Genomic DNA, 57,671 nt, shown 5'->3' with positions numbered 1-57,671 from the left:
AAGGAATCTCCCCAGAATCCAGCAATTTGACCAAATGAGGCCTTGAGCAGCCCAGCAAGTCTGCCGCGGCTTGGGTAGTCATTTCCGTAGCCGAGGGTAGCATTGAACCCAGCCTTCCCTGGCTTATTTCCTTGAGTAACCTTGCTAAAAATTTCAGTGCATTCAATGGTATCATCGTAAAATTCAATTGACAAAACACACCCAACAAAAAAGAGGTTCCCGAACCCCGTTCGTTTAGCTTCTGAATCGGGGTGGCTTCACGCGCTCGCCCTAGTTTGCTTACTAACTCACATTACGCATTTTATTTACCGCAGAGTTTCACCGAGTACACGCAGAGTTTCACGGAGTTTTTTTAGGAGCACCTGCGGTGCGAAGAGTACACGGAGGTCGCCTTTGCTGAAGCTTGGGTCTTTACTTTTTATCAAGTCCTATCATTCTTGGCTTGATCTTAAGCAAGATTTTCCTAGCACACAAACTCCAGCCGCCGCAGGTGGCAAACTCCTAAAACTAAAAAACTCCGTGAAACTCTGCGTGTACTCGGTGAAACTCTGCGGTAAAAAACTACGGTTAAATTGAAATCGCATTATGTATCAGTGATGATCATCTTTAGTTACTTCAGAAGTTGATGAATTGCTCTGCGTAATGTGAGTACTAAATTACCCCATTTGCCGGCCCAACCATCTATTTTCACAAAATCCCCCTTTCCCCCCCACTCCTTCAAAAATAAAACCTGATATTTGAAGAAATGTATGGTGTTCAATAGCTTGTAAGCAGACCATCATATTCGTTCAGTTGTTCCCAAAATCACCGTCATCCTGATTCATCAATATTTCCCATCACCAGTCAAAAACCCTCATCACCATGAATCGCAAGCAATTTCTAAAAAAAGCAGCTCTTGGCCTTGGTACTGCCGCCGGGCTGCCAGCTATCCTGAGCATTTCAGAAAATGTAAACGAGCCAAAACAGTTAACCACCAGTGGCACAGGTTGCGAACCTTCACCCATAGAAACGGTCGGCCCTTTTCCCAACCACGACTCAAGTTCATTACTTAAACGCAACATTGCAGTGGACAGGCCGGGCGTGGCCATGACCATGACCCTCACTGTCCTTTCCCAAAAAAATAATTGCAAACCACTACCCGGTGTTTTCGTGGATGTGTGGCATTGTGACGCCCACGGTGCCTACTCCGAGTACGGTGGTATGAGGATGCAGGCGGAGGATCACCGCCACGAACACTTTTGCCGGGGCCGTCAGATCACCGACAAAGACGGCAAAGTAAGCTTCGAAAGCATCTACCCTGGTTGGTACCGAGGCCGTGCGCCGCATATCCATGTAGAAGTGTTGGACAAAAATGAAAACTCGCTGGTGGTGAGTCAAATCGCCTTCCCGGAGGATGTGAACTCGACGGTGTATGCCACGCCAAAGTACCTGGGTAAGGCCGATACCAGCAACGACAGGGACAATATCTTCCGCGACAGCCTCGCACTGAACATGGCCGACGGCATCAGCGGTGATGTCCAAAAAGGCTATTTGTTATTGAAGACATTGACCGTTTGAAATATCAAGTATTCCCCTTTAATTGTCTGTCTCTTTTGATTTGAAGAGTTAAATAATTTTCAATCAAAAAAGGGTTCCCGAACACCGTTCGAGAACCCCCGCATTCTTACTTACCAATCTTAAACAATAAACAATTAATTCTTCTTCAGCGTATAGCTATAATTCCCGCCGATACTCAGGTTAAGTGTAACCGTGTAGTTACCCGCCGCAGGCACTTTGATGTTATCACCTCCGTACTCCAGAAATCCATCCGCTTTGGTGTCCCCAAAATTGATGGCCCAATCGTCGTTGGCGCGGAATTTGATTTCGTCGGCAGTGAGGTTTACGGTGAGCGACCAGGTTCCGGTAGCAGCATTGAATACCATATCGGTATCCGAGCCCCAGCCACCGGGAGTTCCCGAGCCAATCAAGCCCCAGGAGGTTTTGATGGCATCCCAGCTTTTGTCGTTCAAATCTGCCTTGAGCAGGTAGTAGCCAGCGCTGGGCACTTTGAAGTTGTTGCCGGGGGAAGCGATCTTTTTGGTGGTGCCATCGCCCTGGTCACCAAAGATGCCGTTGTTCCAGTTTGGTGCGTCCGTAAACTTAAACTCAGAAGCATCGCCAAAGTTCACGTAACCTTCGTAAATCTTGTTGTCTTTAACGGAAGCGAGTTTGGGTGCTTTGTCTGGTGACCAGCCCTGATAACCGCCAGGTACGTACAAAGATGGGTATTGAATGATCACGAGATAGGGAGTAGCCGAAACCGAAGTTGTACCAGAAACCAAAGTCGCAACATTGGCATTCACCGCCGCTTTTACCCGTACATCCAACTGTCCCAGGCTACCTGCACCAATCCCCAGGCGCAACAAGGCGGTATTGAGGTCGGCTACGGTATAGGTTTTGCTGAGCGCTGGACCTGCATTGAAGTCTACACTCTCTTTAAAATCGGTGCCTTTTTTAGCCAACTGCAAAGTGTAAGTCACCCCAGCCGGGTAGTTGAAATCGGCAGCAGTCCAGGTAAATTTTACGGCCTCTTTGCTGGCATCTTCCAGTTTCAAGGCAGGAGTAGCGGTAGATGCGCTCAATACGGGCGCAGCTCCCGGAATAACCACCAAACGTTGTTCATCTTTTTCACAGCTCACAATGGCCATGATGAGTATGATGGGAAATATTTTTGAAAACCAGTTTTTCATGGTCATTTATTTTTTATGTTGAAAAGTTGAGGGGTTGAGAAGTTGAGGGGAGAGTGTCGCAGGCGGTAGCCAAACTTCTAAACTCCTCAACTTCTCAACTGATTTAGTAGCCATTGTTTTGACTCAAATTCGGATTCGCCACCAAATCGGAAGCCGGAATGGGGAACAAAACCAGGTGATCTGGTACCGAACGTCCATCTTTCACGCCACCTTTCCAGGGCCAGAGGTAAGCACTACCCGTGAATTTTTTGAAGCGGATCAAATCCGTCCGGCGGTGAGCCTCCCAGTACAATTCCCGGGCACGTTCATCAAGGATGAAATCCAGACTGATGGAAGTCACGTTGCCCGTAGCGCCTTTGTAAGCACGTTGGCGCAAGGCATTGACGTATTGCAGCGCCGTAGCCTGACTGCCTCCCTGGCCACCGCGCAGGGTTGCTTCTGCGTACATCAGGTAAACATCGGCGAGGCGGAACATCGGGAAGTCGGTATCCGGGAAGTTGCCTTCAGTATCGGTACCTTTTACCCCCGTTGAACTAACGTTGCGGTATTTCGTGATGGCGTAACCATCGTTGAAGGTAAAAATGTCGCTGATGTCCAGTTTTTGACCATTGGTGTGGAACATGGCCCGGCGATCGGTAGCCCCGGTGATGTCGCTGAATTTTTCCACCAGTGCTTTGGTGGTACGCAAGCCACTCCAGCCGCCATTGATGCCAAAGTCGGCGGGGTTCATGTTGCCCCCTACCCCGGCGTGTACCAGGAAGGTCATACCGCCCCAGGTTTTGGTGCGGGTGCCGTCGAAAGTGATCGGGAAAATCATTTCGCTGGACTTGTTGTTGTCGGTCAGGAACAATTTATTGTAATCGCTTTCCAAAGCATAGCTGGCAGCCGTTACTTTGTTGCAATAAGTGATGCATTCGGTGTATTTGGCTGCACCAATGTAGGTTTCAGCGTTCAGGTACAATTTGGCCAGCAGCGCCCAGGCAGCACCCTTATCAGCACGACCATATTCGTTCTTGCGGGCATCCAGCAATTCATTTTCAATCGCTTTCAATTCCGACTCCACATAGCTGAACAACTCGGTGCGGCTCGCCTGGCGAGGCAGGAATGAACCCACTGCATCGGCCTCCGTTACAAAAGGTACACTTCCGTACATATCCAGGGCATGGTAATAGCTTAGGGCCCGCAAGAAACGCGCTTCGGCGCGGAAGATTTTGGCTTGCGTCAGGTTCTCGCCGCTGATGCCACGTTCGCTGAGTTTGGCATCGGTGGTTTCGCGAATGAACTCGTTGCACAAAGTGATTTGGTAAAAAATCCGGTTGTACATCGCGGTGATGAACTCGTTGCCGGAAGTCCAGTCCATATCGTGGTAATCGGGCAAACTGCCGTCGTTCCAGCCAATTACGGCCTCATCGGTTGGCAATTGCTGCGCTTTCCAGTACTGGCGCAGGTAGGTGCTGAAACCCTCGTCGATGCCACTGATGTCGGGGCGTCCGGCCGGGCCTTGCTGGCCACTCACCGCCAAACCCGCGTATACCTTTGCGAGGATTTGTTTGTAATTGCTAAAATCCTTGTAGACCGTAGCCGAAGTCACCTCCACAAAGGGGGTACGATCCAGGTCTTTGGTGCAGGAACTCAAGGCCACAAAAAACGCCAGGATTCCCAATTTTATGCTGTTTTTGAAAAATTGCTTTTTCATTGGATTCATTTTTGTTTTGGTCAAAAACCGTTTACTCATTAGAAGCTGACATTCAATCCGAAGGACAAAATGCGTGGGCGTGGATAGATGTTATTGTCGATACCGCCCGCAACTTCAGGATCAAGACCAGAATACTTGGTGATTGTAAACAGGTTTTGCCCAATCAAGGAAATCTGGGTGTTGCTGCTGCCGCCGAGCAGCCCTTTCAGGTTGTAGCCCAAAGTCAGGTTATCCAGGCGCAGGAAGGAACCATTTTCTACGTAATAATCGGAGAAGTACTGGTTGTTCGCAAAGCCCGTTTGTAACACATTGGGAGACAGGTTCAGCAAATAGTTGTTGGTACCTGTCAAGCCGCGGAAGGTGGCATTGTTGGACAAAACGTTGTTGTAGACGTAGTTGTCAAAGTTGCCACGCAGTACAAAGCTCAAGCTAAAATCCTTGTAGTTCACCTGAGAGTTGATCCCCAGGAACAAACGTGGATCAGCCTGCTTGTAGCGGTAGCGGTCGTCGAGGTTGACCAAGCCATCGCCATTCAGGTCGGCGTACAAGCCTTCTACTGGTTTGCCATTTTCGTCATACACCTGCTTGTTCAGGAAGTAAGCGAAAGTTGGGTAACCAACGGTATGGATCTGAACCGTGTTACCGACACCACCGGAAATACCACCCACTTGTACCCCTTGGTAGTTGGGATTCGGTACTTTGGTCAGGTTGGTTACTTCATTTTGGTTGAAGGTTACGTTGAAACCAAAGTCCCAGCTCAGGTCTTCTTTTTCAATCAAACGGGTATTCAAGGTGAATTCTACCCCGCTGTTTTCGATGTTCCCTACGTTGGTCAGGATTTGGTTGGTGAGGTTGGAGCCCGCAGGTACGGGGATTACACTCAACAAGTCCTTGGTTTTGCGGGAATACACGTCAATCGCACCAGATACCCGGCCACTACGAATGGCCCAGTCAATACCAGCGTTCAGGGTTTCGGTTTGTTCCCACTTGATGTTGGCGTCATATCCTTCGGGGCGCAGCGTAGCGTAGAAATCGTTGCCAAACTGGTACTGCGCAGTAGGCTCACTAGGTGTGTAGCGCGACAGATAAGGGTAATCGCTACCTACATCCTGCTGACCAGTAACCCCGTAACCCAGGCGCAATTTCAGGTTGGAGAACAAGTTGCTGCCTTGCATGAAACCTTCTTCGTTGATTTTCCAGGCAAAAGCAGCCGATGGGAAGGTACCCCAACGGGTGTCCGGGCTGAAGCGGCTGGAACCGTCACGACGCAAGGTGAAAGTCAAGAGGTAACGCTCTTTCAAGGCATAATTCAAACGGGTGTAAAAGGACACCAGTGTATTTTGGGTTTTGAAAAATACGTCGTTGAATACTTCTCCCTGCTGGTTTTTATCCAAATCGGTGCTTTCCCGGATAAAGTCCTGGTAAGAGTATCCACCCATCAGGTCGACGCGGTTGGCACCAAATTCACGTACGTAGTTCAGGTAAAACTCGAACGTTTTGTTGTTCTTGTTCTGGGTATATGTTGCGACCTGGCCGCCGCGGGAGAAAAACTGTCCCACACCTGCGGGTACGTTGATGTTGCCTTCGCTGTTGGAGCGGTCGAGGCCCACGTTCAGGTTGGCGCGCAATTCAGGCAGGAAGTGGAATTTGTAATCCAATACCACGTTGCCAATGATCCGGCCCACGGTGCTCTCGTCGCTGCGTTGGTTGAGCAATGCCAAGGGGTTACGCGGAGCCAGCGTATTGGGATTTTTGGTGGCTGGGTCTAAAAATTCAAAATAACCTCCCAGGACATCGCTGCCACTGCGGATAGGTTGAGTAGGATCAAAAACCACCGCAGAGCCGATCGCGCCCTGGTTGGCAAAACGGTTGTTGATCGAAGTCCCTTTCAGGTTCACATCTACTTTGAGGTGTTTGTCAAAAAAAGAAGGATTGATGCCAAGCGATCCTGACAAACGATTCATGTTGCTGGTTTTGAGGATACCGTTTTGGTCCATAAAACCAACGGAGGCGCGGTAAGGCAAATTTTTGAATGAGCCTGTCACGCTTAAGTTGTTGTCGTGGCTGAATGCGGTTTGGTAAATCTGGTCCTGCCAGTTGGTGCTGGATTCGCCCAACAAAGCTTTTTGTGCCGCGGTGCCTCTTTCATTCACAATGGCGCGGAATTCTTCGGCGCTCAATACGTCAATCACCCCGGATTTGGCTGAAGAAGACAATACGGAACTGAAATTGATCCGCATTTTATCGCCCGCTTTGCCTTTTTTGGTGGTAATCAGAATAACCCCGTTGGAGGCTCTGGAACCATAAATCGCTGACGCCGAAGCGTCTTTCAGAATGGTAAAGTTTTCAATGTCGTTCGGGTTGATGAAACTCAGGGGGTTGGCCGCGCCAGATACCCCCGTGTTGTCGAGTGGCACCCCATCGATCACGATCAGCGGGTCGTTGTTGGCGTTCAGGGAAGAGCCCCCACGGATGCGAATCCGGCTACCTGCACCTGGTGCACCACCATTGGAAGTGATTTGTACCCCGGCGATTTTGCCATTGACCAATTGTTCGGGAGTGGCAATGTTGCCTTTGATGAAGTCTTTTTCGGAAATGTTGGTCACCGAGCCCGTCACATCGCGTTTTTTCTGCGAACCATAACCCACGACTACTAATTCGTTCAAACGTTGAATGTCAACCTTGAGCACAATGTTGAGCTGGGTTTGCGTACCTACGGTAATTTGTTGTTCTGCAAATCCGGTGTAGCCAATTACCAATACGGCATTCTGATCGGGTACTTGGACCGTAAACTTGCCATCGAGGTCAGTTACTGCCCCGGTGGTAGTGCCTTTTACCAACACAGTTGCACCGATGAGTGGCTGTTGGTCTTCGGAAGTAATGGTGCCATTTACGGTGATTTGTGCATAGGCTGAGCTCAGCATCAGCACAAACGCGGCCACAAACAGCATGGGGCGAAGCATGAAGTAAAATCGTTCATTGCTTGCGACCCGACTAGTGGAGTGTGTGTCTAAGTTGGTCATAAGACATAGGTTTATCAAATAGAAGTTTTGTAAACAAAAAGAAGGGTCTGTAAAATTTTTATAGACTTAGTGGCGAAAGTACCGAAGGAAAGTTTGAAAAGCGTTCCACTTTCGAGGATGGGAACCTCTAATTTGAATTCTGATAATTTAATTTTTCTTCTACTTGAATGTCAGGGTTTTGTACGATTGGGCTTGGGGTGCCACTTTCTTGAATTGGGCCAATACAGTGTAACAGTTCGTTATCCTAAATTTTAATTTCTAAGAAAGCCGTTAGAATCACGGAGTGATTTAATCTTGAATAGCCGCGGTCGTCCGCGGTAAAATGGCCTGCGGAATGTACCACAACCGCGGCAGCGGTTGAACAAATCGGGGCAAAATTCAACCGCTACCGCGGTTGTGAAACGGCTTAAAACGGCTAAGCACGCGGACGACCGCGGCTATTCAAGATTCAACCGCTGCCGCGGTTGGGGGTTCAAAGTTTACCATTCAATCATCAAACCAATACTCGGCAATGCCCTTCCCGTACCATTGTCCAAAACTTTAGTTTTGTAACGTTGCTCTCCTACTGAAGCATCAGGATTCAAGATTACTCCAGAACCAACGGGCCGACCATCTGCGTCCAAGGGGCGATCCAGGAAAAGTTCAGGGCTGGATACCGATGCGCTGAACATGTTTTCGATGTCGAAATACAGGTTGAGGCTCCATTTGGGGAAGAACCACTTCTTATCTACCCGGAAATCCAGGAAATTGATGGCTTCACTCCGCTCGGTATTGAGCTGATTGTAATCGGGAATGCCCCGGCCATTGACGTCCCAGTTGGCAACCAGGGCAGAATTATTGGAAAATGGGGTACGCGGCAGCCCCGTTTGGAAGCGCCAATTGAGGCCAATTTCCCAGTTTTTCTTTAGCTTTTTGCCCAAAGTCAAGTTGACAATGTGGCGAGCATCCCAGGAGGAAGGCAGTAGTACTTTGTTCTTGTCCTCAAATTCACTCCAGCCCAGGGTATAGGCGGCAATGCCGTAAAAACCCTTGAACAAACGTTGTTGGAACAAAAACTCCAGACCATAACTGCGCCCTTTGGAGCGGGGAAGCGCTGGTTCATTGCCTACCACCCCAAAGTCGCCGCCGAGGTTGGCCAGGGTCAAACTATCGCGCAGCAAAAAAGGATAATTCGCGTAACCTTTATAAAAACCTTCCACCGTGATCCGGGCATTGTTGTTGGTGTTGAATTCCAAACCGGCCACCAATTGATTGTTGCGGATGTACTTGATGCCGTTGTTTTTATTGATGAACTCCCCCCCTTGCTGGTAGCCCAGGATGGTGTACGGTGGCAATTGGTAAAAAATACCCGCGTTGAAATTGAGGGCGAGGTTTTTGCTCAAACTGTAGGATGCCGAAAACCTTGGCGACAACTGCTCCAACAAATTCGACATTTCTTCGGAATAGGTATTGGCATCGGCACGAATCCCTGCCGACAGGCTCAAACGATTGTCCACAAACTTGCGGCTGATCTGGCCAAACAGATTGTATTTGCTGAAGTTGAAAGCACTGCTGTAATCGATGGTTTGTGCACCTGCGGAGGTGAAAATCCGGTTGAAGGTGCTGTTGTTGTAGCGGGCAAACTCATACCCTACCCCGTAATTCAGGCGAAAATCGCCCGCCCGTACCGTGTTTTCCAGGCGCAACTTGTTTTCGATCTCCTGAGATTGGTAGTTGAGGATCAGGTTATTCGGGTTGCTTTTATCGTTTTGGTAATACTTGATGGCCTTGTTGTCCAACATGCTGCGGCTAAGCACCACGGTGTAGTAGCCATTGGGGCGGTAGTGTTTGTACACCAGGCCATTGGTATAGCTCCACTGGGGGTTTTCGGGCAGTCGATCCAGAATGGATTGTTGTTCTTCGGTGTCGTTTGCCTCCAGGTTGAGCTCAAACTGGTCGTAAGCCCCCAAACCGATGAAAGTCAGTTCGTTCTTTTTGTCCAGTTTAATTTTGACTTTGGCTTGAAAGTCGTTGTAAATGGGCAAAAAGGGCAGTTCAAAAATTTTGAACAAAAACTGCAAATAAGAGCGCCGGGCCGAAAGCAGGAAAGTGGTTTTGTCACCAATTGGCCCCTCCAAAGTCAACCCAATATCGCTGGCACTCACCATAAAGGTCCCTCCGATGCGATCGTCGCGGCCATCGCGCTGCCGAAAGTTGAACACCGAGCTGACCGCATTGCCCCGATTGGCCGGGAAAGCCCCGCTGAAAAAGTCTACCTCATTGATGAAGTTGACGTTGATCAAACCCACTGGGCCACCTGAAGCGCCCTGGGTCGCAAAGTGGTTGATGTTCGGCACCTCCACATCGTCCAGGAAAAAGTGGTTTTCGTTGGGTGCCCCACCGCGAATGATCAGGTCATTGCGGAAGGCCGGGGTAATGGTCACACCTGGTAGGGTTTGTACCACTTTGGAAATATCTCGATTGCCCCCCGGGTTGCGCTGGATTTCCGCTACCCCAATGGTGCGCAGGGATACCGGACTTTCTTCGGTTTTTTTGAATGGAGGCGCTTTGATCACTACTTCGTCCAATTTTTGGGAACTACTGGACAGCTCGAAATCAGCAACGGCCGGTTTGTTGTTGCTGACCTGAATTTCAAAAGCAGTTGCGTCTTCATAGCCTACAAAAGAAGCCCGAACGTTGTACAAACCTGGTGCAAGTCCAGTGATTTCATACAATCCATTTTCATCGGTAGTGGTACCAAAGTCAGTGCCTATTATCAGGACGTTGGCAAATGGGATGGCTTCGTTGTTGATTTTGTCGCTGATTTTTCCCTTGATGATGCCATTTTGGGCAAAGAGGCCAAAAGGCATCAACAAAAGCAATACCAAGCAGTTGTTAAACAGTCGCGTTGCGGGTAAAACTTTCATTTTATGATTTTTTCACAGTTTTTTGCTATGTTTTCGAAACAATCACTAAACTAGGAACTCGAAAAATTGTTCTAGTTTTAGCTAAGATTTTTGTCACCATGTCGTACGAGCTGCTTAAACAAGTGATTGGTCTGCTGGAGGAATTCGAGCAGGAAAGGGGAAAAAGTGATTTGCCAGCCTTCGCAGAATGGTTGCAAAGCCGGGTTGGCGAAGCAGAGGAGGAACTGCCCCATACCCGTTGGGACGATTATGCTTCCAACGTAGATGCACACCTTGCCATGAACATCGGGGTACTGAACTCTCACGCCAAACACTACATCAAAACGGCACTAAAGGATACTGAACTAAAAGGAATCCAGGATTTTACTTTCCTGGCAGCCCTGGTCAGCCATGGCGATTTGCGCAAAACGGACATCATTGCCAAAAACATGATGGAGTTTTCACCAGGCATGGAAGTGATTCGGCGCTTGTTGCGCAACGGCTTTATCCAGGATTACGACAATCCCGAAGATGGGCGTTCGCGCCGGGTATCCATTACCCCGGCGGGTATGGCCGTGTTCGAGCAAGCGATGCAAAACATGCAAAACGTACATCGGGTAGTAGCCGGAAACCTGACGGTGAAAGAAAAAGAAATGGTGCTCCATAAATTGCGCAAACTCATCGCCTTTCACCAACCCATCTGGGACAATGAATACGGGGAAGATTTGGAGAAGATTGTAGAGCGGCATATCTTGTGAGGGTTCTAAAAACACCGGAACTTTAGAACCTTACTACAATCATGAAAATAGTCATCGCTGCCGATTCCTTTAAAGACGCCCTGCCCGCCCAACAAGTCTGCAACGCCATTGCCGATGGGATCCGAAAAGTACAACCCGATGCCGAACTGGTCATTTTCCCGCTCACCGATGGTGGAGAAGGACTGGCGGATGTATTTGCCCATCACCTGGGTGGGAGTGTTGTACAAATGAATGCTTACGACCCCCTGGGACGAGACGTAACCTGCCAATACATCCTTTCAGCCAATGGTGAAAAGGCCTTCATTGAAATGGCACAGGCCTCGGGCTTGCAGCGCCTGAGTGATGAGGAGCGCAATCCCATGCTGACCAGTACTTATGGCACCGGGCAAATGATCGCCCATGCGCTGAATAGTGGGGTGCGGCATATTTTACTGGGCCTAGGCGGCAGTGCCACCAATGATGCTGGAATGGGCATGGCAGCTGCATTGGGTTACGAGTTTCATACCTCTCAAGGGAAGGAATTGTTACCAAGGGGCGAATCATTGGCCGCCATCGAAAGAATTGAAGTGGCGAAGGTACATCCGGCCCTTGCCGAAACCCGTTTTGAGGTGTTGTGTGATGTCAAAAACCCGCTGCATGGCCCCATGGGTGCAGCTTACGTCTTTGGGCCTCAGAAAGGAGCCAATGCGGCTATGGTAGAGCGGTTGGATTTGGGACTACAACAGTTTGGTGCTTTGTTGGAAAAAACGTTTGGTCAGGATTTTTCTACAACTCCTGGTTCTGGGGCAGCTGGCGGAATGGGAGCAGCATGCCTGGCCTTTCTTAAAGGTGAGTTGCACCCAGGCATTGATGCGGTGATGAACATGACCAATTTTGACGATGCCCTGAAAGGTGCCAATCTGGTCTTCACTGGTGAAGGTCGTTTGGATAGCCAAACCCTGGGTGGAAAACTGGTGCGGGGGATTTGTGGCCGTGCCACTCAGTTTGGCGTACCCACCATTGCGCTTTGTGGTGCCATCGATGCCGATCAGGCTTTTTTGGACCTGATTGGTTTAAAAGCTGCTTTTGCGATTGGGCGAAAAGTGCAGATTTTTGACGATGCGTTGGCAAGTACGGCGGAGAATTTAGAATTTGTGGCGGAGCAGGTGATGAGGGTGATGGGATAATTGAGTTAAGGGATAATACATGACTTACAACTTTAGAAGTGGGTTACCGCAGCGGCTTAGACACAGCCTTGGTCAAATAACTTCTAAAGTCACTTCACTTCAGAATTCAACAGCCTGTATAAACTCCGCTCCATAACTATGTGGAATAAGCCCCTGGTATCGCAACCGACCGAAGGGGTTGTGCTTAATTTTCATTGTTTTTACGCGCAATCAGATCCTCAATATACGTTTCCTCACGTTCGGTTATTTTCACAATTTCGGCAATGGGCAATTGCAATTCAAAGTGCAGTTGGAGAATTACTTTGTCAAACCGTTGATGCTCTTCTGCCTCACGAAGCAATGCCTCTTCGGCACGTAAGCGTTCTTCCTCAGCACGCAGCTGAGCTTCAATCAACAGATCCTCATTTATTTTCAGGCCTTGTTCTCTTCCTTCCTTAAGAATCATTTCATAAGTACTCATTGCAGTTTGGTTTAATGTCCTTGGCAAGATTTCAATAAAGGTTTTGACTTTTTCTCCTGTAAGTTCTGAGTTTTTTAAAAAATATGCAAGTAACGCGACCACAAAGTCTCGCATGTTGCTTGTCTCTTCCAAATGTATAAAAATCAACTGAGGGTTTTGTAAAATGAACTCTGGATGCCAGATGTGCTTCATCATCAAAAAGGTATTGACCAACAGACTATTGCCTAATGCCAGAATTTCTTCATCACTCATGGAGGTGACATGGGTCAATTGATAGTCAAATTGTGGCAGGAAAGTAAGTATATGTGAAGGTAAATCATTCCCAAAATAGCTGGATAAACTCCGTTTTGTCCAATTTGCCTCGCCGTGATAAATGACGATGGGGATAATCAGGGTCAGTGTTTGACCTTGCCGGAGTTGTTCTTCCCAACCATCCAACATGTAACGCAAAAGCTGGAAATGCGGATATTGCTCAGGTTGACTTTTGTGCTCAAAAAGCAGCGCAAGATTTATCGCTAAATTTGGGTGTTTTAAAGGGCATTCGTAAATCAAGTCTGAAAAATATTCTTTTAGTGCAGGCGATATGTACGAGCCATTTACTCGTTTTAATTCCTTGATGAGCAGAAGATCAGTCAGCTCAGAGGGCAGCATTTTTTGCAAATAATCTACTACCACTTCCATGCGGCTAAAGGTCGCTTTAAAAAATTCGTCGTGCGGTTTACTGGGTTTTTTAGGCATCGGATTGAATTTTTCTAAATTTAGTGTTTGTTTTTTAAATTTAAAACTATTTTTTTATTATTTTTTTGCGCAGATACATAAATTCTTGGGTCGTTGTCAACACCGTCGTAGGTGAGGACAATGGCGTAGTTGCCGCTAGCGGTCCTGTTGTCGATCTGGTATAGTAGTATAGATTTTTGCTTATCTTTACAAAAAAGTTATATCCGTGTAAATTATGCTCAAGCTATTAAGAAAAATAGCCCCTTTTTTGATCCTCTCCTCATTTCTGATTCTTTCAGCGTTGTTGCCTGAAATACTGGGTGAAGATGCAGGACCCTTATCCAAAAATCACCTAGGTGAACACTACAAATACATCTTGATTGCATTTTTCCTGCTGCTTTTCTTCTTTGCCGCTTACATTAGTCCAGGAATAGGTATAGGGCTTTTTTCTGAACAATCTAAAAGTAAGCCTGAACGATACCACTTGCCAGCGACCGAACAAAACCGCCACTTGCTAGCCAAAGCAAAAAAAGCAATCAGTAAAGCCGACTACGATCAAGCGTTGAAGTCCCTGGATGAGTTGCACGTACAAACATTGGATGTAGAGATTTCAAGCTTGAGTGCCCGCCTTGCTCAAGTACAACATGCGGAAATATACGGCACCCAATCTCCGCAAAGTAAAAGTAGAGCCTTGAATAAAATCAGTCTTGGCCTACTCACCCTGATCAAAATATTAGAAAAGGAAATAGCGCAAGCCTTTATTTTTTACGACGAAATCAAAGCAGCTTTAAAAACACGCTACGAAAACCGCCTGAAACAAAAACTCACTCACCGGCAACCCGTTAATCTGCGCCTCTTGCCTTCCACAACGGGAACCAGTTCCCAAGCCGCAGAAACGTTTGTGCAGTACAACGATGGGCAAATTCGTAAAAAACTGTTAGAGTATTACGAAGATGCAAAAGGCCGTTTGTTTTTAGTGGGGGTACCCGGGGCTGGAAAAACCACTTTGCTTTTGCAACTAGAGTTAGAGTTGTTGGAGAAAGAACCTACCCGGATTCCGGTTATTTTGAATCTCGCACGCTGGAATAGTGCATTTCCCAGCCTGGAAGCCTGGATTCAGGAAATTTTGCCCTCAGAGATGAGCCTGACCATCAATAAAAAAGCTGCGGCTGAGCTAGTCGCGCAGAACCGACTGATTTTATTGCTGGATGGTTTGGATGAGGTCAAAGCTGAAGATCGCCAGACTTGCCTGGAAGCAATTGGTCGGTACGGAGGAGAAGACCCTCATCGGTATTTTATACTTTCCTCCCGCATTGACGAATACCAAGCTTTAGCAAAAGACGCCCCAGTAAATAGCCAAGTTGAAGTGGGGCCGTTGAGCTATGGACAGTTGCTCGAGCAATTGCAAAAGATAGACCCCAATGAGGGCTCCCAAAGATTATTGATAGCACTTGAACAAGACTTGCTCTTGCGTGAAATTGCCGAAATCCCTTTTTATTTTAATACCCTACAATTGTTGTTTGCCCGAGGAAAATACCTGCATGAATTGAATTTTTCAGCCCTTGACCTGGCAGGTAGAAAAAAAGAAATAGAACAGCGTTTTGTCGCTGAAATGTTTCGAAATTTTAGCACTAAAGATTATAATGCTCACCTGGCCAGCAAATACCTTGGTTTTTTTGCCTCAAGGCTTAAAAGGGAAAAATTGGTGGATTTTGAATTGATTCATTTACAGTATGGGTGGTTTAGATTGTCTAGAAAAGAGCGTATTGTGAGTACTTTTTTTTCACATCTGGTCTATTTCTTTACAGTAGGACTGTTTAGTGGGATTTTCGGCGGGCTGGGTAGCTTTCTAGGTGCAGCTCTGTTCGGATCCTTTTTGGTTCAGCGAAACGAAGGGAAAGGGATGTTCGGAGGGATTATTGGAGCACTGAGCGCATATTTGACTCAGCCATTCTTCGAAGTGTCGTTAAACAAGTTGGACGGAGATGGGGATCTTATCAGAAATCCGTTAATATGGCTGTCCATTGGATTGTTTGGAGGGTTGCTAGGAGTACTACTGGGCGGGCTGTCAGGGTTATTAAGCACTGAATCTCGTCATTGGTTTCCTTATATAAAAACAAGAGAAAAAGTAAAGTGGGATTGGGTCAATAATATCGATAAATCTCTGGGAGGAGTACTTGCCGTCGGTATTTTAGGGATACTCATCGGAGCGTTTAAAGGAGCGTTGATGTTTGGGCTGTCCGTCGGTTTGATCGTAGGGCTGATTATGGCGTTTATCGTAGAACTAATTGTTCAAGGACAAGAAAATAGTTCTTACTTCATTCAAATCAATGCCCCCTATCAGCGTTTTAAAGCTTCCGCCAAAGTATTATATTTCTCCATCATCCAGCACTGGCACCTTTGTTATCTTTTACACAAAAAAGGTTTATTCCCCAAAAAAGTAGTTCCTTTTCTCAACCACATGGTCGAGTGCAATATCCTGGAAACAAGCGGAGCTAATTGGCGCTTTCGACACCGCATTTTGCAGCATTATTTTTTGGATCAATGGGTGGAAACGGAACACAACCCAGTTGTTGTAGCCAGCATCAGCTGAAGCGAGGTGCTCCTTAAAGTGGCCATCGATGCCGATCAAGCTTTTTTGGACCTGATTGGTTTAAAAGCGGCTTTTGCGATTGGGCGGAAAGTGCAGATTTTTGACGATGCGCTGGCGAGTACGGCGGAGAATCTGGAGTTTGTGGCAGAGCAAGTGATGCGGGTGATGAGGTAGTTGAGTTAAGAGTACATGAGTAGCGAGTTTTGAAGTGGGCTACCGCCTAGCCTTTCACCAACGCTGGGCCAACGTCCGTGCGTAACCCCACTTCAAAACTCTCCATTTACTTCAAAACTCGCTACTCATGTACTCTTAACTCTTAACTCAAAAACACCTATTTTTTCGGGGTTTCTACTTTTGGCTGCGCCATCAAATACGTATAAATCGCTTTTAGCGCTTCGTCATCCTGAGCCCCGATGTTTTTCCAGGGCATAAATTTCTGATCCATCGTGGTACCATCAGGTCGAGTGCCGGTACGAATCGATTGTATAAAACCTGCCTCCCCCCATTTGGGCAAATTCCCCGCAGCAGTCAAATTCGGCGCCATTGGGCCGGTGGGGTCGTGATTGGGTGCCCCATTCAGCTGCTCGCCATGACAAGCCCTGCATCCACTGACCTGCACCAGGTAGGCGCCATATACCCAGGGGGCCTTTCGTTGAGGGGTGCTTTTGAATTTGGCGGTATGGTCCAGGTATTCCACAGGAAAAATTTTGCCAAAAGCGCCCGACTGGATCAATACTTTAGCAAAAGTGGTAAAACCGGATTTTTCCCACTCTTTTTCCACCGCTGGAACCGTTTTCAGGTAGGCAATAATTTGACCAAGGTGCTCTTCACTCAAAGCGTGAAATTCGTTAGATGGCATGATCATCAGAGGGCGGCCATTTTTACCAGCCCCGTGCCGGATGGCTCTTACCCAATCCGCATCAACATAATCTTTGGTGACTCCGGCTGGCGTCAAATTTGGCGCGATTAAAATACCAAAAGCAGGGTCATTGAAAAATTTAGTACCCTCCAGTTGTTCACCATGGCAATGGGTGCAAAGGTTGTTGACCCATTTTTTGCCCTCGGCCAGGTTGGTTGAGTCATTGGGAATTTTGAGGCTGGCAGGTTGAATGTTGTAGGTTCTATTGAGGCGCTGGTTGTAAGCGGCATTCATAAGGAAAACTGCACAAGTCAATACCAAAATAAGTCCTCCCAGGACGATGCCGATCCATTTAAATATTTTTTTCATAGCAAAAGATTCTAGGCGTTAACAATCCATGTCTTGTTCCGAAGAACAGCACAAAGATGCCCTGAATCCTGCCGGAGATACAGCGTAGTTTTGTGTAAAGCAGCTACGTAGATTTGCGTATTTTTTACTCAAATGAGCTTCTGCCGAATGGCAAACTGCACCAATCCAGCAATCCCTTTAACTTCCAGTTTTTGAATCAGGTTATTCCGATGGGTATCTACGGTGCGAGGACTGATAAACAATTGTGCCCCGATTTCAGTGCTGGAAAACCCCTGAGCGACCAACTTCAATACATCCAATTCCCGTTCGCTCAGGCTGGTTAGGGAAGCGTCATTGCTTGCAGTTGGCGCTTTTGCCAGGCTAAGGGCTACTTCTCCGGCGTAATATTTTTCACCCTTGTACACTTTGGAGATTGCAGTTGAGAGCTCTTCAACCGAGGTATTTTTGAACAAAAAACCATCCGCACCTTGCTCAAGGGCACCCTGAATGATGCTGCGTTCATTGAGCATGGTAAGCACAATGACTTTAATGCCAAAGTATTCCTGCTTGAGTTGGATCAGCGTTTCCAAACCATTCATCAAGGGCATTTCGTAGTCCAATAAAACCACATCGGCACGGCCCAGGCGCCGAAAAGCATCCAACACTTCCCGACCATTCGCCGCTTCAGCCATGACTTGGACGCCCGGAATTTGTTCCAAAATGGCGACAAAACCCTTGCGCACCAATTGATGGTCATCGGCAATCATTATTTTAATCTTCGCTTCCATGCTTGCTGGTTTCTGGATTAGGTAGGGGGATACGAATCACGGAAATGGTGCCCTTAGGATAGGCCGGTTCGGTTTGAAAAACTCCGCCCAAGGTGTTTACGCGGCTCAGAATATTGAGGATCCCCATACTGCCTTTAGACCTGGCTTGTTCAAAATCAAACCCACGGCCATCATCTTCCATCCTCAAAATCAAACTGCCCCCCGCCAGGTATAAGATGACCATTACCTTGCCCGCCTGGGCGTGTTTGATCACGTTATTCAGCAATTCCTGAGCAACTCGGTAAATCCCGATTTCAACTTTTTCATCCAATTGATCAGGCACCAGGCTACTTTCAAACTCGTATTGCAGGGCAGTACCTTGGAGGGTGTTGCGCAACAACATTTCGAGACTCGGAGCCAGGCCGTGTTGCTCCAGCATAGGAGGCAACATGGTATGGGAAATATTGCGCACTTCGGTACAGGATTGATCCAATTGCTCAGCCAATTGACCAACTTGTTGGGCTTCCACTGGTGCAACATGGGCAATCTTATGTTGCAGGGCTGAAAAGCCCAGTTTTAAAGCGACCATTTCCTGGGCAATGCCATCGTGCAAGTCTTTGGCGATGCGTTTGCGCTCGGCTTCCTGGGCTTCGATCACAGCATTGAGCCCCAGTTTTTGCTCCTGAATGATGGCCGCATCCAGTTCCGTCTTTTTGCGCAAACGGAAGCGGTTCCAAAACAACCAGCCCAATAAAACAAAAGCCAAAAACCCAACACCAAGCCCCCAAAGCCAGGTTTGTTGCTGAAACAATTGGCTTTCTTGCTTTTCCAATTGAAGTTGTTGTTGGGCAATTTCGGTTTCCTTTTTTTGGGTTTGGTACTTGGCTTCCATGTCGGCAAGCACCTGGGTATTTTCAACTGTAAATAAAGAATCATCCAGTGCCTGAAATCTTTTGTACCAAAAAAGCGCTTTTTGGGGTTGACCTAATAATTCATAGGAATGGGCAATTTCCTCGTAATACACAGCGAGAGGATCCATCAGTTGGTGTTTCTGCATGATGGCATAACCTGTAAGTGCATTTTCCAGGCCTTTGGAAGCTTGCCCAAGAGAATTGTACACTGCGGCAAGGTTGACATAGGGAAATACCAGGTTCGTCTCCCGTTTGGTTTCCATTAAATACTGAATCGATTGTTCACATTTGGGAATTGCTTCAAGGTTTTTTCCCGTCTCATGGAGCAAATGGCAGACTCCACCGAGCATGACTCCCGCCACAAATTTATTGTCGTTTTTAAGCGCCATGGCGATACCTTTGTAGGAGTAGTCCAGAGATTTATCATAGTCTTTTTTGGCACCGTGGGCCACGGCCAGGTTGTTGTAGGTAAAAATGGTGCGGCGCTCGTCACCCGTTTTGAGGCGTATTTCCAATGCTTTTTCCAAATACTCAATGGCTTTATCATGTAATTCTGCATCAGAATAAACATTGCCCAGGTTGCTGTATGCAGAAGCTGCGTTTTCCCAATCGCCCATTTTCTCCCGCATTTTGGCTCCTAACAGCAGGTAGTACTGTGCTGAATCATTTTGAAAAAAATCCTGATAGGTTCCTCCCAGCCCATTGTAAGCATCCGACTGAACCTTTTGGTCATTTATTTTTTTACCAATCGCAAGCTGTTTTTTAAACGTGCGGATGGCCGCAGCCTTATCCTTTTTATCCTGATATGCACTCCCCCTAATATGCAAGGCATGGGCTTCCCCTACCGGGGATTTTGCTGTTTTAGCCATTTTTTCCAAGGTATCGGCATATGCCAAAGAGAGATCTAGGTCTTGTATCTGTACTTCTCGCGCCAAGGCATAATACAACTCGATTTGTTGAAGGGGAGCTTTGGCTTTATGGTATTCGCGTCGCAGGCTATCCGCCAAAGGGCTCTGGGCTATAGAAAGAGCTGAGTAAAAAGCCAAAAATAGGATCAATGGTGTTTTTTTCATCCTATCCCGTTTTTAAGGTGAGGGAAGATGGGAATAGTAAATTCTTGCGGTGTTTTTCTTTACACACTACTGGACATTTTTTTGCGCCACAAAGACAAGAAGACACAAAGCACGATTAATCAGCAAGTTTTTACTTAGTGCCTTTGAGGCAAAAAAATAAAAATATCAAGCAGAATGGCTTCCTTATTGCCTCTAATATACACAAAATTGAATTTTCAACCCAATTATCCATGAATACCCTTGCACGATGAACAATCTACCCGTTCCTGGATTTAATGAATAAAAATTACCTTTGTAGTGGGGCAAAAAATGAGTTTTCATTTTCTCTGGGCCAAAGGATTAGCGAAGACACTTGAAATGAACCGTTTACTTGCGCTATTCCTTTGGCAAAATGAAAACTTATTTTTTTATCGCCCCTTTGCGCCACGCAAGCCACAACCAGCTAGGTATGACCAAAAAAGAGATCGATCAGAACCTGAACGAAGACAACATGAAGCTGCAAATTGCCCGTTTGCAGCATCGCTTGGAAAAAATCAAACTCGGCGGCGGAGAAAAACGCATCGCCCAGCAGCATGCCCAGGGCAAAATGAGTGTACGCGAACGGGTCAACTACCTCATCGACGCAGATTCCCCCTTTCTGGAAATTGGCGCTTTTGCGGGTTATGAGATGTACCCCGATGAAGGTGGCTGCCCGGCTGGTGGTGTCGTAGTTGGTATTGGTTATGTACGGGGCCGCCAATGCATGATCGTGGCCAATGATGCCACGGTGAAAGCGGGGGCCTGGTTCCCGATAACTGGCAAAAAGAACCTGCGCGCCCAGGAAATCGCCATGGAAAATCGTTTACCGATCATTTATTTGGTCGACAGCGCCGGGGTTTTTCTACCCATGCAAGACGAAATTTTCCCCGATAAAGAACATTTTGGTCGCATCTTTCGCAACAACGCCAAGATGTCGAGTATGGGCATTCCCCAAATCGCGGCCATCATGGGCAGTTGTGTAGCTGGTGGAGCGTATTTGCCCATCATGTCGGACGAGGCACTGATTGTGGAAGGCACCGGTTCCATCTTTTTGGCGGGGCCTTATCTCGTCAAAGCGGCCATTGGTGAAGAGGTGGACAAAGAAACCCTCGGCGGGGCGAGTACCCATAGTGAAATTTCCGGGGTGACCGACTATAAGGTGCCCAACGACCAGGTGTGTCTGGATACGATCAAAGATTTGGTGGACAAAATGGGGCATTTTTCGAAAGCAGGTTTTGATCGGGTTGAACCCGCGCTGCCCGCAGTTGAAGAGTCCGAATTGTTGCGGATTATGCCCAATGATTCTTCCAAACCTTACTCTACGGTGGAACTGCTCAAATGCCTGGTCGACGATTCCAAACTCACCCAGTACAAGGAGCAATACGGCAAAACCATCATCTGTGCCTATGCGCGCATCGATGGCTGGGCGGTGGGCATCGTGGCCAATCACCGAGAGGTGGTGCGCAACGCCAAAGGGGAAATGCAATTCGGCGGCGTGATTTACTCCGACTCCGCCGACAAAGCCACCCGCTTTATCCTCAATTGCAACCAGAAAAAAATACCTTTGGTCTTCCTGCACGATGTGACGGGTTTTATGGTAGGCTCACGCTCGGAGCATGGCGGCATCATCAAGGATGGAGCCAAAATGGTGAATGCAGTGGCCAACTCCACCGTTCCCAAGTTCAGCGTAGTGATGGGCAACTCCTACGGCGCTGGCAATTACGCCATGTGTGGCAAAGCTTATGACCCCCGTATTATCGTAGCCTGGCCTACGGCCAAAATTGCGGTAATGGGCGGTTCGCAGGCAGCCAAAACCTTGATGCAAATCCAGGTCGCTTCCCTCAAATCGAAAGGGGAAGAGCTGGACGCAGAAACGGAAGAAAAATTGTTCAACGAGATCAAAGATAAATACGACCAACAAACTTCGCCTTACTACGCAGCCGCCCGCCTTTGGGTGGACGCCATCATCAATCCACTCGAAACCCGCAAGGTCATTTCAATGGGCATTGAGGCGGCGAACAATGCGCAAGTGGAGAAATTTAATGTGGGCGTGATACAAAGTTAGGTTGAGGGAGGTTGAGAAGGTTTAGGGAGGTTTAGGCTACCGCAGCGACTTAGACATAGCCATTGTCAACGTCGCTGCGGCAGCCTAAACCTTCTCAACCTCCCTCAACCTTCTCAACCTTCCTCAACTTATACCAATGAAATTCATCGCCAAAACACTCGCCGGACTCGAACCCGTGCTGGTAGAAGAGCTCAAAAGTCTGGGGGCTGAAAACGCTCACCCAGGCAAACGCGCCGTTTTTTTTGAAGGAGATATGGAAATCCTTTACCGCGCCAACCTGGAGCTGCGTACGGCTCTGCGCATTTTGGTGCCCATCAGTGAGTTCAAGGTGCGCAATGAGGATGACCTCTACCATAAAATTGGCAAAATCGACTGGTCGGAATACATGAGTGTGGACGATACTTTGGCGGTAGATGCAGTGACCACCTCCGAGGTGATCCGACACTCCAAGTTTGCGGCGCTGCGGGTAAAGGACGCGATTGTGGATCAATTCCGCAAAAAATTCGGCAAACGACCAGACGTCAACACCGAATTCCCCACCCTGCGCCTCAACCTGCACGTGGGTGATCAGGACGTAACCCTAGCCCTGGACAGCAGTGGTGAATCCCTGCACAAACGCGGCTACCGGGTTGACAGTGTAGAAGCCCCCATCAACGAAGTACTGGCTGCCGGGATGATCCTGCTCAGCGGCTGGCAGTGCGACAGCGATTTTACCGACCCGATGTGTGGCTCGGGCACTTTGCCCATCGAGGCGGCAATGCTGGCTTACAACATTGCACCCCAGATCAATCGCCAGAATTTTGGCTTCATGCGTTGGGAGAATTTTGATAAAAAGCTCTGGGAAAAAGTGCGTGAGGAAGCGGTCCTCGGCCAGGTTGTATTTCAACACAAAATTTACGCATCCGACGTCGACTTTAAAGCGGTCAACAGTGTAGGCTACAACCTCGAAAAAGCGGGCATGGAAGGCAAGGTCGAGGTCACCCGCGAACGTTTTGAAAACGTGTTACCCCGCTCCGAAAGTGGCATCCTGATGATGAACCCACCCTACGATGAGCGGATGGAACTGGATAGTGTCCAGGATTTTTACAAAGGCATCGGCGACACCCTCAAAAAGAACTGGGCCGGCCACTCCGCCTGGATCATCACCTCCAACATGGACGCGGTAAAAACGGTAGGCTTACGGCCTTCCCGGCGGATTCCGTTGTTCAACGGAAAGTTGGAGTGTAAGTTTTTGAAGTATGATTTGTATGCGGGGAGTAAGAAAATGAAAGATGAAAGAGGAGAGATGAGAGATGAAAATGGGCCGATCAAAGTGGATCAGGCAGAGGTTAAAAATGAAAAAGTGAGCGGGGATGATGATTGGTAGGTAGTGATTTCTTTTCTATAGCAAACAAATCTCAGGTTTATTATTTACCCCATATCAGCCAAAAAAGGATTAAGCTGAAAATAATTGTGCATAAAACTAAATACCTGTTTTGGTTTTTCAGAGAAAATTCTAAATCAGAATTGTAGTGATCAAAATGATTTTCAGGCAAATGGCGAAGTCTTTTTTTCATTCGCCGATATTCTCGCTTCAATTCTTTTTCTAAAACCGGGTCATTCAAATCCTTCAGATATCTTTTATAATCTGTGGCAAAATAATCGCCCTCCCTTGTTTTTCTATCTGTTAGCAAAAAGATTAGAAGAACAGTACAAGATATTATGATTAACCCTACTAAATCCATAGTAATCTAATGTAGATGCTCTAAAATTGATTTATAAATCCTTTCCTAATATTTAAGAAAAACATTCAACATTTCAACTAATTTTGAAATTAATGCTTCATATTTTTTATTTTTCAATACCAAATATAGTATTGTAGCACAGTCCTTCCATAATGGGTCGGCCTCTACGAAGTTGAAAGAGGTCATTTTGCGCAGATGCCTCCATGCCTTTTTTCCAAACAAAGAATTACAACTTCTCCCCAAAAAACGCCAGCGTCTCCTTCCACATCTCCCGCGTATACTCATGCCCTACCCCCTCGTATTCGAGGTGTTTGAACTGCCCAGCTTTACCATACATGCCATATACTTTTTCCAAAAAGCCATTGATGTAATTGACCCCTTCCAGTGGTGCCATCCGGTCAGCTTTGCCCGACATGGTGAGCAATGCCCGCGGTGCAATACAAGCCAAAACCGCCTCGTTGTCGAAATGTCGCAGCAAATCCTGGACGTAATAATAGATGCCGTGTGAGCCCATTCGCCCCAACTTGATCAGTTCTTGATTGCGCACGATACATGCTACTGCTACGGTTGCCTTCACCCGGTCATCCACTGCAGCCAACCAGTATGAGCGCAAGCAGCCCATACTCATGCCCACTGCGCCAATACGGGCGGGGTCTACTTCGGTACGAGCACAGAGGTAGTCCAGGGCCATTTGGTCATCGCGCACCATACTGCCCCAGAAGCTGCGGCCTTTCAGTAGGTTGATCCGGGCCCAGGTGAGTTCTTCATTTTTGCCTTTTTCTTCCGGGCCATTGGGGCCTTTGCCCGAACGTTCACCAAAGGCATAGGAATCGATCGCCAGTACGACATAACCCTTTTTCACCAAGTCTTCACCAGGCCCGCTGTCGTTGACCCAGTTCAGCTTGAAGAGTTCGTCTTTGCCGTGGGCGTAGTCACCGCCGTGGTAGTGGTGGTAAAGGATGCCGGGGGCTTTGGGGGCGCGTTGATCAGGGATCAGCAGGATGCCCGGTACAGTGGCGTCAATGCCGTTGAAAAATTCAAAGTATTCGATGGTATAACCCGCACGTTTTTCGGTACGCAAAGTTTTGGCCTGGATGCTCGGGCGTGCAGGTAAGGGGCCGAAACAGGACTGGATGGTTTGGCGTACGGCTTTGCGCCCTTTTTCCCAGGCTTTGGCGGAACTGGGCAAGGGGAATTGGGGATACTCGAAAGAAACGTCCTGATATTGGGTGCCACTTTGTGCCAAACTTTCAAAAACAAAAAAAAAACTGAAGGCTAGGAATAAGGCGTAGGTTATTTTTTGCATATGACTGAGTTAATTCTTTAACTTGACAACATGATCCCTAAGGTGATTTCTAAGGTGTCTTTGTTTCTGGGGTGGTTCAAATAAAACTCTTGCGCGCAAGCGCGAAGAGCACATTTTTTCTTCACCACCTTAGAAACCAAAGACACCTTAGAAATCACCTTAGCAATAGTTTTACTTCCGGTTGTACACTTTGGCCGACACCTCCGTAGCCAATTCCACCTCTTTCTTCGCCTGCTTCAAATCAGTGTTCAACAAACGCACATCCGCCGAGCGCTGCCCACTGATGTGCAGCAACAAGTCTATTGGCCCCTGATAACGGATGCCATCCAGGGTGACTTGCTTGCTGTTTTGCACCTGCATCAAGCGTTTTTCCTCCGTGAACAGACCAATGTTTTTGAGCTGAATGTTTTCTGCTTCTACACAGACCAGGCCCTCGGTACAACTCAAGTTGGCATTTTCAATGCTGATGTTGCGGATGGGCATTTCAGGTAGGCCGCGGATGAGGATACCCGTTGCAGCGCCTTGACAAACAATGTTTTTGATGTGAAAATTGCGGAATTGAGGGGTGCCTTCACCTAGTGGTTCTGCCTTCATTTCCGGCAATACATTTTTTTCACCATTCAGTGCCACCGGATCTTTGGCCATGTAGTACATGTCAAAGAGGATGGCCTCTCCGGGGATATTGGTCATGTTGATGTCGCTCACGTAGATGTTCTCCACGATGCCACCCCGACCACGGGCGGTTTTAAAACGCAAGCCGACATCGGTCCCCAGGAAATTACAATCCGACACAAAAAGATTGCGCACCCCGCCCGACATTTCGGAGCCGATGACGAATCCGCCGTGCCCGTGAAAAACGGTACAGTTGCGCACGATGATGTTTTCGGTGGGAATTCCCCGCTTGCGGCCCTCCGCATCGCGACCCGATTTGATACAGATGCCATCGTCGCCAGTATCGAAAGAGCAGCCTTCCACCAGGCCATTGCGGCAAGATTCCAGGTCGAGGGCGTCGTTGTTTTGGCCATACCAGGGGTTACGCACGATTACGTTACGCAGGGTGATGTGCTCACAAAGCAGGGGGTGAATGGTCCAGGCTGGGGAGTTTTGGAAAGTGATGCCTTCCAGTAAAACTTGCTTACAGCGGGAAAGGGAAACCATGTTGGGCCGTAGGAAGTCCTTGAACTCATTGCAATTGTTCAGGTTGAATCCGGCGGAAATGATACCCGGCTTTTGGATTTTAACTCCGTTGAGGGAATTCTGCGAAGGGTACCAGGTGCGTTTTTCTTCATCCAAGACCCCACCGGAAGCCACGAGTTTTTTCCATTGGGCCTCGGTGAGTTTTTCTTTTTTGACTTGTCGCCACACTTGTCCGGCACCATCCACCATGCCCTGGCCAGTGATGGCAATGTTTTGAGCTTCCACAGCCGAAATCGGCGCCTGACAACGGATGGCGTCCTGCCCTTCCCAGGTGGTTTTTACCAAGGGGTAGTCTTCCCGTTTGTTGCTGAATTGTAACAAAGCGCTTTTGGCGATGTGCAAGTTCACATTGCTTTTGAGCACAATGGGGCCGGTGAGCCAGAATCCGTTGGGGATCAGCACTACCCCACCTCCAGCTTCATTGGCGAGGGTGATGGCCTGATTGATGGCGGTGGTATTCAGGGTGATTCCATCCGATTTTGCGCCATAACGCAGGATATTGAAGGTGTCCTTGCGGAAAACAGCTGGAGCAATTTTGGGCAGTTCATATTCAAATTTATCGGCAAAACGGGTGGTTTTGAGCAAACCCAACAGTGGATTACCCATTTCCTTGATGCCTGCGGCGGCAAGGCTAGCCATTACACTGGCGCCATATTGCGAAAAATGAGTATCGTCAATTTTGCCCTCGGGAAACTTGGTATACATTTTCCCGGGTAGGTGCATAAACAAGCGTTTGGAGCCTTCGACTCCCATTTTTCCAATCACCTCGCGGCTTTTGGCGTGCATGTCGATCAGTGGCACGCGTAGTGCTTTGGCTACTTCTTTGACTACTTGGGGATATTCTCCGTGCTGGTCTACAAATTTCCCATTTTCGTCAAATTTGCGACGCATGACAGGGGTGAGCAGGATGGGATTTCCACCCTTAGCCCTTGCTTCTTCTACGTAACGAGTCAGGTTTTTGCGGTAATCGGTTTGGGGGGCGGCATAACGGGTGGTATCGGTATTTTTTTGGTCGTTGTGCCCAAATTGGATCAACACCCAGTCGCCAGGGCGCATTTGTTCCAGTACTTTTCCCCAACGGCCTTCAGTACGGAAACTCTTGGTACTTCGGCCGTTTACGGCGTGGTTTTGTACTTCTACGCCTTCTGAGAAGTATTGGGGCAACACCATCCCCCAGCCCGTTTCGGGTGCATCAGTGGGGAGTTTATTGGCCATGGTGGAATCGCCGATGAGGAAGATGCGGGTTTTGTCCTCGCCGGAATGGAAGGCGAAAAAAGAAAGGCAGAGGTAGAGGAGGATATTTTTCATGGTGCAAGACTTTTTATGGAGTTATAAGTGATGAGTGATGAATTGTACCATCATTCATTTTTAGCTTTCCACGTAGGGTATTCCTTATCAATCAATTTCGCAGGCCAGTTACCATAGTATGCATAGCCCGTCCGGCGCTCATTTTCAATTTCTGCCAAAGTGGCCTTGGGTTGACTATCCCGACCTACAAAAAAAGGCAGGTTGGTTTTTAGGTCATAAAAACGCGCCCAGAGCACCGAATGGGGGTCGGCAACCACCACCCGATCTTTGCCTTTGGGCTGCTTGGGATCAGCGATGTCTTGTAATTTGATGCCTTTGATTCTGACTGCATCCAGCCAGGCTACTCCCGCATGAATCGCCTTTTTCACTGCATCAGAAGGCTGTTCGATGGCCATCAAAAAGCGCAGAATGCCTACACTTTCATTGCCGCTGAGGGAGGGCAGTTCAAATGCACGAGCCTTGGCTGGTTGCAGGGTTTTACTGTCGTGTTGGGCGCACCACACTGTCAAAGTAGTTCCCTGATAAAATTGAGTTTTCAGGATACACTCAATGCCCTTATCTACTGCTTTTTGTGCATCCAACCCCAATGTTTCTTTCAATAGTCCGAAGTATTGCTGGCCAGTAGCCGTGTATTTCATCACCCAGAGTACATCGATCATGGCGTGATCGTTGTAGGTGATGTGTTTGTGGTAGCCACTGGAATCAGGGTAAAATTGGGGCCAGCCTCCAGCTTTGTTTTGAGCCTGGAGCAGGTAACGCACCCCATTTTCGGCGGCTTTCAGGTAAGCGGGGTTTTTCGTTTTGTTATACGCTTCCATCAGGTATTTGATCTCGCGGGTAGTCGCCTGATCATCAATGGTGGTATCAAATTTGTTTTTTTCGCTGAGGAGTTTGGTTTTGGTACTTTCTTCAAGGACCTTATTGTAGTTAATGGCGTTGCCACCGGGTTGGGGCCAGCCACCGTTATTGCGCTGGTAAAGCAGCATCTTTTCGGCGATAGAATCCTGTTCTACAACTTCTGGATTCAATGCAACTTGAGTTTGTTGCTGCACATGGCAACCACTCGTCAAAACAACGAATGGCGACCACAGCATTGCCAGCAAGATGCTTATTTTTTTAATAGTCATCATCTAGAGATAAATCAACGCAATACGTCAACGGGTTGTGGATCCATATCGGTGTATTCCTGGTTTTCGCCGGCCATGCCCCAAATGAAGGAGTAGCTGCTGGTACCTGAACCCGCGTGGATAGACCAGGGTGGTGAAATAATAGCCTGGTGATTTGCTACCCAAAGGTGCCGGGTTTCTTGCGGCTCACCCATCAGGTGCAGTACCCTTTGGCTTTCGGGGACATTGAAGTAGAAGTAGGCTTCCATCCGGCGATCGTGTACATGAGGAGGCATGGTATTCCAAACACTACCCGGAGCCAGTACCGTCAAGCCCATCACCAACTGGCAACTGCGGATGCCTTCCAGGTAAATGTACTTGTAAATGGTGCGTTTGTTGGCCGTTTCCATGGCGCCCATTTCCACCGGCGAAGCTTCTTCTTTGAGCAAACGCCGGGTGGGGTAATTTTGGTGAGCCGGGGAGGACAAGAGGTAATAATGGGCCGGAGTGCTGGGGTCTACACTTTCCAGTACAACCTGTTCATTGCCTTTGCCCACATAAAGGCAAGCCATGAACGGCAAATCGTAAACCTCAGCGCCCACTTTGACCCGACCATCTCCACCTACGTTGATGATGCCCAATTCTCTCCTTTCCAAAAAATAGTTGCTGCGCAAAATGGGATAAGTGGGAAGTGTCAAACCACTGGTCGTTGGCGTAGCACCACCGATAATGACCCGGTCGTAATGCGAATACACCAAATTGATTTCACCAGGTGCGCAGACTTTTTCAATCAAAAAATGCTCGCGCAAAGCCTGACTGTTCAGGCTTGCAGTTTCTTTAGGACCGATTGCGGTGCGGATTTGCATATTTTTTAAGTTGAGGAGTTGATAAAAGTTGAGAGAGCATGAGGCTATCGCAGCGACTTCGACAAGGACGCGTCTAAGTCTCTGCGGTAGCCACACCCACACATTCACACATCACACCCACACCCTATCTCCCCATCCAACCGCCATCGACGGTCAAAATGGTGCCATTTACATAACTGGAAGCCTCGGAAGCCAAAAAGACAACCGGGCCTTTAAAGTCTGCGGGTTCGCCCCAGCGGCCAGCCGGGATACGATCCAGGATGGTTTTGCTGCGTACGGGGTCGTTGCGCAGGGCTTCGGTGTTATCAGTAGCAATATAACCAGGTGCGATGCCGTTGACGTTGACCCCTTTGCCCGCCCATTCGTTGGCGAGGGCTTTGATCAAACTGGCGATAGCCCCCTTGCTGGCTGCATAACCGGGTACGGTGATCCCGCCTTGAAAGGACAACAATGAGGCCGTGAAGATGATTTTTCCACTGCCCCGAGCCACCATTTCTTTGCCAATTTCGCGGGCGAGTACAAATTGGGAATTGAGGTTGATTTCGATGACGCGGTCCCAGTATTCATCAGGGTGTTCGGCGGCGGGTTTACGCATAATGGTACCCGCGTTGTTGATCAGGATGTCGATGACTGGGAAATCCTGCTTTACTTTGTTGATGAAGGCATACAGTTTGTCTCTTTGGCTGAAATCAGCCTGATAAGGGTAAAACTTGCGCCCCAGTGATTGCACATAATCGCCAATTTCACTGCCATTCAAATCGAGGCTGGAAGATACGCCAATAATGTCCGCTCCGGCTTCGGAGAGCCCTTCGGCCATGCTCCGACCAATGCCGCGATTACAACCAGTGACTAAGGCAACCTGATTATCCAGCCTAAATTTTTGCTCAATATTCATCATACAATAAATTAAAAATTAAAATTTTATTTTGACAAAACTAAGGATAACCATACGAAGCTAGGCGGAATATTGGCGATGTTTTAATTCATTTGGCTAATTTTCTACGCAAACGTTATCGGGAACGTTTGCATGAACAACTTTTTTTAAAATACTTTAGGGTAAATCTTGAGTCCTTGCGTCTTTATGCCATATCTTGTATGTTGCATAGCCGACTAAAAAATATCTTTTGGAACCAGTAACGATTAAAGACATTGCCAAGGCACTCAAGTTGTCTACCTCTACGGTCTCCCGAGCCCTGCGGGATAGTTATGAGATCAATGCTGAGACCAAACGTTTGGTGCAGGAATATGCCACCAAAATGAACTATCGCCCCAATCCCATCGCCCAGGGGTTAAAGGAAAACCGCAGTCGGGCCATTGCAGTGATTGTGCCCGAAATTGCCAACAATTTTTTTTCAGAAGCCATCACCGGGATTGAAGATGTAGCCAATAACCTTGGCTATGACGTAGTGATTTTTCAAAGCCACGAGTCTTACGATAAAGAAGTGGCAAACGTGCGCAACGTAGTAGCCCGGCGGGTAGATGGCTTGCTGATTTCCATTTCCAACCAAACCAAAGATGTGTCCCACCTGAGTGATTTGCACGAAAGGGGTTTCCCGCTGGTGTTTTTCGATCGGGTTTCAGACGAAATCGATACTTATAAGGTCGTGGCAGACAATTTTTCGGGGGCATTTATGGCTACCGATCACCTGTTGAATACAGGGCGAAAACAAATCGCGCACATCACCAGTGCAGCGGGGTTGTACATCACTAAAGAGCGATTATCCGGTTACAAGGCTGCATTGGAAAAACATGGCATCCCTTATGACCCTGATTTGGTACACTATTGCTGCAATTTTGACTCCCAGGAAATGGATGGCATCATCGAAAACATGTTGTCAAAACATCCCCGGCCCGATGCCATTTTTACCGCTAGTGATCGTTTGGCCTTGGCTTGTTTTGAAGTTTTATCGCGGCGGGGTATTCGTTGCCCCGAGGATCTGGCATTGATCGGTTTCACCAACCTCAAAGTGGCACACCTGCTTTCTCCTGCCCTGACTACCGTAACTCAGCCGGCCTTTGAAATTGGCCAAGCTGCGGTGGAGTTGTTGATTGATTTGATTGAAAAAAAGAAGCGGCAGATGGGGGGCTCGTATTTGATTAAGTTGCCAACAGAGTTGGTGGTGAGGGCCTCGTCGGTGTAAGCTCCTTTATTCGCAAAAGCAACGATTTTTTGATAAAATAGTGGGCAAGAGTTGAAGGTTTTACCCAGGGTAAATAGTCCTTAAATTTACCATATCCGGAAAACGACGATTCATATCCCTCAATTTAAACACTTGCTCTTCATTGATGATTTTTATGGTCTGAACTGCACTTAATAGGGCTTGTTGTCTTTCCACTTCATTTAGCATAAAAGGGCTATGTGCAATTTTATTTTCTAAATCTGCATCAGAAGGATCGAGGTCCAAATACTCTTGAATAAACATGTCCACAGTTGCAATCGCTTGTTCTATCACTGTTTCCAGTTCTTGTAGGTCAAAATCACGCAACAAACGAAGCAGTGAATAACAGGCAATGCAAAAATCAAAAGCATAAGCTGCAGCTCCTTCTTCTTCATCCAGGTCCGGAGTGAGCGCTTCGATTTGTTCCAAAAAACTGCATAATGAAACTTTTTTAGTATCTGGAAAGGCTATGATGTAATCGAAACAGGCATTTAAAATTGCCATGGCGGCTTCGGTCTTTTCTTTTTCTTGGGCGAAAAAATAATCAAAATTTGCCTTCATTTTTTCAACGAGCAAGCAAGCGAATAAGCCTTGTTGGGGAAAGGTAAGGTGTGATGATTTATTGAGTATTTGTTTGACTATTTTCATTTTCGCTCAAATACTAAGCCGCCGCAAACTCCGACATCCCTCTCACATCCGCGGGATGAAACCCTATCACAATCTCAGACTTAGCTATTCCCATCTCTTCAAGCCTACTGATGATATCATAATCCGTATTGTTTTCTTGCAGCCATATTTTACCCCCTTTGATGTCGAAATGTAGAATACAGAAATATACTCGTCGTCCATTTTCCCAGCCAAGTGACAAAAGTTGATAATGGTCGCGTTCTGTATCGAATGAGACGTATTCCTCTACGTTAGGGTTTTCTTTGTGTGTTCCACTTGCTAGGTATCCATTCAGCAATTGCGTGATGGCCTCGCGATATTTCACCATTTTTTCCATAGCATTATGATTTCTTCAATGTGATCGTAAACAAGCAGATTCATCTTATCTTCTTCAACGATTTCTTTAATGAGTGGCCGTTGAAAAAATTTTAGCCATCTTTATTTTTTACCTACCACAAAATAAACCTATTTCTCCGGGAAATGCAAGCCCGCACTTTGCATCAATGCCACAAGGTTTGGCCGCCTTTTGTACTCAGCACGAATGGCTTGTACCAAAGCGACAAAAGTTTGCTTTTCCATCAATTCCCGTAGCAAAAGCAGGACTTCTACAACCCTCTGGTAGCTGTACTCTTTGGCTATTGGTAATGCCTGTTCCAATACCTGCTTAAAAATGACTTGGGCTTCTTTGGGAAACAGTAAGAGATTGCGTTTAAAAAAATCATATTGGGTAACTTGTGGGAAGTCCTTGGGGTGGCTTTTAAAAAGCTGGACTACTTCTGGTGTACGAAAACTTTCTTCAAGGTATTGGGCAAAATTCCCGACCTGTCGCTTTTTTAACAAAGTCTCCAGTTCTGTTTGTGCCTCTGGCAGGAATTGAAGTGAAAAACTTAAACTTCGGGCAGTAGCTCTTTCTTCTACATAGCGATATACCCATTTTTTAAGGTCCTGATTCTGTTTGTCTTTATGCAATAACTCAAGTAACTTCTCATAGAGAGGTTCGGAACCATAAGCAATATTGTAGGAGTCGTTCCAATGTTTTTTTACTGGTTGAGGCAATTTTCTGGTCAATAACAGGATGGCTTCCTGACCTTGCCCTTCTTGTTCATATAAATCAACCAGTTCAAGCATAAAAAAAGGATCAGACATTGTTTTTAGCAATTGCTTTTGCTCTGTTGTATTCAATAAAGGTTTTAAAAAAAACCAGATCGCTTGCTGTTGGTCATGTGCTTGTTGAGACAACAAATCATTGGCAATAAATAGATTTTTTAGGTTTACACCTTTTGATTCGTTTAGTTTAGGCAGTAATACGGACCAGAAATTATCACAGATGGCGAATTGCAAATTTCCAAATACCTCCAATATCTCTGACAAGCCTTCTACAAAAAGAGGCTCCGGTAAGGAAGAAACAAACTCGGCGATATAGGCACCTAGTTCAATGCCTTCAAAAACTCCATCATTGTAATCATCGTAGAGGTATCCTTCACTTTTTGCATTGTCGATCCCTTCAACGACCTTTCGCAATAACTTGAAAATTTTTTCTGGCATCAGGCTCCAGAGCGGGCGAAGCGTTTCCAGGTGTTTGAGGAGTTTTTCTTCGTAAGTGTAAAGGTCATATTCATAAGCATTGTTGAGTATTTTTTTGACTTTCTTTTCGGCTTTTTGAAAAAGCTCCTGCTGCGCAGTTACACTTCCAGACTGTAAAGCCAGGGATTTGCGCAGGGATTCAGGAGCATGTTGTAAGACAAGCGTTTCCAATTCCTCCCGGCTGCGTGCTTTTACCCAAGCTTTAAAATCGAATGGTGCGCCACCCGCAGGTTCACTAGACGTAATGACAATCGAGGTATTTTCAACATAATTGATTTCATCCAAATCTTTAGCTTCACGCAGGTACTGCAAAAAAGCCGCCAGATGTTTACAGGCACCACCGTCGTAAGGGCAGGAACAATCTCCATACAAACGAGCTGTGTTGGCCTCGTGTTTGATGTCTACTTCGTATTCTTCAGAGCCATAGATCAAGGTTTGAGCCAGACCTGGCGCATAATCCACATCTTCAATTTGATCGATGTAATCATGAGATCGTTGTAGAATAACCGGACCAAAAATGGCGTACATACGTGCGTCGCTTAGGTTTTGGATGGCTTCAGCTAAGGTAGATTGGATCGGAAGGTGGATGAGAAATTGCATGACAACTATTTGAGTCAGCAATATAAAAATCATTGGGTTCTCCCAAAAACAAAGTAAAAATCAAAAATCCACCCTTTTTCCACCCCATCCAATTTGAAAAGCTTTTGCCTGGGTACTAATTTTACCCACAGTAATTCACCATTAATCATTTCAAACCGATGAGCAACAAATCAAAAGCTTCTTATACCTTGGGGGTGTTGATCTTTATCGCGCTGCTCCCACTAAGTTTTTATGCCAATGCGCAAGGTTTTACTTTTCTGATCAACTCGCAGTATGCATGGGTAATTTGGATTGGAATTGGTGTGGCCGGACTGGTTTTAGGTCCATGGAGCAATGATTTATCCTCCGATAAACTGCTGGCGATTGGGATTTTATATTCAATTCTTCCCTTAACCGTTTATGGGGGTGAATCACGAGGTTTGCAATTTATATTTTTGGCCCAACACATTGAATTTGCTATTGGTTATTGGGTTTTGGCTTCATTGGCTTGGGTCAGGTATTTTTTCTCTTTAAAAGCCATTAATAACGGATGATCTCATCTGAACGCAAGCAACAAATCGTATTAGGCCTGGCAATTTTTCTTGCCCTGAATGCCATCAGCTATTCATTTAATGGTTGGCAAAATCAGTGGCTTTGGGAAAAAAGGCCCTTGATTGCACTGGGGCTGTTGTTGCTTGCGTTTTTGTTCATCCGTATTTGGCTGCAATTAGAGCTTGAAAAACAAAAAGAACGGATTTTACAAGCGATACAAGGTCAGAATCAGCCTCAACTTGAAGATTTTACCCGCCAGCTTTCCCCCCGGGAACGGGAAGTACTTGCCTTAATCCGAACGGGAAAAAGCAATCAGCAAATTGCAGATGAATTGTTTATTGCCCTCAGCACGGTCAAAACGCACATCAACAACATCTACAAAATTTTGGAGGTAACAAACCGGAGGGAAGCCTTAGATAAACTTAAACGCTGAGAAAGTCCGATCATCACCCCTTCTCACCGAACCCAAAACCTCGGCTTCACCTTCGTCCGATACACACTTTCAACACAAGACACACAAAGTGTTGAGGCAGTGGGAAGAGGAATTGGATCACAAGTAAAATACCCAGGTTTAGAGGTATTGATGCGGGAAATAAAATAGCCCCCTTCCTCCATATCCGATACTTCAAATAAACCATACACAGCCTGACTTGAATCACTCACACAGGTCAAATTGCCTCGCACCGCCGCTGGAGCAGTATCAAAAAGGCTCCCATTGTTGCTGGTCAATCGATCTACGGTGCGCCAATAGTTGTAGGCTTCTTTGGAGATGGAGCGTTGTTGAATTTCGATGTAATAATCTCGTGGGCAGTAGGGAATTCTGGAAATCGGGTAGCGGGTGATGGTTTTTCCATTGATCAGTACATCTGAATAAACATTGGTACAATTAACGTAGCAGCGTACAATATCCCAACAAGTTTCACAACAAGGCAAGCCCACCAAAGTAGCATAAGGTAAGCCTCCCAGCGGGATTCCATCAAATTGAGCACAATAGGAAATTTGCTCGTAATGCACCCAATCCCAGCGGTAAAAATCCCCTTTCGTAGCCGGGTCATCCATTTCCAACAGTACTTTGAATCCTTTCACCACTGGCCCAAGGCGTGAATCGTCCACAATGATTTCTTCCCGGTATACTTTTTTGATGGGTGGTGCTTCCCGCAGGGTTTGAGGCAGGGATTCTATCTTGCGTTGGTCGGGAGTTAAAATGTGGAGTACATAAGTTTTTCCGGGTTCTCCAACAAAATCTCGATCGACTGGAAGGTAGTAGCCAATCCGGGTCGGGTCGGGTTTGAAATTTTGTCTAAGTCCTTGATTATCGATGATCCATACCTGGGCGTCCAGAATGGGATAATTGAGTCCTCGTGTGGTATAGGGGGCCAGGCGTTGTATCCTCACCTCCTGCTTGCCCTTAGTGGTATTCAGGTAGGCTGAAATAGTGATCCCTTCATCCAGCGTAGGTAGTTCTATATCCACAGGTTTGGTACAGGCAAACAACCCGAATACCAGCAATACACTCAAACCCTGCCAAAGAGAGGGCAATATTTTGCGATTCATGTAGCTTGTTGTGATCGATGTAGCTTGTAAAATAGTTGCTATACTTTTAATAGCCAAATGAATACGCATTTGAGTCGGTCATTGGGCAAAAAATTCAGCAGATTAGAACCTCAGCATCCCCAACAACAATTCTACCCAACGTCCGTACATCTTCCCCGATGGATGTAATAAATCTTTCGCAATCAGGTCTTTTTCTTTCAGGGCTTCTTTCGATATCGGCGTAATGTCACAATAGGCTACCCCATAGTTTTCACTGATCTTTTTATTGGCCACATTAAATTCATCAATTTCCCGACTGATGCGCCCTGCCTGGAAACGCTGCCCAAAGGGCGTAACCCCATAATCGGGGATAGAAAGGACAATCACTTTCTTTTTATCTTTTCCAGCCAATTCGATCGCCCGTTTTAGGAGGTTTTCAAATTCGAGTTTGTATTGTTCCAAAGATCCACCCCGATACTGGTTGTTGACCCCGATCAATAGCGTCACCAGGTCCCAGGTGGTTCCGCTCAGGTTTTCGCGATCCATGGCTACACTGAGCTGATCGGTAGACCAACCGACGCGGGCGATGATTTTGGGCTTTTGAATTTTGATGCCTTTTTGCTGTAAGGCTTTGACCAGTTGCATGGGAAAACGTTCGGCAACTTCGACGCTGGTACCAATGGTGTAGGAATCGCCAAGGGCGAGGTAGCGGAGGGAGTCACTGGCAGGCGTCTGGGATTGGCAAGCCCAAGAGAACAAGCACAATGTAGTGGCAGCAAAGAAAGTCTTCAACATGGATTCTCTTATTTTTTAAGCATCAACATAACTCTTCTAAGGTGCCTCTAAGGTGTCTGTGGTTTCTTAGGTGGTTCAATAAAACTCTTGCGCGCAAGCGCGAAGAGCACATTTTTTTCACCACCTAAGAAACCACAGACACTTTAGAGGCACCTTAGATTAGCGCATCAGCGTCACCTCCCCCTTGCGCATTTGCAATTGCCCATCGGCCAGTTCCACACTCACCGTATAGGTATACACCCCGGGGAGCATATCCACTCCCTTGTAACGCCCATCCCAGCCGCGGCGGCCTTCATTGGGCAGGAAATCCTGATCCTCGTGGATAAGCAATCCCCAGCGGTTGAAAATCTGGATGCGTACGACCCTATGGATTTGATTCCGATTGGCGTGTACCACCAGTAGGTCATTGAGCCCATCTCCATTGGGTGAAAAAGCATTCGGGACGTATAGGTCAATTTGTTGATTCAGTTTAACATTGATAAACGCCGAGCCAAGGCAACCAAAAATATCTTCCATTATTATGGTGTAGGTATCGTTTTTGAGCGCTTGCAACTGAGGTTTGAGGCAATCGGTACAACTCAGGCCTCGGGCGGGCTGCCATTTGATGCTTTTGATCAAGCTCTCTGGAATATTCAGATTGGGACTGAACGTATAATCTTGCCCCAACTCCAACAACACCGTAGGATCCAGTTCGACCATTTTGTCAAACCGAGAGGGCATGATGAAATTTTGGTTCACGATACACCCTGCCGCATCCTGGATGCGCAAGTCGTAACGATCACCAGAATTGAGCTGACTAAAAACCTGTTCGTTTTCAAAGGGATCACCGTTGATGCTGTACAAATAAGGTGGAGTACCTCCAGAAGCAGCAAAAGAAATAAAGGGGCCACTGAATTCCTGACAATCAAAGGTGATTGAATCCAGAGCTGGAGGTTGACGAACCTCTACCTCTACATTGGTAAAGCAGTTTTTGGCATCGGTGATGGTTACTGCGTATTTACCCGCAGCAAGGTTTTGGATCGTTGGGCCATTGTCAGCACTGGCGTTCCATTTGAACTGATAGGGTGCGGTTCCCCCCGCCACTTCGACGCGGATGGAGCCGTCATTGGCCTGGTAACAACTTACCTGGCGCGAGGTAGCAAGGGTTTTGATTTGATAGTTGCGGATTTCGGCCCTGCCACTCACTTTGCCTTCACAAAGGGCATCCTGAAAATCCAGTAACTCAATCCGCCCTTCCAGGTTGGTATTGATGGTGTAAGGATTGTCAAAGGTTTCTAATTTTTGCTGGGCCACCCCATTTATCGCATAAGTAAAGGTATAGGGCGGAAAACCCGAGAAATAAATGGGGATTGAAACGGTATCATTGGAACAAACTTCGCGCAAGCTATTGAGGCGAGCCTCGGGCGGTTTGCGGCGGCGCACGATCACTTGATCATCAATGACGCGGCCACAGGCATCTTTCATATTGACCCTGTAGGTGGTGTCTATTTTGGCAATGGCCCTGAACTGAGTCAAAGTATCCCCACTGCTCCAACGAAAGCGGTATGGGCCTATCCCTCCGCTTGGCTTTATCTGCAACAATACTGTGTCGCCGATGCAAGACTCCACTGTTTTTAAACCTGTGTTTAGAGGAGGAGGATCTTCAATGTACAATCGGGCCGTGTCACTGATACAGGAACATGGGAAATCCAGTTCAAGAATGATGTCTTCCAAGCCCTCATTGACCTGATCCAGAATGGATTCAATTTTAATGGTCGTAAAAACTTTTCCGCTCGGGATGGTCACGGAAGAAGGTAAGGGTTTAAAATCGGCACCGGATTTGGCCTGACTGGCATTGGCTACCCGAATCCCAATGGTCAGTGGTAAAGTAGTTTGAGTAGGGTCCTTGCGACTGACCATAAATTGCCCTTCTCCACAGCCCTCAACGATGGTGTCCTGTTGTACCCCGTCGCCTACTGCCAGATTGATGCTGCCGCCAATGTTGAAACTTTCCGCTTCCAAAAAAACGGCAGAATCAAATTGACCATCGTTGACATCGGAAATGACCAGGCGCAGGTGGTAGGTCTCACAGGGTTTGAGTTTAAGGGTGGCGGTCATCACCTGGGTGTAACCGTCGTACTGGATGTTGCCCAGATTGGGAGAGTTCGTCCAGGGAATGCCGCAGCGGTCGGCATCATCTTTGAGTTCGTTGTGGACGAAGTAATTTTGATTGGTATTGTGGTTAATGGTGTTGATCGAAACATAGTCCTTGCTTCCTGGCACCAGGGCTACATTGATGGCCTGATTGCTAAAAGAGCCATTGATCCCTGGGCCGCTTACAAAAAAACCAAAAACATCGTTGAAGTTGGAACCAACAAACTCGCAGTATTCTTCAGATGCAAAAACGTAGCGGAAAGTGACAACCGAATCGAGTGGCACAAAATCAAATTCAATACCCACGGCATCCTGAATGTTTAGCTGAGACAATTGTTTCAGGTCAGGATCGCCAGTAAGGTCTTTAAAATCTCCACTAACTCGCCGGGAGTCGTTGGGGCCTTCACTGTTTTCAATAGGTCCAGTCGACAAAAGCACACCCCGGTTGATGCCGATAATGGATTGGCCATTTTCAAAATAACCAATGCCTCCACTGTTGCCAATACCTTTGATGTTGAAGGTGTTGCGACATGCGCCCCCTACAAATACATCCTGAACCAGTCGTTCTACGGTGTAACGGTGACTGGCGTCGATACCGGCCAAAGTTGGAGAGTGCTTTGGCCCAGGATTTTGTCCGAACATTTCGATCAATACAAACGCAACAGAGGCAATGTTCCACATAATGCAGTGAATCGGTCTTTGGAATTATGATTTAGACATGCTCTTAGTCTCCAATAAAGGTACGTTTTTACCGTTATTAAAATTGCAGTGTTAACATAAAAGCTTTTTGTCCTTCACCGCTTTTTATTCCCATACTAACCTTTACAAGGTATCTTTTGAACTTTACCCTGATTCACTTACACATCTATGACAAAAAGACTATATTTACGCTGCGTTTCTCCAACGCTTATATGTTTTTTTACTATCTTTAAGAGGCTATCTACACCCATCTATGCCCCCTTCGGCTATTGTTAACAGAATACTCCATGTAGTACTCTGACTATCATTGATTTACACTTAGGAAAATACACAATTGCTATCCAATGAAGCATTATTTTTACTTATGGGTGCTGTTTTGCCTTTCTTTCATTTCCAGCAGGCTGGCAGCACAATCTCCCGAAAACTGTGGTGATGGTACCAAAATCGCTTTGGCTGGTGGTGGTACTGAAGCTTTTACTTGCGCTAGTGACGGTAAGCCTGACCGGCTTGTTTTTAAAACGGGCACCTTTTATTTGCCCTATGTCCTGTTGGTTACCGATGAACAGGACAAAATTCTGGACATTTCTCCAGTGCCCAACATCGACTTTGAAAAATATGGCCCCGGCAATTACCGGGTTTGGGCCTTGTACTACAAGGGGCAACTTCTGGCCCGGCCCGGAATGAATGCCAAAACCGATAGTTTGGCCAATTACTGCTTTGGCCTCACAGATGATTTTGTGCGGGTAGTGCATTTTATTCCAGATGGTGGGGTACTCTCCTTTAGCAATAGTGAATCACCCCATTATATTTGTGCCAATGAAAACACGGATGAGGTGTTGCGCTTAAAACCTGGCAGTAATAGCCCGGTGTACCGGTATATTCTGGCCGACTCCAAAAACAAGGTCATTGAAGTGTTTACTGAACCCAGCATTTCCCTGAAAAGTTTGCCGCTGGGTGTTTTCCGTGTTTTTGGTTTGTCTTATGGTGGCAATTTGAATCCTTCCGTTGGCGAAGATGTGCTCAGTTTTGTATTTTCCAATAGTTGTTTTGATTTGTCTGACAATTACCTCTCTGTCATCAAAACCAACCCTGACGGCGGCCAGGTGACTCTGCCTGATGGTGCAACCCATACCTTCGTCTGTGGCAATTTGCCCGATATATCCAGCCGAGACCTAAAAACAAGCACCGAATCTCCGGCCTTATATACCTACCTGTTGACCGATGCTCAAAATATCATTCTGCAGCTACTACCCAGTGCTAAAGTAGACTTTAAAGGTCTGCCTACGGGGGAATACCGAATTTGGGGTTTGAGTTATATTGGAAAATTGACCGCAGAAATTGGCCAACCTGCCAGCGGCAAGCTAAGCACGGCATGTTCGGATTTGTCTGAAAATTTCATACGTGCTACTGTTTACTTGTTAGATGCCGGGAAAATTAGCCTGATCGGGAACGATACCACCAGTACGGTTTGTATCAATGATCCTGCCGCCACTTTCCGCACTTTTGGATTGACCAGCAATAGTTCGGAAAAGCAACATTTTATCGTTACGGACCTGAACAACCGTATTTTGGCCCTATCGGCCAACCCAAGCATCAATTTCCGCAACATCAACGGTGAGTACAATCGAGTTTGGGGCGCTACTTACATAGGTACTATTCAAGCCAAAATTGGAGATGCCCTTTTTGCAGTATCCTTTGCAGATAGTTGTTATTCCATTACCGAAAAACCGGTCGAAATACGCAAGCGCAATCCCGACGGTGGTCTCTTGCTATTAAGTGACGGCAGCACCGCTCAATTGTTGTGCTTTACATCAGGAGTACCCCAAACCAAAATCATCTCCAGCACAGGCACGGGTGGCGACAACTACGTTTACCTCATCACCGACCGCCAAAACAACGTCATCAGCCTTTTCCCGAACAATGGACTATACAATCTGGCTGACCTACCTGCAGGAGAGTACCGGGTTTATGGTTTGTCCTACACGGGTAAAATCTCTTTTTCGGCAGGTTCCAATATTCGTACAGCGCGGTTTTCGGATCAGTGCTTCGATTTTTCACAAAACTTCATCACGTTTACCAAGTTCATCAACGATGGGGGGCGCATCCAATTTGCTGATGGGGGTACCCGTAAGGTATTGTGTGGAGTAAGCAAAGACAGCAGTTTGATGATTTCAACCTCTACGCTGCTTGTTCAAAACTACGTCTACCTGCTTACCGATACCTTCAACCGCATCATCTCCATTTCCACCAGCAATCAGGTACGCATGTTGGGCGAACAGGAAGGCTATTTCCGCATTTGGGGCCTTGGTTTTTCTGGCGAATTGTTGGCAAAGGAAGGCGACCGTTTAAACTCAACTGAACTCAGTAGTCAATGCTGGGACTTGTCCGATACTTTTGTACAAGTGATCAAGCGCACCGTAGCTGCCGAGGCCTTAAGCCTAAGCAACCCCAGTAATGCATTGATTTGTTTTGGTCAAAACGCACCGGAAAGCATTGGGGTGCAAATTACGCCAGCATTTAAAGGAGATCGTTTTGCGCTGATTATCACCGATACTTTGCAGCGCATTGTCGCCATTAGTGATGGGCAAAGTTTCCGCCCCTCTAAGAGTTTTCCGATGAATTTCCGGGTTTATGGAGTGGCATATACAGGTAAATTGAGTGCAACTGTAGGCAACACCATTGCCAGTATCAGCAGTGATGAATGTTTTGACCTCAGTGACAATTTCCTACGCTTCCGCTGGAATGAAGTGGACGGAGGACAGGTTTCCCTGAGTACCGGAGCCACTTCCCGCCTGGTTTGTATCGATGCAACGGCCGATCAGATGTCCTTCCGCACCACAGGTACAGCAAGCACTTCTACCTACCGCTATCTGTTGACCGACGACGAGAATCGCCTTTTATTGGTATTGTTGGGCAGTAGCATCGACCTCAATGCAGGCCAACCCGGTAAATGCCGTATTTGGGGCCTTTCTTACTCCGGTAGCCTTTTGCTCAAAGCTGGCGATGTAGTTACGGGCATGAATGCTTCCGATGCCTGTTTTGATTTGTCGGACAATTTTATCGCCATCACCAAAGAACAAGTTAAAGGAGGAGTGGTGGCCTTCAGTACTGGCAGCTCACCCAGATTTGTCTGTCGGGAAGGCAAACCCGATACTCTGCGCTGGACACGCAGGGATGCACTTGGTAGTCAACTCGTTTATCTGGTCACCGACGCCTTGGGCAACATCTTGCGTGTTACCAATCAGACCAGTTTGATTTTTGATGAAATCCCCCGAGATACCGCACGCATTTACAGCATGGCTTATACGGGTACCCTTACCGCAGCCGTTGGTCAAAACATAAATCGGAGCGCTTTGTCTGATGCCTGCTTCAACCTTTCCAATGCCATTACTGCCATTAAAACCAACTTACAAGGGGGACTGGTGCGATTGAGCAATGGTCGAACCGAAAACCTGCAATGTCCTTCAATGGGGGCTAGCTCTACTCTGCGCTTTCAGCGGGTAGGTAGTTTGGGAGATAAATTTGTATACCTCGTCACCAACGATGCCAATAAAATCATAGCTGCTACTTCCCAGGACAGTTTCAATTTTGGCAACCTTCCTGGTGGCACTTACCGGGTTTGGGGCTTGGCATATGGCGGGCAATTGTTGGCCAAAGCTGGGCAAGACATCTTCACCGACCTTTTAGCAGACGATTGTTCAGGGCTATCCTTCAATTCCATCACTGTCAATCGCCAAATCCCATTGGGTGGGCAGCTTAGCCTTTTGGGTGGAGGAGCCAAAGCCTACGTTTGCGCCAGCAATCGCCAAAAAGATACCATCGAGTGGCGACTTCAGGGCAATCAAGAAGGAGCTATCGCCTATTTAATTACCGATACCACCAATACCATTCGAGCCATTACTATGGAGACTGCAACTTCCCTGGATTCATTGCCCACCGGGAATTACCGCATTTGGGCCTTGGTATTCAACGGTAATCTGCTGGCAATGATTGGTCAAAAAGTTGATCAGGTGGAACTGGCTTCTTCCTGCTTTTCCATGTCGAGCAACTATCTGGAAATCGCTAAAATTACACCCGAAGCAGGCCGTATTGAAGCTAGTGGTGTGGGTAACAACATTTGCTCTGGCGACGGTACAGCCGATGTGGCTACGATCACCCGCACAGGTGCCAACAATTCACTACAATTGCTTTTGGTAACCGACGACCAGGATCGCCTCATTTCTATATTACCGGATACCAACAAAATTGACTTTGAACAATTGAGTGGTTCAAGAATCCGGGTTTATGGCCTGGCTTATACTGGTAATATAGTTATTAAAACGGGCTCCTCAGTACGCGACTCTGTCATTACCGACGATTGTTATGACCTCAGTGACAATTTTGTATCGGTACAAAAATCCTTCGTGGATGGTGCCCGAGTTTCTACTACTGCCCAAGGGGACTCCATCTACATTTGTTCAAATGATGGGATTGCCGACCCCTATACCTTCAGCAACAATTCAACGGCTACGGATGTGGGTTATCGTTACGTCCTCACGAATTCCAGCAATTTGGTATTGAGCATCATCACTGGCAATAGCCTGAACCTGGACATCCGAGGCTTGCGCGATTTCCGCATTTACGGGGTTTCTTTCTCGGGGAACTTTACGCTAAGCACCAACCGGGTCCTACAAAACACCCCAATCTCGGATGGTTGCTACAATATTTCCGACAACTTCCTCTCTGTTTTTTTGGATACGCCCGATGGAGGCCGCATCAGTGCCAGCAATGATTCCACTAATCTGCGTTTCTGTCCAGGTAAAGATGGGATGACCCTGCGGATGAAAACCACCAGCCGATCCAGGGCTGGGTTTGTCTACATCCTGACCAGTCCGGACACTTTGATCCGGCAGATTGTACGTGGAGATCGTATCGATTTGAGCACTGAGCCCATTGGAAATTATTTGGTTTTTGGTCTTTCTTATACTGGTCTGACCAAGTTCAAGTTGGGGCAAAAACTGAATCTGAAAGACACCCTGGCCACCAGCTGTTACGATTTGGCTGACAATGTCGTTCGCGTCTTCCGCGGCGGAGAAGTAGATGGTGGCAGAATCAGTACTCAGGACGGTACCAGCACCTACTTCGTTTGCCCTGGTGATGGATTGCCAGATGCCATTCCGGTTTTCCCGCCAGATGTGTTGGTAGGTGATGATTACCGGATTGTCATTACCGATGATCGAAACCGGGTTTTATTCCCGGATATTGAATCCATATTGATTGATTTCGAACGCTCACCAGCGGGTACTTACCGGGTTTGGGGGGTTGCCCATACAGGTGATTTCAGGGTGCAATTTGGACAAGACCTACTCAATTCTGCCCTCAGTACAGATTGTTACGACTTGTCGGAAAACTTTATTACTGTGGTGGTTCAAGTGCCTGTGGGCGGAACCATCAGCACGTCAAACGGGGTGACCGAATTGAGCATTACCCGTGGCGACAACAAAGCTGATGTGGTTCGTTTTGTGCGCAAAGACGCAGCTCCACTGCCACCGTACCGCTTCATCCTAACGGATGCTCAAAACATGATCCACAGTATTTTGCCTGCGGATAGCCTCAATTTTGACACATTACCAGCGGGTACCTTCAGAGTGTGGGGGCTTTCACACAGTGGTCTTTTACTGGCCAAAGCTGGTGACAATCTGGATTCAGTAGCTCTGGCAGACAACTGTTTTGATCTGTCCGACAATTTTGTTCGGCTCACTCTCGGTAATGCTTTGGGTGCACCAACAGATCCCGAATTGCAGGCGAATGGGCCTTTGAAGCAAGCTACCGTTCAACCTGATTTGCAGGTATACCTTTACCCCAATCCAAGTCAATTCGACTTGAATATTCAGTTTGAGAACCACAGTACCAATGCTTCTCGGGCAAGAGTACGGATTTTGCATCCAACTGGTGCGGTAATCCGGCAACAGAATTTGGATGTGGTTTCTGGTAAAAACCAAACCTCGTTTAATGTGCTGGAAATGCCAGTAGGATGGTATTTGTTGGAAGTGGAGTTGAATGGGGCAAGGGCAATTCAGAAGTGGGTGAAGCAGGAGTAAGAACTGGAAATTAAGAATGGTAAAAAGCAGAAGGGTTGGGAAGCGGTTGCGTGTCTACAGCCCTTCTGCTTTTATGAAACTGAGGCCTTTTACCCAGGAAGAAACTTAAGATTAGCCCTCTTACCAATTATTGCTGATTTACATGGCCATGGGCCGCATTCCACACTATCTCACAGGGAATGAAGCGGGGAATTCAGCTAAGTGGGTCTGGTCAAATTCAATTTTCCGCCAAATTCAACCAAAAACCTACCCGATTCTACCGCTTACCTATTCGGGGTCGCCCGGCCTTTTTTTACAGCTTAGCTTTGTATCAGAATCAAATACCTCTATGGAACCAACTATTACCACTCTCGAAAACAAGCAACAACTCAATTCCTGTATCCTACTGGGAGAAGGATCATTGCCTGTATACTGCATGCAGGTGCTTCAGGAGCAAGGTTGTGTTATCCAAGCAGTAGTTTCAACTGAAAAGCAACTCTTGCAAGCTGCGGCTCAGCATCAAATTCCTTGTTTTGCTGCGCCAGGTTTGGTACCAGATCTTGAAGTGGAATTCATTTTTAGCATCAACAATCCATATATTCTCAAGCCTGAATTTATCCGAATGGCTACGCGCATGGCTATCAATTACCATGATTCTCCATTGCCAAAGTATGCCGGCTTGTACGCTACCAATCAAGCCATTTTGCATGGAGAAACCTCACATGGCATTAGTTGGCATGAATTGACTACCACCATTGATGGAGGAGCTATTTTGGCCTCAAAAACCATAGAAATAGCCCCTGATGACACGGCGTACGCACTCAATATTAAATGTTATGAGGCGGCCATGGAGGCATTCCGGGAGGAACTACCCGGGTGGTTGAGCAATACATTTGAGAAGCTGCCTCAGGCTGATCATGGAGGGTCTTATTATGGTCAAGCTGATCGCCCTTTTCATTTGGGTGTGATCAATTGGGCTGAATCTCCCGCTAGCACGCAACAATTGATCCGCGCTAGTTCGATGGAATCGCATTTGGAAAACCCCTTTTTGATGGCTTCCTTCGTCAAAGGCGAACAAGTTTATTACCTCAAAGAAGCTTACACCGCGCCTGCTACCTCCAGTACAAGGCCAGGTTTGGTCAGGCAAATGGGAGACTATACCACTGTTGACCTGGATGGGGGGGTGTTGGTTATCGAAAAAATAGTTGCTGCTGACGGCCACGAACCTTCCGTTCAAGAGGTGCTGAAGCGTGGCGAGCAACTGGTATTGCCCGCTACACCATGGTTTGAGACAGCCAATGGAATTTTTCAAAAAACAGCCAAATACGAGAATTTCTGGAAAAATGAACTGGAAAATGCAGAGCTGGCGGAATGGACCAAGCATCAGCTAGGTGATAAATTGGCTGACTACAAGGGATTGATCAATGGGAGCGCTGAACTATTGCCTGCCATTGTCGCTTTCCTACAACGCATTACGGGCAAAGTAAAAACCACCTTTGCCTACGTTCCGGCAGGAATACCTACGGATCAACATTTGTTTTCAAAATGGGTGCCTTTTACCACCGAGTTGGAGGTCAACGACAGCATCGAAAATGCCTTGGGCCGGATTGCAAAAAAAATCAAAAGAGTACAAAACGCCATTACTTATCGTTCAGATCTGATGTTGCGGTACCCAACTTTGGCCAATGTGAGCGGAAAACAGCCACAGATATACATCGCCGAAGCGGGTGCTGATGTTTCGTTTGTACCTGATGGCGTGCTGCTTGTACAGTTGAGCCCTGAAGGAGCCTCCATCAAAGGGCTGAGTGCGGAGGTATTCCAAGCCCTGGAATGGTTCGTTCAATCAGCGGCGAAAAACCAGGGGGCTGCATGGACAACACTGCCTTTGATGTCGGCTGAAAGCGAGCAAGCCTGGCTCGATGTACTCAATCAGCCCACCCACTCCCTGCCTCAAACTTCTTTGGATCCACTTTTTCGAATTTTTGAAGTGGCTAAAATGTACCCGCAGCATACGGCCATCGTTGATCGAGGCCAAAAAATTTCTTACCAACAACTGAGCCGCGATGTACAAATTACGGCAGCCTGGTTGAACGCACAAGGCATTGGTGAAGGTCATATTTTGATGGTCGAAGTAGCACGTACTTATGACTATTTCAAAGCTTTTTTGGCGAGCCTTTTTGTAGGTGCTACCGTTGTGCCGCTGGATTTTAAATTGCCAGAAGAGCGGATCAAGCTGATCTGCAGCAGAGCCAAGCCCAATGCCATAGTATTCATTACTGAGCGCGACTTTCCGTTTGAAGATTTGAATGTATTGCGCATTCAACATGTAAAAACCGTTGAACAAACCCCAGAATTGAAGCCATACCCTGATGCCGGTGCTTATATTCTGTTCACCAGTGGTTCTAGCGGCTTACCCAAAGGAGTGGGTATCAGCCGCAAGTCGCTGACAACTTTTGTAGATGCCGCTCTGGGGCTGTACAACATGAGCGCTCAGGACAAGGTCATTCAATTCGCTCATCTGGCTTTTGATACTTCTATTGAGGAAACATTTATGGCCTTGTGCTCTGGAGCAGCTTTGTACCTGCGCGAGGAGTCCTGGTTGCTTCCAGATGAGTTGGCGAAAGTAATCGTTGAGGAAGGCATCACCGTATTGGACTTACCAACTGCTTATTGGCGGCAATGGCTCATGAGCAATGCCTATTCTTTGGCCAATGCTTCCCCATCATTGCGCCTGACGATTATTGGTGGCGAAGCCATGTACAAAGAAGATTGGACTACCTGGAGCGAATCCAATCCGGGGCATCGCTTGATCAATAGCTACGGGCCAACGGAATGTACCGTAATTGCTTTGGCTGAAGAGATCAAAACTTCCAAAAAACCAGCCGACCGGATTGCGATTGGAAAACCATTGCCTGGATATTCGATTCGAATAGTTGATCAGTGGGGATCAACACTCCCGCAAGGATTGGCGGGAATTTTACACATCATGGGAGATGCGGTGTCTTTTGGATATGTAGGGGCAGACCCTACCGACAAAGCCCATGCCTCGTTTATGAATCACTTTGATCACCAAGGACGTACCATTAGAAGCCATTCTACAGGTGACACTGTAGTAGCGGCAACTGATGGTACCGTCTATTACCTCGGTCGCTTTGACCGCCAGGTGAAAATCCGTGGGTTTCGGATTGGACTGGATGAAATCAGTAGTCAGATCAAAGGTGTTGAAGGCGTATCTGACGCGGTAGTACAAGTTGTTCAGGCGCCCAACGGGACGCCCAGCCTGGCTGCCTTTGTTTTGGCTGAAAACGCTGAATGCAATTCAAGCACAATTCGTGAAAAACTGAGTACTCAAGTGCCCGACTACATGGTGCCTGAAACCATCCTGATGATCGCCGAAATTCCACTGACCTCGAATGGTAAAGTAGATGCCCGAAAATTGGAAAGTTTACTGGCGCAAACCAGAACAAACCGGGTGGAAGTGCTTCTATTGCCAGAAGGCCCGGTTGAGAGCTATTTGCATGAGCTTTGGTGCAAATTGTTCAAAAGAGACAACATCAGTGTAGAAGATGATTTTTTTGAATTGGGAGGGCATTCGCTATTGGCGGTGCAACTCGTGGCCAACCTCAAAAAGGAATTTGACATTGAATTTCCCCTTGCTTCATTGATCACGTACCCTACCATCCGAAAATTAGCAGAATTGGTGAACAGCAGAACCGTCGAGCATTTGTGGAATGTGATGGTTCCCATTAGGACGAAGGGCAGTTTAGCCCCCATTTTTTTGATTCATGGGGCTGGCCTGAATGTACTGATGTTTCAATCATTGGCACGCTACCTCGATCCTGACCGCCCCATCTATGCCTTGCAGGCCAGGAAGGTAGAAGCAGGGCAAGGCCAGCAATGGACCATTCCCGGCATTGCGGCCGATTACCTCCAGGAAATCAAAAAAATTCAACCCAATGGGCCTTATCATTTGTTGGGGTATTCTATTGGTGGTTTTATTGTTTTTGAAATAACCAAGCAACTGGAAGCCAATCAGGAGGAGGTAGCTTTTGCTGGTTTGGTTGACTCGTCAGCAGCTTTTGCCCAAGCATCGAAAGGATGGTCTCAACGCATGGTCGAAGCGGTGCTTACCCCTATCGCCAAGTTGACTTTTGCCGTACAAGCTTTTTTAAAGGAAGAACGGCGTGAGCGTCGGCGCTTCCTGATGCAGAAAAAGAACAACTTATTGGTGAGCCTTTATTCTACTTTGTCAAAACTCAAGTTGGTAAAACTACCTTCCGAGGAGGCTCCTAGTAATCAGGAACGAGGATCTTACACCGTGAGTGCATCCACCATCGCGTTGACCCGAGCACTCGCACAATACAAACTTGAACCTATTGCCACCCGAATTGACTTGTTTAAAGCCGAAAAAGCAAGCTTCTACATTCGCGATCGGAAGCATTACGGTTGGGATCCCTACCTTCAAAATGGAATAAACGCACATGTGGTTCCCGGGAATCACAATCACATTTTTGTGGCACCCAACGATCAGGTCTTTGCGGGAGTATTGGAGGCGCGTCTGAATGAAATTGTGTGCACAGCACTTCAAGCATCAAAACATGGAAAGCATCAAGCCCAGGTGGAAATCATTGACTACCGCTGCAATAATACACAGCAACCAGCCTTTGCTGATTTATGGCCGCCCTTACACCACGCTAACTGAGGATTTGTGGGCTTTTCTTTCGAATGCAGAACGAGCTAGTGCTCAAAAAATGCCAGCAGAAGCCCGCAACACCTGGTTATGGTGCCGCGCAACGCTGCGCAAATGTTTGGGGATAAAATTGAACACTGATCCAGCTGGAATTCAGTTTAGTTACAATGCCCAAGGCAAACCAGCACTCCAGGATCAGGGGTTGCATTTCAATGTAAGCCATACCTCAAGCTCCTTCCTCATCGGCATTGCGCAAGATCCGATCGGTGTTGACTTAGAAAGCATTCCCGAGTACATTGATGCGATTACTGCTGATTTTGTGCTGAGTGCGCCGGAAAAGCAGTATTGCAAGAACGGCGAAAACCTACCCGCTTTTGCGCAAATCTGGACCCGCAAAGAAGCTTTTTTGAAAGCCATTGGATGGGGCTTGGTCGATGATTTGACCTACATAAACGTTGACCCTTGTACGGGAAACAACAGCATTGGTCAGCGCGGTTGGGGTAGTGTTTCAATTGCGTGTCCAGGAGCGGAAATAGGAGCCTTTGTAGGAAATGGCGCAGCAAATTTGGCGTTTCTATTAGCGTGTTCCTCCACCACCTAAACAACTGGATCATATCGGACGTTTTTTGCAGCTGCATGATTTGTTTGCGCCGATTTGAGAATAAACATAAAATACTACCTTTACATAGGGCGCGCCAGTGATTCGCCCTACGTAACCAGGTAACCATGAAACATTACATCTGTCTATTGTTGGCGCTTATTTTTTGGAGCCCAGTCTCTGCCCAGCACCACCGCTGGATCGCCCCCTACGTCCCTCGAATTGATTCTCTTTTTTCCATTTACCAACAAGGCAGCAACCCGGGCCTGGCCGTTGGCATCTTGAAAGGAGGGCAGCTGATGTTTTCCAAAGGTTATGGTTTGTCCAATCTGGAGCATGGCTTACTTTTTACCCCCAACACCGTATCCGATATCGGCTCCCTGGCCAAACAAATCACTTGTTTTGCCATCGTGCTCCTAGCGCAACGCCAACAGTTAAACCTGGACGACAACATCCAGAAATACCTGCCTGAGGTGCCTGATTTTGGTCAACCTATCACCATTCGGCATCTGGTGCACCATACCAGTGGCTTGCGCGAGATTTATGGCATGTTGGAATTGGTAGGCTGGAAACAAGGAGATGCGGTACATCAAGAGGAAGCGCTGAATTTGGTAAAACACAGCCAGGAACTCAACTTCCCTCCTGGCAGCCGTTACAGTTATTGCAACACAGCCTACATGCTGTTGGCGGAAATCATTCAAAAAGCGAGTGGGAAAAAATTTGAAGACTGGATGCGCGAAGAAATTTTTCGTCCTTTGGGCATGAACGATACCTATGTAATGGATATTCAAGGAGAGTTGTTTCCTGGCACGGCCGATTCATATGCCATGAGCGACCAAAACATATGGATCAAATTGTACGACAACAGTACAGTCCTAGGCGCAGGAGGCATCTACACTACCCTACCCGATCTGGCCCGTTGGTGCAACAATTACCGCGATGGCAAAGTAGGCGGCCAGCGAGCTATTCAACAAATGTTCCAACGTGGGGTACTCAGCAATGGAGATAGCTTAAACTATGCCTTTGGCCTGGAAACACTGCCCTATCGTGGTCTACGCCGTATTCAGCATACTGGGGCCAGTGCAGGTTACAGGGCGGCCATGGTGTATTTTCCACAGCAGGACCTCGCCATTTTAGTCAAAGGTAATTTTGCCAACTTCAATAGCCAGCTTACCTGTGAACGCATTGCCGATATCCTTTTGGCGGATCGTTTTACCGAACCTGCGCCCAGTTTGGCTGTCCTGAATCGATCGGCTTCTAAAGGTCCACCCAGTCCTCCTGGCCCCTTGGAGGACTATGCCGGACAGTATTATTGCCCAGAACTGGCAACTACATATACTCTTCAAATGGAAGGAGATAGCTTGGTTGGCGTACATCGCTACAATGGCAAATTCAGCATTCAGCACGTGGATAAGGATCGTTTTAGCGGGCCATCCTTTATGAGTACCTTGCGTTTTGAACGGGATCCGAACGGGATGATCCAAGGTTTGCGAGTCTCCAACGGTCGGGTGCTCAATTTGTGGATGAAAAAACAATAAAATAGATATAAGGCTTCAAAAGCCTTCTTCAAAGCTCAATCCGCTCCCCTCCAGAATAGATGTTGAAGCCCCCCTCGCGCAAAAAGCCAACCAAGGTCAGGTTATGTGCCTCAGCCAATTCAACCGCTAAACTGGAGGGGGCGCCTACTGCCGCCATGATCGGGATGCCCGCTATGACTGCTTTTTGAACCAGTTCAAAACCAGCTCGACCGCTCACCAGGAGAATGGTGTCACTGAACGGCAAGGTTTGTTTTTGCAGCGCTGCCCCAATCACCTTGTCCACGGCATTGTGCCGACCCACATCTTCCCGCAGGTACAACAAATCCCCGCTACTTGAAAACAATCCAGCCGCGTGAATTCCTCCGGTATGGTTGAACAGAGATTGTTGCTGAAGTAAGGCTTCGGGTAATCGCAACAATGTTTGAGGGGAAATGATGGGTTGATGGGCTGGCAATAAAAAAGCAGACTGGTTTTGCACCATCTCCAAACTGGCCTTACCACATACGCCACAACTGGAGCTGGTGTAAAAATGCCGTTGCAATCTTGCTGCATCGAATTGTGCAGATGGGTGTAACTCTATCAAAATGCTGTTTTCTTGTGCTTCCGGGTTGAGTTGCACCCCTGGATAGCGCATTTGCAGGACCTCCTTCCGGCCTTGAACCAATCCCTCCGTGAATAAGAAACCGTACACCAAATCAAAATCTGCTCCGGGCGTGCGCATTGTAACGGCTAAGCTCATTAACTGGCGTTGGCCAAGGGGGCCATAAGCAAGTTGTATTTCGAGTGGCTCTTCGCTTGCCAAATAATCATTTTGGGAAGCAAAATTATGGTGACGATATTTAATGATGTTTTTTTCTCGCGTGGGTGTTTGGTACATTCTTTTCCTTTTATGAAAAAATCCACCACAGCAGCTTTCCAACCACATAAATGGACAAAAAAAGCATCAGCATCAAAGCTCCCAGGATCAAAAAAATGACCCACCACGCGCTGCCACCGTGTTTGCCTTGCGCGTAGTGCTCCTTCATCAATTGTACATTGCGGTAGTTTGCTTTGTAGCGAATGTCAAAAAGGTCACCCAGCAAGGGTACTGAACCCACTACCCCATCAAGCAGGATATTGCCCACCATTTTTACCCCTAACATACCGCTGGCCCCTTTGCGCACCAAAACAACCACCAGAACACCCGAAACCAAAAAGGTAAACACATCACCTACATAAGGAACCAAGCCAATCAGGGCATCCATTCCAAAACGAATGCGGGTGAAGGGAATCCGAAAACGGTTGTCCAAAAAATCGGCCAACTTATCCAAAAATTGTAAATCGTCCATGACTGTCGTTAAAGATAATGTACAGAGCTTATGGTCAAATCGGGCTGGATGGAAATTTCTCGGAAAGCAATGCGGTAATGATCGACTTTAAAATCCTCGGCGTTGGAATCGATCTGGAAAAAACAGGAGGGAGTAAGATGAACCAGCAGGTTTTTCCAACGCACGGTACGTTCCACATGATAATGCCCGCAAAAGATGTCGATGTTGCCCGGGTAAGCACACAGGATGTCTTGTAAGGGGTCCCGATCTTCCAGAGGATGGTTATTGTCCATAAAGGGCGTACCCACTAACATTGGCGGATGATGGATAAAGAGGATGATGTCGCCCTGCAATTGTTGAAGTTGTTGTTGCAACCACTCTAGTTGGGGCGCTTCCACTTTGTAAGTTGAAGTATCCATAAACAGAACTGGTCGTCCTCCCCAATTGCGGGCAAAATATAGGCCATCCGGTTGGTAATCCGCTTGTCGTTGAAAGGCTTCGGTTAACAATTTTGAATCATCGTGGTTACCAGCAATGACTTCATAGGGAATCTTCAATTGATCCACCCATTCTTTGACCCAGGCATAAATTTCCAGGTCTCCCTGGCTGTAACAGAGGTCGCCAGAAAGTACCAGGTAGTTTGGTCGACGCTCTTGAACTGCGGCAATGATGCGTCGAAAATTTTCTCTTACGTCTACAAAGTAAGTGTCTTCTCCTTCCTGTCCGATGTGCAGATCGGTAATTTGAATAACTCTCATAGCCTGGGTTGTGCACCTGATTTGGTCAGATGCTAGGTGTATCTACTCTGCAAAATAAAAATTTTACCGATGTAGTGGGGCAAAAATAAATGTTCATTTTTCTTGAGCCAAAGGATTAGATAAGGCACTTGAAATGGACCGTTTTCTCATCTAATCCTTTGGCAAAATGAACAATTTATTTTTTAACGCCCCGTAAATCCACCTTACGATCGTTGATGTATTGAAACAAGGCGTACAAGGAGGCTCTAGAACGGACTGGAAGCTGTTGTATTTCTGTTTTCTGCCAAGTGTCATTCAGCCAATTTTGGTACTGCTTCAAAGCCTGTGCTGAGTAATCGTCCAGGTCTTGAGACTTGACACCTTGGCTTATCTTTCCAGCCACATTTTGCATCCATTCCTCTTGCATTCCTTGTAAATCAGTAACGATCAATTGACGGCCTCTAGCATAATTGAGGGCAATTTTTCGGTGCAAACGTTCGGCTTGCCACCACAATGATTCATCCGGTTTGCTGCCAGGCTGGGGCCAATCAGGCGTAAGCAGGGTTTTTCCACCAAAAAAGAAAGGCAAATACACCGAAAGGCAGGGCATTGAGGTACCAGTCATCCATAGTGTTGGGGCACTACCATCCAGTGGCAATTCAAATACCATAGACCCTGTAGTTTGGCTGGGGTTGGTTGGTCCCGTGGAATGCATACAGACATTGCCAGTACCGCCGTGGGAAGGGTCATAGTGGTTCTCAGGCTCATCTCCATGTTGACGCAGGATTTGCATGGCGCTGAGTGCGTCCAGGGCTGGATTGTTTTGGATGGCCTGGGTAGAATAATTTCGCCGCACTTTACATTTGCTCATGCGGGTATAAAACCAATCTGAATAAGCTTTGGCAAAAGAAAAGGGAGCTCCCTTTTTACTCCAGCCCCGCATTATTGCATATTCTTCTGCATGTGAGCTGATGCGATCGTAATCTGTATCCAGGGTAAGCCCATTGGAAATGGCATAGTGCCCCTTGATTTTTTTGGCCACCCAATGTGGCCCGGCGGTTTCAAATACCCAGGCTGTATGGCGATCGGCGATCAAAAAACTATTGTGGTAAAAAAAACGGCGATTGCGGTAGCCACCACAAGCATCCTGGCCGTAGTCGGCCAAAAGTTGGATCATCAATTCAAGTGCTGCATCCGCAGAACTGCAACGTTCCAGCGCCAAACGCAGCATGTCCATCCCAGTCAATCCCTGATTTTTCTTTTGGAAACTAATCTTGGTGAATACCGCTTCATTGCCAATGACCAGGCCATGTTCGTTGGCGCCCATTTCTGCCCCCCACATCTGGAAAGGTTTCGACAAAATGACCTCATAAGTCAGTGCTGCCTGAGGGATTTCGATATACGTGCATTGGAGTTTTTTTTCAGTGGGTTCCTGGCGGGGAAACCGAACTATAGCCTGGGCTTCATTCGGTTCACGGTCAGAGTTTTTGCCAAAAATGAGCTTGCTGGAGGTTATTTTGACGAAGGTATCACACATAAAGTTGATTGTAAGGCTGGTTGAAAAAAGGAACTGAGACTATTTTTCTGGTATAATGTACATCTTTATTTATACTTGTTTGAGTTATTTTTTGTTCTGAGATGTTAGTAAATAAAATTCTTTTTTTTGTCCAAAAAAGTACAAAACGCCGTATCTTTCCAGAAGCTTTTGATGCCTTTTTGACCGATTAGATTAATCTGCTGACCGCCAATAAAAAACAAAAATGCCCGATTTTCTCCACCTCCATTGTCATACTCAATTCTCTCTTTTGGACGGTGCTTCTTCCATTACCCAAATGATGGACAAAGCCGTAAAAGACGAACAAAAGGCCGTTGCACTGACCGACCACGGCAACATGTTCGGGGCATTTAAATTTGTAGCGGAGGCCAAAAAACGCAACCTCAAACCCATTATTGGTTGTGAATTTTACCTGGTTAAAGACCGGCACCAAAAAGCTTTCTCCCGTGCCAAAGGTGAATCCGATGAGCGCTACCACCAGTTGCTTCTGGCCAAAAACGCCAAGGGATACGAAAACCTGTCCAAACTTTGTTCCCTGGGATTCATTGAAGGTTTATACGGCAAATACCCCCGTATCGACAAGGAGTTGCTGGTGCAATACCATGAAGGTTTGATCGCCAGCAGTTGTTGTATTGGGGCCGAAGTTCCCCAGTTGATCATGCACGGCAAACTAGAGGAAGCCGAAAAACAATTGCGTTGGTGGATCGACCTGTTTGGCGAAGACTACTACATCGAAATCCAGCGCCATCGCGGTTTGGAGAACATCGATGGCCTGGGCATCAGTCAGGAAGACATCAATCAAACCCTGCTGGGTTTTGCAAAAAAATACAACCTGAAAGTGATTGCCACCAACGACTCCCACTATGTGAACGAGGAGGATTGGTTGCCCCACGATATCCTGCTTTGTGTCAA

At 47.1% G+C, this 57,671-nt stretch carries 39 protein-coding genes (1 of these 39 running past the window's edge); 15 read left to right on the top strand and 24 right to left on the bottom strand.

The window, feature by feature from the left end; translation table 11 throughout:
• On the bottom strand, positions 1 to 175 hold the 5' portion of the coding sequence (locus tag SFV55_RS17940; protein WP_320030911.1) for a helix-turn-helix domain-containing protein. The gene continues 137 nt to the left of window position 1, outside the view; 175 of the gene's 312 nt are visible here — the first part of the coding sequence; its start codon is at positions 173 to 175; the stop codon falls past the left edge of the window.
• A gap of 686 nt (positions 176 to 861) precedes the next feature.
• Here SFV55_RS17940 and SFV55_RS17935 point away from each other — a divergent pair.
• On the top strand, positions 862 to 1,557 hold the full coding sequence (locus SFV55_RS17935; protein ID WP_320030910.1) for a hypothetical protein: 696 nt from the start codon (positions 862 to 864) through the stop codon (positions 1,555 to 1,557).
• Positions 1,558 to 1,691: 134 nt separating this feature from the next.
• Here SFV55_RS17935 and SFV55_RS17930 read toward each other — a convergent pair whose 3' ends face one another.
• From SFV55_RS17930 to SFV55_RS17915, 4 genes are all read right to left on the bottom strand, one after another.
• Positions 1,692 to 2,729 carry a SusE domain-containing protein gene (locus tag SFV55_RS17930; RefSeq protein WP_320030909.1) on the bottom strand — a complete coding sequence of 346 codons (1,038 nt, stop codon included), beginning with the start codon at positions 2,727 to 2,729 and terminating at the stop codon, positions 1,692 to 1,694.
• A gap of 103 nt (positions 2,730 to 2,832) precedes the next feature.
• The gene (locus tag SFV55_RS17925; protein ID WP_320030908.1) at positions 2,833 to 4,425 is read right to left on the bottom strand and encodes a RagB/SusD family nutrient uptake outer membrane protein; all 1,593 of its coding nucleotides are present in this window, start codon (positions 4,423 to 4,425) and stop codon (positions 2,833 to 2,835) included.
• 38 nt (positions 4,426 to 4,463) lie between these two features.
• The gene (locus SFV55_RS17920) at positions 4,464 to 7,448 is read right to left on the bottom strand and encodes a TonB-dependent receptor (RefSeq protein WP_320030907.1); all 2,985 of its coding nucleotides are present in this window, start codon (positions 7,446 to 7,448) and stop codon (positions 4,464 to 4,466) included.
• 479 nt (positions 7,449 to 7,927) lie between these two features.
• Positions 7,928 to 10,354 (bottom strand): TonB-dependent receptor, encoded by a 2,427-nt coding sequence (locus SFV55_RS17915; RefSeq protein WP_320030906.1) that lies wholly within the window; start codon positions 10,352 to 10,354, stop codon positions 7,928 to 7,930.
• A 98-nt stretch (positions 10,355 to 10,452) separates the two neighbouring features.
• Between SFV55_RS17915 and SFV55_RS17910 the strand changes: the two genes are divergently transcribed.
• Positions 10,453 to 11,091: a MarR family transcriptional regulator gene (locus SFV55_RS17910; RefSeq protein ID WP_320030905.1), complete on the top strand. Its 639-nt coding sequence runs from the start codon at positions 10,453 to 10,455 to the stop codon at positions 11,089 to 11,091.
• A gap of 41 nt (positions 11,092 to 11,132) precedes the next feature.
• Positions 11,133 to 12,257 (top strand): glycerate kinase, encoded by a 1,125-nt coding sequence (locus tag SFV55_RS17905; RefSeq protein WP_320030904.1) that lies wholly within the window; start codon positions 11,133 to 11,135, stop codon positions 12,255 to 12,257.
• A 184-nt stretch (positions 12,258 to 12,441) separates the two neighbouring features.
• Here SFV55_RS17905 and SFV55_RS17900 read toward each other — a convergent pair whose 3' ends face one another.
• Positions 12,442 to 13,455 (bottom strand): Rpn family recombination-promoting nuclease/putative transposase, encoded by a 1,014-nt coding sequence (locus tag SFV55_RS17900; protein ID WP_320030903.1) that lies wholly within the window; start codon positions 13,453 to 13,455, stop codon positions 12,442 to 12,444.
• Positions 13,456 to 13,669: 214 nt separating this feature from the next.
• Between SFV55_RS17900 and SFV55_RS17895 the strand changes: the two genes are divergently transcribed.
• On the top strand, positions 13,670 to 16,027 hold the full coding sequence (locus tag SFV55_RS17895) for a hypothetical protein (RefSeq protein WP_320030902.1): 2,358 nt from the start codon (positions 13,670 to 13,672) through the stop codon (positions 16,025 to 16,027).
• Positions 16,028 to 16,033: 6 nt separating this feature from the next.
• Positions 16,034 to 16,201, top strand: a complete 168-nt coding sequence (locus tag SFV55_RS17890) for a hypothetical protein (RefSeq protein ID WP_320030901.1) — start codon at positions 16,034 to 16,036, stop codon at positions 16,199 to 16,201.
• 157 nt (positions 16,202 to 16,358) lie between these two features.
• Here SFV55_RS17890 and SFV55_RS17885 read toward each other — a convergent pair whose 3' ends face one another.
• The 3 genes from SFV55_RS17885 to SFV55_RS17875 all read right to left on the bottom strand — a co-directional run bounded on the left by SFV55_RS17885 (position 16,359) and on the right by SFV55_RS17875 (position 19,985).
• Positions 16,359 to 17,255, bottom strand: coding sequence for a c-type cytochrome (locus SFV55_RS17885; RefSeq protein ID WP_320030900.1), 897 nt, complete (start codon positions 17,253 to 17,255; stop codon positions 16,359 to 16,361).
• A gap of 128 nt (positions 17,256 to 17,383) precedes the next feature.
• Positions 17,384 to 18,022 (bottom strand): response regulator transcription factor, encoded by a 639-nt coding sequence (locus SFV55_RS17880; protein ID WP_320030899.1) that lies wholly within the window; start codon positions 18,020 to 18,022, stop codon positions 17,384 to 17,386.
• A complete protein-coding gene (locus SFV55_RS17875) occupies positions 18,006 to 19,985 on the bottom strand; it encodes a sensor histidine kinase (RefSeq protein WP_320030898.1) in 1,980 nt (659 codons plus the stop codon). Before SFV55_RS17875 ends, SFV55_RS17880 begins: the two co-directional genes overlap by 17 nt.
• Positions 19,986 to 20,433: 448 nt before the next feature.
• On the opposite strand from SFV55_RS17875, the gene SFV55_RS17870 reads away from it, so the two are divergent.
• Positions 20,434 to 22,068 (top strand): acyl-CoA carboxylase subunit beta, encoded by a 1,635-nt coding sequence (locus SFV55_RS17870; RefSeq protein ID WP_320030897.1) that lies wholly within the window; start codon positions 20,434 to 20,436, stop codon positions 22,066 to 22,068.
• A 136-nt stretch (positions 22,069 to 22,204) separates the two neighbouring features.
• On the top strand, positions 22,205 to 23,434 hold the full coding sequence (locus SFV55_RS17865) for a THUMP domain-containing class I SAM-dependent RNA methyltransferase (RefSeq protein WP_320030896.1): 1,230 nt from the start codon (positions 22,205 to 22,207) through the stop codon (positions 23,432 to 23,434).
• A gap of 584 nt (positions 23,435 to 24,018) precedes the next feature.
• Here SFV55_RS17865 and SFV55_RS17860 read toward each other — a convergent pair.
• The 5 genes from SFV55_RS17860 to SFV55_RS17840 all read right to left on the bottom strand — a co-directional run bounded on the left by SFV55_RS17860 (position 24,019) and on the right by SFV55_RS17840 (position 30,464).
• Positions 24,019 to 25,098 carry a dienelactone hydrolase family protein gene (locus SFV55_RS17860; RefSeq protein WP_320030895.1) on the bottom strand — a complete coding sequence of 360 codons (1,080 nt, stop codon included), beginning with the start codon at positions 25,096 to 25,098 and terminating at the stop codon, positions 24,019 to 24,021.
• Between the two features lie 171 nt (positions 25,099 to 25,269).
• Positions 25,270 to 27,603 carry a glycosyl hydrolase family 28 protein gene (locus SFV55_RS17855; protein WP_320030894.1) on the bottom strand — a complete coding sequence of 778 codons (2,334 nt, stop codon included), beginning with the start codon at positions 27,601 to 27,603 and terminating at the stop codon, positions 25,270 to 25,272.
• Positions 27,604 to 27,653: 50 nt separating this feature from the next.
• On the bottom strand, positions 27,654 to 28,697 hold the full coding sequence (pelA, locus tag SFV55_RS17850; RefSeq protein WP_320030926.1) for a pectate lyase: 1,044 nt from the start codon (positions 28,695 to 28,697) through the stop codon (positions 27,654 to 27,656).
• Positions 28,698 to 28,744: 47 nt separating this feature from the next.
• Positions 28,745 to 29,575, bottom strand: a complete 831-nt coding sequence (gene kduI, locus SFV55_RS17845) for a 5-dehydro-4-deoxy-D-glucuronate isomerase (RefSeq protein WP_320030893.1) — start codon at positions 29,573 to 29,575, stop codon at positions 28,745 to 28,747.
• Positions 29,576 to 29,699: 124 nt separating this feature from the next.
• A complete protein-coding gene (locus SFV55_RS17840) occupies positions 29,700 to 30,464 on the bottom strand; it encodes an SDR family oxidoreductase (protein ID WP_320030925.1) in 765 nt (254 codons plus the stop codon).
• Positions 30,465 to 30,699: 235 nt separating this feature from the next.
• On the opposite strand from SFV55_RS17840, the gene SFV55_RS17835 reads away from it, so the two are divergent.
• Complete coding sequence (locus SFV55_RS17835; protein WP_320030892.1) at positions 30,700 to 31,716, top strand: LacI family DNA-binding transcriptional regulator; 1,017 nt, start codon at positions 30,700 to 30,702, stop codon at positions 31,714 to 31,716.
• A gap of 60 nt (positions 31,717 to 31,776) precedes the next feature.
• Here the strand turns inward: SFV55_RS17835 and SFV55_RS17830 are convergent, their stop codons facing one another.
• The 3 genes from SFV55_RS17830 to SFV55_RS17820 all read right to left on the bottom strand — a co-directional run bounded on the left by SFV55_RS17830 (position 31,777) and on the right by SFV55_RS17820 (position 34,584).
• Positions 31,777 to 32,382: a DUF416 family protein gene (locus SFV55_RS17830; RefSeq protein WP_320030891.1), complete on the bottom strand. Its 606-nt coding sequence runs from the start codon at positions 32,380 to 32,382 to the stop codon at positions 31,777 to 31,779.
• A 13-nt stretch (positions 32,383 to 32,395) separates the two neighbouring features.
• Complete coding sequence (locus SFV55_RS17825) at positions 32,396 to 32,737, bottom strand: XisI protein (protein ID WP_320030890.1); 342 nt, start codon at positions 32,735 to 32,737, stop codon at positions 32,396 to 32,398.
• A gap of 128 nt (positions 32,738 to 32,865) precedes the next feature.
• The gene (locus SFV55_RS17820; protein WP_320030889.1) at positions 32,866 to 34,584 is read right to left on the bottom strand and encodes a hypothetical protein; all 1,719 of its coding nucleotides are present in this window, start codon (positions 34,582 to 34,584) and stop codon (positions 32,866 to 32,868) included.
• A 158-nt stretch (positions 34,585 to 34,742) separates the two neighbouring features.
• Between SFV55_RS17820 and SFV55_RS17815 the strand changes: the two genes are divergently transcribed.
• Positions 34,743 to 35,117, top strand: coding sequence for a hypothetical protein (locus tag SFV55_RS17815; protein WP_320030888.1), 375 nt, complete (start codon positions 34,743 to 34,745; stop codon positions 35,115 to 35,117).
• Positions 35,114 to 35,548: a helix-turn-helix transcriptional regulator gene (locus tag SFV55_RS17810; RefSeq protein ID WP_320030887.1), complete on the top strand. Its 435-nt coding sequence runs from the start codon at positions 35,114 to 35,116 to the stop codon at positions 35,546 to 35,548. The genes SFV55_RS17815 and SFV55_RS17810 overlap by 4 nt, the downstream gene beginning before the upstream one ends.
• A gap of 23 nt (positions 35,549 to 35,571) precedes the next feature.
• Here SFV55_RS17810 and SFV55_RS17805 read toward each other — a convergent pair whose 3' ends face one another.
• The 3 genes from SFV55_RS17805 to SFV55_RS17795 form a co-directional block, all read right to left on the bottom strand.
• The gene (locus SFV55_RS17805) at positions 35,572 to 36,669 is read right to left on the bottom strand and encodes a DUF4249 domain-containing protein (protein WP_320030886.1); all 1,098 of its coding nucleotides are present in this window, start codon (positions 36,667 to 36,669) and stop codon (positions 35,572 to 35,574) included.
• Positions 36,670 to 36,771: 102 nt separating this feature from the next.
• Positions 36,772 to 37,443, bottom strand: coding sequence for an SGNH/GDSL hydrolase family protein (locus SFV55_RS17800; protein WP_320030885.1), 672 nt, complete (start codon positions 37,441 to 37,443; stop codon positions 36,772 to 36,774).
• A 159-nt stretch (positions 37,444 to 37,602) separates the two neighbouring features.
• Positions 37,603 to 40,257, bottom strand: a complete 2,655-nt coding sequence (locus SFV55_RS17795; protein ID WP_320030884.1) for a choice-of-anchor L domain-containing protein — start codon at positions 40,255 to 40,257, stop codon at positions 37,603 to 37,605.
• A 362-nt stretch (positions 40,258 to 40,619) separates the two neighbouring features.
• Between SFV55_RS17795 and SFV55_RS17790 the strand changes: the two genes are divergently transcribed.
• The 4 genes from SFV55_RS17790 to SFV55_RS17775 all read left to right on the top strand — a co-directional run bounded on the left by SFV55_RS17790 (position 40,620) and on the right by SFV55_RS17775 (position 53,160).
• On the top strand, positions 40,620 to 46,355 hold the full coding sequence (locus SFV55_RS17790; RefSeq protein ID WP_320030883.1) for a T9SS type A sorting domain-containing protein: 5,736 nt from the start codon (positions 40,620 to 40,622) through the stop codon (positions 46,353 to 46,355).
• A 328-nt stretch (positions 46,356 to 46,683) separates the two neighbouring features.
• Positions 46,684 to 51,036 (top strand): AMP-binding protein, encoded by a 4,353-nt coding sequence (locus SFV55_RS17785; RefSeq protein WP_320030882.1) that lies wholly within the window; start codon positions 46,684 to 46,686, stop codon positions 51,034 to 51,036.
• Positions 50,933 to 51,625, top strand: a complete 693-nt coding sequence (locus tag SFV55_RS17780; RefSeq protein ID WP_320030881.1) for a 4'-phosphopantetheinyl transferase family protein — start codon at positions 50,933 to 50,935, stop codon at positions 51,623 to 51,625. The genes SFV55_RS17785 and SFV55_RS17780 overlap by 104 nt, the downstream gene beginning before the upstream one ends.
• A gap of 125 nt (positions 51,626 to 51,750) precedes the next feature.
• Entirely contained in the window at positions 51,751 to 53,160 is a 1,410-nt protein-coding gene (locus SFV55_RS17775) for a serine hydrolase domain-containing protein (RefSeq protein ID WP_320030880.1), read from the top strand.
• A gap of 28 nt (positions 53,161 to 53,188) precedes the next feature.
• On the opposite strand, the gene fdhD is transcribed toward SFV55_RS17775, so the two are convergent.
• From fdhD to SFV55_RS17755, 4 genes are all read right to left on the bottom strand, one after another.
• A complete protein-coding gene (fdhD, locus tag SFV55_RS17770) occupies positions 53,189 to 54,037 on the bottom strand; it encodes a formate dehydrogenase accessory sulfurtransferase FdhD (protein ID WP_320030879.1) in 849 nt (282 codons plus the stop codon).
• Between the two features lie 10 nt (positions 54,038 to 54,047).
• Positions 54,048 to 54,488, bottom strand: a complete 441-nt coding sequence (locus tag SFV55_RS17765; protein ID WP_320030878.1) for a DUF4112 domain-containing protein — start codon at positions 54,486 to 54,488, stop codon at positions 54,048 to 54,050.
• Positions 54,489 to 54,496: 8 nt separating this feature from the next.
• Positions 54,497 to 55,225: a metallophosphoesterase gene (locus tag SFV55_RS17760; protein ID WP_320030877.1), complete on the bottom strand. Its 729-nt coding sequence runs from the start codon at positions 55,223 to 55,225 to the stop codon at positions 54,497 to 54,499.
• A gap of 175 nt (positions 55,226 to 55,400) precedes the next feature.
• Complete coding sequence (locus SFV55_RS17755) at positions 55,401 to 56,741, bottom strand: carcinine hydrolase/isopenicillin-N N-acyltransferase family protein (RefSeq protein WP_320030876.1); 1,341 nt, start codon at positions 56,739 to 56,741, stop codon at positions 55,401 to 55,403.
• Positions 56,742 to 56,964: 223 nt separating this feature from the next.
• Between SFV55_RS17755 and SFV55_RS17750 the strand changes: the two genes are divergently transcribed.
• The coding region (locus SFV55_RS17750; RefSeq protein ID WP_320030875.1) for a PHP domain-containing protein at positions 56,965 to 57,671 on the top strand (707 nt) is incomplete at its 3' end.

It is taken from the genome of Haliscomenobacter sp. (assembly GCF_033763495.1).
Classification (GTDB): domain Bacteria; phylum Bacteroidota; class Bacteroidia; order Chitinophagales; family Saprospiraceae; genus Haliscomenobacter.
The sequence above is the reverse complement of the archived record's forward strand: the minus strand, read 5'-3'. Positions and strand labels throughout refer to the sequence as shown.

What these genes read in the sequence shown, in the direction of transcription:
- SFV55_RS17935 (WP_320030910.1), top strand. Translation starts at nt 862, where the DNA reads ATGAATCGCAAGCAATTTCTAAAAAAAGCAGCTCTTGGCCTTGGTACT.
- SFV55_RS17930 (WP_320030909.1), bottom strand. Translation starts at nt 2,729, where the DNA reads ATGAAAAACTGGTTTTCAAAAATATTTCCCATCATACTCATCATGGCC.
- SFV55_RS17925 (WP_320030908.1), bottom strand. Translation starts at nt 4,425, where the DNA reads ATGAAAAAGCAATTTTTCAAAAACAGCATAAAATTGGGAATCCTGGCG.
- SFV55_RS17920 (WP_320030907.1), bottom strand. Translation starts at nt 7,448, where the DNA reads ATGACCAACTTAGACACACACTCCACTAGTCGGGTCGCAAGCAATGAA.
- SFV55_RS17915 (WP_320030906.1), bottom strand. Translation starts at nt 10,354, where the DNA reads ATGAAAGTTTTACCCGCAACGCGACTGTTTAACAACTGCTTGGTATTG.
- SFV55_RS17910 (WP_320030905.1), top strand. Translation starts at nt 10,453, where the DNA reads ATGTCGTACGAGCTGCTTAAACAAGTGATTGGTCTGCTGGAGGAATTC.
- SFV55_RS17905 (WP_320030904.1), top strand. Translation starts at nt 11,133, where the DNA reads ATGAAAATAGTCATCGCTGCCGATTCCTTTAAAGACGCCCTGCCCGCC.
- SFV55_RS17900 (WP_320030903.1), bottom strand. Translation starts at nt 13,455, where the DNA reads ATGCCTAAAAAACCCAGTAAACCGCACGACGAATTTTTTAAAGCGACC.
- SFV55_RS17895 (WP_320030902.1), top strand. Translation starts at nt 13,670, where the DNA reads ATGCTCAAGCTATTAAGAAAAATAGCCCCTTTTTTGATCCTCTCCTCA.
- SFV55_RS17885 (WP_320030900.1), bottom strand. Translation starts at nt 17,255, where the DNA reads ATGAAAAAAATATTTAAATGGATCGGCATCGTCCTGGGAGGACTTATT.
- SFV55_RS17880 (WP_320030899.1), bottom strand. Translation starts at nt 18,022, where the DNA reads ATGGAAGCGAAGATTAAAATAATGATTGCCGATGACCATCAATTGGTG.
- SFV55_RS17875 (WP_320030898.1), bottom strand. Translation starts at nt 19,985, where the DNA reads ATGAAAAAAACACCATTGATCCTATTTTTGGCTTTTTACTCAGCTCTT.
- SFV55_RS17870 (WP_320030897.1), top strand. Translation starts at nt 20,434, where the DNA reads ATGACCAAAAAAGAGATCGATCAGAACCTGAACGAAGACAACATGAAG.
- SFV55_RS17865 (WP_320030896.1), top strand. Translation starts at nt 22,205, where the DNA reads ATGAAATTCATCGCCAAAACACTCGCCGGACTCGAACCCGTGCTGGTA.
- SFV55_RS17860 (WP_320030895.1), bottom strand. Translation starts at nt 25,098, where the DNA reads ATGCAAAAAATAACCTACGCCTTATTCCTAGCCTTCAGTTTTTTTTTT.
- SFV55_RS17855 (WP_320030894.1), bottom strand. Translation starts at nt 27,603, where the DNA reads ATGAAAAATATCCTCCTCTACCTCTGCCTTTCTTTTTTCGCCTTCCAT.
- pelA (WP_320030926.1), bottom strand. Translation starts at nt 28,697, where the DNA reads ATGCTGTGGTCGCCATTCGTTGTTTTGACGAGTGGTTGCCATGTGCAG.
- kduI (WP_320030893.1), bottom strand. Translation starts at nt 29,575, where the DNA reads ATGCAAATCCGCACCGCAATCGGTCCTAAAGAAACTGCAAGCCTGAAC.
- SFV55_RS17830 (WP_320030891.1), bottom strand. Translation starts at nt 32,382, where the DNA reads ATGAAAATAGTCAAACAAATACTCAATAAATCATCACACCTTACCTTT.
- SFV55_RS17825 (WP_320030890.1), bottom strand. Translation starts at nt 32,737, where the DNA reads ATGGAAAAAATGGTGAAATATCGCGAGGCCATCACGCAATTGCTGAAT.
- SFV55_RS17820 (WP_320030889.1), bottom strand. Translation starts at nt 34,584, where the DNA reads ATGCAATTTCTCATCCACCTTCCGATCCAATCTACCTTAGCTGAAGCC.
- SFV55_RS17815 (WP_320030888.1), top strand. Translation starts at nt 34,743, where the DNA reads ATGAGCAACAAATCAAAAGCTTCTTATACCTTGGGGGTGTTGATCTTT.
- SFV55_RS17810 (WP_320030887.1), top strand. Translation starts at nt 35,114, where the DNA reads ATGATCTCATCTGAACGCAAGCAACAAATCGTATTAGGCCTGGCAATT.
- SFV55_RS17805 (WP_320030886.1), bottom strand. Translation starts at nt 36,669, where the DNA reads ATGAATCGCAAAATATTGCCCTCTCTTTGGCAGGGTTTGAGTGTATTG.
- SFV55_RS17800 (WP_320030885.1), bottom strand. Translation starts at nt 37,443, where the DNA reads ATGTTGAAGACTTTCTTTGCTGCCACTACATTGTGCTTGTTCTCTTGG.
- SFV55_RS17795 (WP_320030884.1), bottom strand. Translation starts at nt 40,257, where the DNA reads ATGTGGAACATTGCCTCTGTTGCGTTTGTATTGATCGAAATGTTCGGA.
- SFV55_RS17790 (WP_320030883.1), top strand. Translation starts at nt 40,620, where the DNA reads ATGAAGCATTATTTTTACTTATGGGTGCTGTTTTGCCTTTCTTTCATT.
- SFV55_RS17785 (WP_320030882.1), top strand. Translation starts at nt 46,684, where the DNA reads ATGGAACCAACTATTACCACTCTCGAAAACAAGCAACAACTCAATTCC.
- SFV55_RS17780 (WP_320030881.1), top strand. Translation starts at nt 50,933, where the DNA reads ATGGAAAGCATCAAGCCCAGGTGGAAATCATTGACTACCGCTGCAATA.
- SFV55_RS17775 (WP_320030880.1), top strand. Translation starts at nt 51,751, where the DNA reads ATGAAACATTACATCTGTCTATTGTTGGCGCTTATTTTTTGGAGCCCA.
- fdhD (WP_320030879.1), bottom strand. Translation starts at nt 54,037, where the DNA reads ATGTACCAAACACCCACGCGAGAAAAAAACATCATTAAATATCGTCAC.
- SFV55_RS17765 (WP_320030878.1), bottom strand. Translation starts at nt 54,488, where the DNA reads ATGGACGATTTACAATTTTTGGATAAGTTGGCCGATTTTTTGGACAAC.
- SFV55_RS17760 (WP_320030877.1), bottom strand. Translation starts at nt 55,225, where the DNA reads ATGAGAGTTATTCAAATTACCGATCTGCACATCGGACAGGAAGGAGAA.
- SFV55_RS17755 (WP_320030876.1), bottom strand. Translation starts at nt 56,741, where the DNA reads ATGTGTGATACCTTCGTCAAAATAACCTCCAGCAAGCTCATTTTTGGC.